Source organism: Streptomyces sp. NPDC020742 (assembly GCF_040641675.1).
In the GTDB taxonomy this organism is placed as follows: domain Bacteria; phylum Actinomycetota; class Actinomycetes; order Streptomycetales; family Streptomycetaceae; genus Streptomyces.
The window spans coordinates 402,530-458,919 of the sequence record NZ_JBFAEA010000001.1 but is presented as its reverse complement, the minus strand read 5'-3'; the positions used below and the strand labels follow the sequence as shown (position 1 = coordinate 458,919).

The 56,390-nt window shown below is 71.9% G+C and carries 50 protein-coding genes, 3 tRNA genes and 1 pseudogene (2 of these 54 running past the window's edge); 20 read left to right on the top strand and 34 right to left on the bottom strand.

What is annotated here, in order from left to right; genetic code table 11:
* Positions 1-203, top strand: the end of a protein-coding gene (locus AB0G84_RS01910) for an aldose epimerase family protein (RefSeq protein WP_361314028.1). 859 nt of this gene lie to the left of the window's left edge; the window shows 203 of its 1,062 coding nt (coding positions 860-1,062); its start codon lies off the left edge, out of view; it ends in the stop codon at positions 201-203.
* 148 nt (positions 204-351) lie between these two features.
* Positions 352-1,050: a DUF4097 family beta strand repeat-containing protein gene (locus AB0G84_RS01905; RefSeq protein ID WP_361314025.1), complete on the top strand. Its 699-nt coding sequence runs from the start codon at positions 352-354 to the stop codon at positions 1,048-1,050.
* Between the two features lie 128 nt (positions 1,051-1,178).
* Here the strand turns inward: AB0G84_RS01905 and AB0G84_RS01900 are convergent, their stop codons facing one another.
* Positions 1,179-3,689 (bottom strand): glycoside hydrolase family 3 C-terminal domain-containing protein, encoded by a 2,511-nt coding sequence (locus AB0G84_RS01900; RefSeq protein ID WP_361314022.1) that lies wholly within the window; start codon positions 3,687-3,689, stop codon positions 1,179-1,181.
* A 140-nt stretch (positions 3,690-3,829) separates the two neighbouring features.
* Here AB0G84_RS01900 and AB0G84_RS01895 point away from each other — a divergent pair, with 140 nt between their 5' ends.
* Positions 3,830-4,501 carry a TetR/AcrR family transcriptional regulator gene (locus AB0G84_RS01895; protein WP_361314019.1) on the top strand — a complete coding sequence of 224 codons (672 nt, stop codon included), beginning with the start codon at positions 3,830-3,832 and terminating at the stop codon, positions 4,499-4,501.
* Between the two features lie 198 nt (positions 4,502-4,699).
* Here the strand turns inward: AB0G84_RS01895 and AB0G84_RS01890 are convergent, their stop codons facing one another.
* Positions 4,700-5,554 (bottom strand): hypothetical protein, encoded by an 855-nt coding sequence (locus AB0G84_RS01890; RefSeq protein ID WP_361314016.1) that lies wholly within the window; start codon positions 5,552-5,554, stop codon positions 4,700-4,702.
* Between the two features lie 133 nt (positions 5,555-5,687).
* Between AB0G84_RS01890 and AB0G84_RS01885 the strand changes: the two genes are divergently transcribed.
* Both AB0G84_RS01885 and AB0G84_RS01880 read left to right on the top strand, forming a co-directional pair.
* Positions 5,688-7,064 carry a pyroglutamyl peptidase gene (locus AB0G84_RS01885; protein WP_361314013.1) on the top strand — a complete coding sequence of 459 codons (1,377 nt, stop codon included), beginning with the start codon at positions 5,688-5,690 and terminating at the stop codon, positions 7,062-7,064.
* On the top strand, positions 7,061-8,476 hold the full coding sequence (locus tag AB0G84_RS01880; protein WP_361314011.1) for a nitrilase-related carbon-nitrogen hydrolase: 1,416 nt from the start codon (positions 7,061-7,063) through the stop codon (positions 8,474-8,476). Before AB0G84_RS01885 ends, AB0G84_RS01880 begins: the two co-directional genes overlap by 4 nt.
* Before the next feature lie 32 nt (positions 8,477-8,508).
* Here AB0G84_RS01880 and rbsK read toward each other — a convergent pair whose 3' ends face one another.
* From rbsK to AB0G84_RS01845, 7 genes and pseudogenes are all read right to left on the bottom strand, one after another.
* Positions 8,509-9,495, bottom strand: coding sequence for a ribokinase (gene rbsK / locus AB0G84_RS01875; RefSeq protein ID WP_361314008.1), 987 nt, complete (start codon positions 9,493-9,495; stop codon positions 8,509-8,511).
* 204 nt (positions 9,496-9,699) lie between these two features.
* Positions 9,700-11,663 (bottom strand): annotated as a pseudogene (locus AB0G84_RS01870) (substrate-binding domain-containing protein).
* A gap of 28 nt (positions 11,664-11,691) precedes the next feature.
* A complete protein-coding gene (locus AB0G84_RS01865; protein WP_361314006.1) occupies positions 11,692-13,650 on the bottom strand; it encodes an ATP-binding cassette domain-containing protein in 1,959 nt (652 codons plus the stop codon).
* 374 nt (positions 13,651-14,024) lie between these two features.
* Positions 14,025-15,026: a LacI family DNA-binding transcriptional regulator gene (locus AB0G84_RS01860; RefSeq protein ID WP_361314003.1), complete on the bottom strand. Its 1,002-nt coding sequence runs from the start codon at positions 15,024-15,026 to the stop codon at positions 14,025-14,027.
* Between the two features lie 469 nt (positions 15,027-15,495).
* The gene (locus AB0G84_RS01855; RefSeq protein ID WP_361314000.1) at positions 15,496-15,624 is read right to left on the bottom strand and encodes a hypothetical protein; all 129 of its coding nucleotides are present in this window, start codon (positions 15,622-15,624) and stop codon (positions 15,496-15,498) included.
* A gap of 678 nt (positions 15,625-16,302) precedes the next feature.
* Positions 16,303-16,731 (bottom strand): organic hydroperoxide resistance protein, encoded by a 429-nt coding sequence (locus AB0G84_RS01850; protein WP_361313997.1) that lies wholly within the window; start codon positions 16,729-16,731, stop codon positions 16,303-16,305.
* 318 nt (positions 16,732-17,049) lie between these two features.
* On the bottom strand, positions 17,050-18,069 hold the full coding sequence (locus tag AB0G84_RS01845; RefSeq protein ID WP_361313994.1) for an NADP-dependent oxidoreductase: 1,020 nt from the start codon (positions 18,067-18,069) through the stop codon (positions 17,050-17,052).
* Positions 18,070-18,156: 87 nt separating this feature from the next.
* Between AB0G84_RS01845 and AB0G84_RS01840 the strand changes: the two genes are divergently transcribed.
* Together AB0G84_RS01840 and AB0G84_RS01835 are read left to right on the top strand one after the other, a co-directional pair.
* Positions 18,157-18,588 carry a MarR family transcriptional regulator gene (locus AB0G84_RS01840; protein WP_361313992.1) on the top strand — a complete coding sequence of 144 codons (432 nt, stop codon included), beginning with the start codon at positions 18,157-18,159 and terminating at the stop codon, positions 18,586-18,588.
* Positions 18,589-18,927: 339 nt separating this feature from the next.
* Positions 18,928-19,551 (top strand): DsbA family protein, encoded by a 624-nt coding sequence (locus AB0G84_RS01835; RefSeq protein ID WP_361313989.1) that lies wholly within the window; start codon positions 18,928-18,930, stop codon positions 19,549-19,551.
* 108 nt (positions 19,552-19,659) lie between these two features.
* Here AB0G84_RS01835 and AB0G84_RS01830 read toward each other — a convergent pair whose 3' ends face one another.
* Entirely contained in the window at positions 19,660-21,447 is a 1,788-nt protein-coding gene (locus tag AB0G84_RS01830) for an MFS transporter (RefSeq protein WP_361313987.1), read from the bottom strand.
* A gap of 169 nt (positions 21,448-21,616) precedes the next feature.
* Between AB0G84_RS01830 and AB0G84_RS01825 the strand changes: the two genes are divergently transcribed.
* From AB0G84_RS01825 to AB0G84_RS01815, 3 genes are all read left to right on the top strand, one after another.
* The gene (locus AB0G84_RS01825) at positions 21,617-22,681 is read left to right on the top strand and encodes a GntR family transcriptional regulator (RefSeq protein WP_361313984.1); all 1,065 of its coding nucleotides are present in this window, start codon (positions 21,617-21,619) and stop codon (positions 22,679-22,681) included.
* A 141-nt stretch (positions 22,682-22,822) separates the two neighbouring features.
* On the top strand, positions 22,823-23,440 hold the full coding sequence (locus AB0G84_RS01820; RefSeq protein WP_361313982.1) for a hypothetical protein: 618 nt from the start codon (positions 22,823-22,825) through the stop codon (positions 23,438-23,440).
* Between the two features lie 318 nt (positions 23,441-23,758).
* Positions 23,759-24,790: a rod shape-determining protein gene (locus AB0G84_RS01815; RefSeq protein ID WP_361313979.1), complete on the top strand. Its 1,032-nt coding sequence runs from the start codon at positions 23,759-23,761 to the stop codon at positions 24,788-24,790.
* Between the two features lie 252 nt (positions 24,791-25,042).
* Here the strand turns inward: AB0G84_RS01815 and AB0G84_RS01810 are convergent, their stop codons facing one another.
* The 3 genes from AB0G84_RS01810 to AB0G84_RS01800 form a co-directional block, all read right to left on the bottom strand.
* Positions 25,043-25,639 carry a histidine phosphatase family protein gene (locus AB0G84_RS01810; RefSeq protein ID WP_361313977.1) on the bottom strand — a complete coding sequence of 199 codons (597 nt, stop codon included), beginning with the start codon at positions 25,637-25,639 and terminating at the stop codon, positions 25,043-25,045.
* Between the two features lie 20 nt (positions 25,640-25,659).
* The gene (gene trxA / locus AB0G84_RS01805; protein WP_361313974.1) at positions 25,660-26,043 is read right to left on the bottom strand and encodes a thioredoxin; all 384 of its coding nucleotides are present in this window, start codon (positions 26,041-26,043) and stop codon (positions 25,660-25,662) included.
* 343 nt (positions 26,044-26,386) lie between these two features.
* A complete protein-coding gene (locus AB0G84_RS01800) occupies positions 26,387-26,749 on the bottom strand; it encodes a cupin domain-containing protein (protein ID WP_361315078.1) in 363 nt (120 codons plus the stop codon).
* A gap of 598 nt (positions 26,750-27,347) precedes the next feature.
* Here AB0G84_RS01800 and AB0G84_RS01795 point away from each other — a divergent pair.
* Positions 27,348-28,223, top strand: a complete 876-nt coding sequence (locus tag AB0G84_RS01795) for a glycosyltransferase (RefSeq protein ID WP_361313971.1) — start codon at positions 27,348-27,350, stop codon at positions 28,221-28,223.
* Here the strand turns inward: AB0G84_RS01795 and AB0G84_RS01790 are convergent.
* The gene (locus AB0G84_RS01790; protein WP_361313969.1) at positions 28,216-28,347 is read right to left on the bottom strand and encodes a hypothetical protein; all 132 of its coding nucleotides are present in this window, start codon (positions 28,345-28,347) and stop codon (positions 28,216-28,218) included. The two genes, AB0G84_RS01795 and AB0G84_RS01790, sit on opposite strands and share 8 nt — an antisense overlap.
* Before the next feature lie 18 nt (positions 28,348-28,365).
* Here AB0G84_RS01790 and AB0G84_RS01785 point away from each other — a divergent pair, with 18 nt between their 5' ends.
* Both AB0G84_RS01785 and AB0G84_RS01780 read left to right on the top strand, forming a co-directional pair.
* Positions 28,366-29,010 (top strand): GNAT family N-acetyltransferase, encoded by a 645-nt coding sequence (locus tag AB0G84_RS01785; RefSeq protein WP_361315076.1) that lies wholly within the window; start codon positions 28,366-28,368, stop codon positions 29,008-29,010.
* 237 nt (positions 29,011-29,247) lie between these two features.
* Entirely contained in the window at positions 29,248-30,447 is a 1,200-nt protein-coding gene (locus AB0G84_RS01780; protein ID WP_361313967.1) for a cytochrome P450, read from the top strand.
* Positions 30,448-30,557: 110 nt separating this feature from the next.
* Here AB0G84_RS01780 and AB0G84_RS01775 read toward each other — a convergent pair whose 3' ends face one another.
* The 8 genes from AB0G84_RS01775 to AB0G84_RS01740 all read right to left on the bottom strand — a co-directional run bounded on the left by AB0G84_RS01775 (position 30,558) and on the right by AB0G84_RS01740 (position 36,469).
* Positions 30,558-31,967: an amino acid permease gene (locus AB0G84_RS01775; protein ID WP_361313965.1), complete on the bottom strand. Its 1,410-nt coding sequence runs from the start codon at positions 31,965-31,967 to the stop codon at positions 30,558-30,560.
* 161 nt (positions 31,968-32,128) lie between these two features.
* Positions 32,129-32,761, bottom strand: coding sequence for a hypothetical protein (locus tag AB0G84_RS01770; RefSeq protein WP_361313962.1), 633 nt, complete (start codon positions 32,759-32,761; stop codon positions 32,129-32,131).
* 9 nt (positions 32,762-32,770) lie between these two features.
* A complete protein-coding gene (locus AB0G84_RS01765) occupies positions 32,771-33,418 on the bottom strand; it encodes a hypothetical protein (RefSeq protein ID WP_361313960.1) in 648 nt (215 codons plus the stop codon).
* The gene (locus tag AB0G84_RS01760) at positions 33,418-34,863 is read right to left on the bottom strand and encodes a putative T7SS-secreted protein (RefSeq protein WP_361313957.1); all 1,446 of its coding nucleotides are present in this window, start codon (positions 34,861-34,863) and stop codon (positions 33,418-33,420) included. Before AB0G84_RS01760 ends, AB0G84_RS01765 begins: the two co-directional genes overlap by 1 nt.
* A gap of 73 nt (positions 34,864-34,936) precedes the next feature.
* On the bottom strand, positions 34,937-35,158 hold the full coding sequence (locus AB0G84_RS01755) for a hypothetical protein (RefSeq protein ID WP_361313954.1): 222 nt from the start codon (positions 35,156-35,158) through the stop codon (positions 34,937-34,939).
* Between the two features lie 905 nt (positions 35,159-36,063).
* Positions 36,064-36,137 (bottom strand) — tRNA-Ile (locus tag AB0G84_RS01750).
* A gap of 181 nt (positions 36,138-36,318) precedes the next feature.
* Positions 36,319-36,391, bottom strand: a tRNA-Asn gene (locus tag AB0G84_RS01745).
* A 5-nt stretch (positions 36,392-36,396) separates the two neighbouring features.
* Positions 36,397-36,469: transfer RNA gene (locus AB0G84_RS01740), tRNA-Asn, on the bottom strand.
* Between the two features lie 219 nt (positions 36,470-36,688).
* Here AB0G84_RS01740 and AB0G84_RS01735 point away from each other — a divergent pair.
* The 3 genes from AB0G84_RS01735 (at position 36,689) to AB0G84_RS01725 (ending at position 39,046) form a co-directional block, all read left to right on the top strand.
* Entirely contained in the window at positions 36,689-36,988 is a 300-nt protein-coding gene (locus AB0G84_RS01735) for a YtxH domain-containing protein (protein ID WP_361313951.1), read from the top strand.
* Between the two features lie 88 nt (positions 36,989-37,076).
* The gene (locus tag AB0G84_RS01730; protein WP_361313949.1) at positions 37,077-38,558 is read left to right on the top strand and encodes an FGGY family carbohydrate kinase; all 1,482 of its coding nucleotides are present in this window, start codon (positions 37,077-37,079) and stop codon (positions 38,556-38,558) included.
* Complete coding sequence (locus AB0G84_RS01725; RefSeq protein ID WP_361315073.1) at positions 38,555-39,046, top strand: pentapeptide repeat-containing protein; 492 nt, start codon at positions 38,555-38,557, stop codon at positions 39,044-39,046. Before AB0G84_RS01730 ends, AB0G84_RS01725 begins: the two co-directional genes overlap by 4 nt.
* Here AB0G84_RS01725 and AB0G84_RS01720 read toward each other — a convergent pair.
* From AB0G84_RS01720 to AB0G84_RS01685, 8 genes are all read right to left on the bottom strand, one after another.
* Positions 39,034-40,308: an RNA polymerase sigma factor gene (locus AB0G84_RS01720; RefSeq protein WP_361313947.1), complete on the bottom strand. Its 1,275-nt coding sequence runs from the start codon at positions 40,306-40,308 to the stop codon at positions 39,034-39,036. The two genes, AB0G84_RS01725 and AB0G84_RS01720, sit on opposite strands and share 13 nt — an antisense overlap.
* A gap of 173 nt (positions 40,309-40,481) precedes the next feature.
* Positions 40,482-42,401 (bottom strand): DNA primase, encoded by a 1,920-nt coding sequence (gene dnaG, locus AB0G84_RS01715; RefSeq protein ID WP_361313944.1) that lies wholly within the window; start codon positions 42,399-42,401, stop codon positions 40,482-40,484.
* 70 nt (positions 42,402-42,471) lie between these two features.
* Positions 42,472-43,467 carry a threo-3-hydroxy-L-aspartate ammonia-lyase gene (locus AB0G84_RS01710; RefSeq protein ID WP_361313941.1) on the bottom strand — a complete coding sequence of 332 codons (996 nt, stop codon included), beginning with the start codon at positions 43,465-43,467 and terminating at the stop codon, positions 42,472-42,474.
* Between the two features lie 9 nt (positions 43,468-43,476).
* Positions 43,477-44,814, bottom strand: a complete 1,338-nt coding sequence (locus tag AB0G84_RS01705; protein ID WP_361313938.1) for an FAD-dependent oxidoreductase — start codon at positions 44,812-44,814, stop codon at positions 43,477-43,479.
* Positions 44,815-45,095: 281 nt separating this feature from the next.
* Positions 45,096-46,403 carry a deoxyguanosinetriphosphate triphosphohydrolase gene (locus AB0G84_RS01700; RefSeq protein ID WP_361313936.1) on the bottom strand — a complete coding sequence of 436 codons (1,308 nt, stop codon included), beginning with the start codon at positions 46,401-46,403 and terminating at the stop codon, positions 45,096-45,098.
* Positions 46,400-47,206, bottom strand: a complete 807-nt coding sequence (locus AB0G84_RS01695; protein WP_361315070.1) for a sirohydrochlorin chelatase — start codon at positions 47,204-47,206, stop codon at positions 46,400-46,402. Before AB0G84_RS01695 ends, AB0G84_RS01700 begins: the two co-directional genes overlap by 4 nt.
* Before the next feature lie 372 nt (positions 47,207-47,578).
* On the bottom strand, positions 47,579-48,610 hold the full coding sequence (locus AB0G84_RS01690) for an adenosine deaminase (protein ID WP_361313933.1): 1,032 nt from the start codon (positions 48,608-48,610) through the stop codon (positions 47,579-47,581).
* 77 nt (positions 48,611-48,687) lie between these two features.
* Positions 48,688-49,137 carry a gamma-glutamylcyclotransferase family protein gene (locus tag AB0G84_RS01685; protein WP_361313930.1) on the bottom strand — a complete coding sequence of 150 codons (450 nt, stop codon included), beginning with the start codon at positions 49,135-49,137 and terminating at the stop codon, positions 48,688-48,690.
* A gap of 156 nt (positions 49,138-49,293) precedes the next feature.
* On the opposite strand from AB0G84_RS01685, the gene AB0G84_RS01680 reads away from it, so the two are divergent.
* Positions 49,294-49,977 (top strand): ElyC/SanA/YdcF family protein, encoded by a 684-nt coding sequence (locus AB0G84_RS01680; protein ID WP_361315067.1) that lies wholly within the window; start codon positions 49,294-49,296, stop codon positions 49,975-49,977.
* 36 nt (positions 49,978-50,013) lie between these two features.
* Here the strand turns inward: AB0G84_RS01680 and AB0G84_RS01675 are convergent, their stop codons facing one another.
* Together AB0G84_RS01675 and cutA are read right to left on the bottom strand one after the other, a co-directional pair.
* Complete coding sequence (locus AB0G84_RS01675; protein WP_361313927.1) at positions 50,014-51,051, bottom strand: hypothetical protein; 1,038 nt, start codon at positions 51,049-51,051, stop codon at positions 50,014-50,016.
* A 1-nt stretch (position 51,052) separates the two neighbouring features.
* Positions 51,053-51,418, bottom strand: coding sequence for a divalent-cation tolerance protein CutA (gene cutA / locus AB0G84_RS01670; RefSeq protein ID WP_361313925.1), 366 nt, complete (start codon positions 51,416-51,418; stop codon positions 51,053-51,055).
* A gap of 216 nt (positions 51,419-51,634) precedes the next feature.
* Here cutA and AB0G84_RS01665 point away from each other — a divergent pair, with 216 nt between their 5' ends.
* Positions 51,635-52,021 (top strand): cupin, encoded by a 387-nt coding sequence (locus AB0G84_RS01665; RefSeq protein WP_361313922.1) that lies wholly within the window; start codon positions 51,635-51,637, stop codon positions 52,019-52,021.
* A gap of 194 nt (positions 52,022-52,215) precedes the next feature.
* Entirely contained in the window at positions 52,216-53,178 is a 963-nt protein-coding gene (locus tag AB0G84_RS01660; protein ID WP_361313920.1) for a class I SAM-dependent methyltransferase, read from the top strand.
* Positions 53,179-53,301: 123 nt separating this feature from the next.
* Here the strand turns inward: AB0G84_RS01660 and AB0G84_RS01655 are convergent, their stop codons facing one another.
* Positions 53,302-54,090, bottom strand: a complete 789-nt coding sequence (locus AB0G84_RS01655; protein ID WP_361313917.1) for a TSUP family transporter — start codon at positions 54,088-54,090, stop codon at positions 53,302-53,304.
* A gap of 518 nt (positions 54,091-54,608) precedes the next feature.
* Entirely contained in the window at positions 54,609-55,376 is a 768-nt protein-coding gene (locus tag AB0G84_RS01650; protein ID WP_361313914.1) for an NAD(P)-binding domain-containing protein, read from the bottom strand.
* Between the two features lie 197 nt (positions 55,377-55,573).
* On the opposite strand from AB0G84_RS01650, the gene AB0G84_RS01645 reads away from it, so the two are divergent.
* Positions 55,574-56,390, top strand: partial view of an IS630 family transposase gene (locus AB0G84_RS01645; RefSeq protein ID WP_361313911.1) — the 5' portion only. Its footprint extends 350 nt past the window's final position; only the first 817 of its 1,167 coding nucleotides appear in the window; its start codon is at positions 55,574-55,576; the stop codon falls past the right edge of the window.

Below are 56,390 nucleotides of genomic sequence, written 5' to 3'. Positions count from 1 at the left end.
CACACCACCTCGACGGCTCGCTGACCGGCACGTCGGGGTTCCCCTACGGCCCCGCGGCCGGCCTCGCGCTGGAGACCCAGCACTTCCCCGACTCCCCGAACCGCCCGGACTTCCCCGGCACCGTGCTCCGTCCCGGCGGTCACCACCGTTCGGTGACGGAGTACCGCTTCGGGGTGCGGCCCCGGAGCGCGGACGGCACCTGAGAGGCACGCCCCTTAGGGGCAGGTCCTCCCGTACGGGGATACCAAGGTCATCCCCTGCGGCGACGACGGCGCGGCGGCGGAGGCCGAGAATGACAGCGACCGCTTTCCTTCCGCTCCATTCGTGCCTGCTTCGGGGAGAAACAACGACATGGCCCGCCTCCGCGCTCCTCATCTCGCCCTGTCCTGTGCGGCGTTGACCGTGCTGGTGACCGGCTGCTCGCTGGCGGGCTTCGGTCCGACGAAGGAGGCGCAGCGGACGTACACGGTGCAGGGCAAGGTCACCTCGCTGGCGGCGACGACGCACGGCGGGAACATCGAGGTGGTGCCGGTCGCCGCGGGCGGCTCGGTCAAGGTGCGGGAGAAGTACCGCTACAACGACCAGAAGCCGACGCCGGCGCACGGGCTCAAGGACGGCCGGCTGACGCTGAAGGCCGAGGAGTGCGGGATGGGGCGCACCTGCGAGGTGGACTACCGCGTCCTGCTGCCGCGGGACGCCTCGCTCGATCTGCACACCAGTGGCGGGGACGTCACCATCCACGGCACCTCCGGCTCGATCACCGCGGAGACCAGCGGCGGCAACATCACGGTCGCGGACTCCACCGCCCGCAGGACGAAGGTGAAGACCAGCGGTGGCGATGTGGAGGTCGCGCTGACCGCGGCACCGGACGAGATCTCGGGGCGGACCAGCGGCGGCGACGTCACCATCCGACTGCCCAAGGGCAGCTATGCGGTGGACGCCTCCACCAGCGGCGGCGACAGCAAGGTCTCGGTGCCGAACGACCCGCACTCCGCGCACAAGGTGACGGCGCACACCAGCGGCGGTGATGTGTCGGTGCTGCCGTCCTGACAGTGCCGCCGTCCTGACAGTGCCGCCGTCCTGACAGTGCCGCCGTCCTGACAGTGCTGCCGTCCTGAGGGTGCCGCCGTCGTGGTGGTGGTGCGGGGCGCGCCGGGGAAGGCGCGCCCCCGGGCGCGTCAGCCGACGGTGACCTCGGCGGTCAGGCGGCGGTCGGCGATGCTGTGCGCCGCTTCGACCGTGTAGACGCCCTTGACGCGGCGCCAGCCGCCGTGCACACCCTCCCCCTCCGCTGCCTCGTCCCAGACCGCGAACGCACGGTCCGGCAGCGGGATCTCGGTCTCCGCGCTCTCCCCCGGGCCGGCCTCGACGACGGCGCAGCCGGCCAGCCAGCGCTCGGGCCGCTCCGGGGCATCCGGAGCGGCGTCCGCGGTCGGCGCCAGGTAGATCTGGACGACCTCCCGGCCGGGCCGGTCACCCGCGTTGCGGACCCGGACCCGTACCGAGTCGGGGGTGGTGTCCAGGGACTCGTACTCCCAGTCGGTGTAGCCCAGACCGTGCCCGAAGGGGTACGCGGGCGCCGTCGCCGCCGCCTGCCAGCCGCGGTACCCCATGAACACCCCCTCGGAGTAGGTGAGTTGTCCGCCCTCCGGGGTGACGGTGGTGACCGGGGCGTCCCGCAGCCGGGCCGGCCAGGTGGTGGGCAGCCGACCGCCCGGCTCGTGCGCGCCGAGCAGTACGTCCGCCAGCGCGGCCCCGCCCTCCTGGCCGGGGAACCAGCTCAGCAGGACGGCGGGCACGTCGGTGCGCCACGGCAGCTCCACCGGCGATCCGGCGTTGACGACCACGACGGTGTGCGGATTGATCGCAGCGACCCGGGTGACCAGCTCGTCCTGCCGGCCGGGCAGCCGCAGGTCCGTGCGGTCGAAGCCCTCGGACTCGACCTCCTCGGTGGTGCCGACGACGACGATCGCGACATCGGCGGTGGCCGCGGCTCGGACCGCGTCCTCGATCTCGGCGTCGGGATCGCCCTGCGGCTCGCGGTGGCCGAGGCCGAAGCGCAGCGCGTCCACCCCCGCACCCGGCTCCCGCCCCAGCGGCTCGAACCGCAGGGTGACCTGCACGCTCTCGCCGGCCGTCAGCGTCGCCGCGACCCGCCGCTCGACGGGGTTCAAGAAGGCCTCGAAGGGGTCCTGGCCCTCCGGCACACAGCGGCCCTCGAAGAGGACCGCACCGTCGACGGTCAGCCGCAGCTCGCCGGTGCCGGCGACGCCGAAGGTGTGGCTGCCGGTGCGCTCCGGGGTGTAGCTGCCGGTCAGCTCGACGGCGCCGAGGTTGTGCCGGGTGACGCCCTCGGGGAACTGGCCCATCACCTGCACCCTGCCGTCGAACTGCGGCTTTTCGGCGAGCAGTTGACCGTCGGCGGCGAGGTAGCGGGCGCGCAGGGCGAAGCCCCGGCGGGCGTGCGGGATCCGGCCGTGCGGGTCGGCGCCGGCGGCGAAGGTGACCTCGACGTGGTCAGGCAGTGCGGCCCGCAGGCCCTCCAGCGGCGGGACCACGCGGTCGGGGAAGACGGTCGCCGATCCGCCGCCCAGGATGCGGGCCTCGCGCGCGCCCGCCCCGATGACGGCGATCCGCCGGACCGCCGCGGCGTCCAGCGGCAGCGCCCGCCGCCCCTCGGCGACCGGCTCGTTGCGCAGCAGGACGAACGACCGGCGGGCGACCTCGCGGGCCAGCGCCCGGCCGTCGATGTGCCGCGGGACCTCCGCCGGGTCGACGGCGGCCGGCACGCCCTCCAGACACCCCGTACGGGCCGCGAGCAGCAGCACCCGGCGCACCGCATGGTCCACCTCCGCCTCGGTGACCTCCCCGGCGCGGACCGCCTCGGCGAGCGGCGCACCGTAGACCGTACGGGGGCCGGGCATCGCCACGTCCAGGCCGCCGCGCAGGGCCCGCACGGTGTCGCGGGCGGCGGTCCAGTCGGAGATGTTGCAGCCGTCGAAGCCCCATTCGCCGCGCAGCACCTCACCCACGAGGTGGCGGTGCTCGGTCATCGGCACGCCGTTGACCTGGTTGTAGGCGGTCATCACGCCCCAGGGGTGGGCGTCGGCGACGATGTGCTCGAAGGGCGCCAGATACAGCTCGCGCAGCGGGCGGGGCGCTATGCGGTTGTCGACGGTGAGCCGTTCGGTCTCCGCGTCATTGCCGACGAAGTGCTTGACGGTGGCGCCGACTCCGCCCTCCTGGACGCCCCGGACGTAGCCGGTACCGATCACGCCGGTGAGCCAGGGGTCCTCCGAACAGCACTCGAAGTGCCGGCCGCCCAGCGGTGAGCGGTGCAGGTTGACGGTGGGCGCCAGCACCATGTGCACGCCCTTGCGGCGAGCCTCCTGGGCGAGCAACCGGCCGGTCCGGCGGGCGAGTTCGGGGTCCCAGGTGGCGGCCAGCGCCGTGGGGTTGGGCAGGGCGACCGAGGGGTCCTCGGCGCTCCACTCCCGGCCCCGCACCCCGACCGGTCCGTCCGACATCACCAGTGGGCGCAACCCGATCTCGGGCACGGCCGGCAGCGTCCACATGTCCTGGCCGGACAGTAGACGGGCCTTGGTGTCGAGGTCGAGGGCCGCGAGCGCCCGCTCGACGGCCGCGGTGTGGTCGGTGCGGGCAGGGCGGTGGGGCTGGTCCTCGGTCATACGGCTCTCCGGTTTGCTCCTGGACGACGTGCTGCCCCCGTGTCCGGATTCTGACCCTCTCACCTGCCACGCGGTAGGCGCCGTAACATTTCCGATACCTCTGCCCTACGGGATCTCCACTTCGGGGTTACGCTCGGCCGGTGACTGCACGAGACCAGGGCCCGCCCGACGACGGCCGACCGGCACCGCGGCCCGGCGGTGGCGGGCGGCAGGCCCAGCGCGCCGAGCGGCGCGAGGCCATCCTGGAAGCCGCCATGGAGCTGATCTCCGAGCGCGGCTACCGACGTACCTCGCTGGCCGCCGTCGCCGAGCGCGCCGGGCTGACCCAGCAGGGGCTGCTGCACCACTTCCCGACGAAGGAACTCCTGCTGGTGGCCGTCCTGGAGGCACGCGACCGCTGGGACCTGGCCTGGGCCGTCGCGGCGTCCGGGGCCGGGAGCACCGACACCCTCGCCCAGCTCGTGGACTACAACGCCACCCGCCCCGGCATCGTGCAGACCTACACCGTGCTGTCCGCCGACAGCGTCACCGAGGACCACCCCGCCCGTTCCTTCTTCGAGTCCCGTTTCCGCTCGGTGCGCGCCTCGATGGCCGAGGCGCTGCGGGCCGAGTACGGCGACGCCCTCCCGGGCGGCCTGACCCCGGAGCGGGCCGCGCCGCTGCTGGTCGCGGTGCTGGACGGGCTGCAACTGCAATGGCTGCTGGACCCCGACGACGTGGACATGCCCGGTGCGTTCCGGGACTTCCTGGCGCTGCTGGAGGACGGGGAGCGGCGGTCCGGCCGGCCGGCCCGGGAGCCGGACGAGGGGTGAACCGCCGCGGCCCGTTCCCCGCGGCCGGGTGCCCGGTCCGGTCGGTCGGGTTGGGTCGGGCCGGGCCAGGTCGGGTCGCGTCGTCAGGTCAGGTCGGGACGCGTCGTCCGGTCAGGTCAGGTCGGGACGCGTCGTCCGGTCACTTCGGATCGGGGACGCGTCGTTCCGGTCAGGTCGGGACCCGTCGTTCCGGGGAGGTCAGGACCCGTCGTTGCGCATGTGGTCCCCCGTGGAGAGCGGCTGCGACTGCTGCACCACCGGGGACGTATCGGAGGGGTAGGTCTCCGAGTCGTCCTGGAACAGTCCGATGACGAAGAGGACGAACAGCGACACCGCCACCAGTGCCAGCGGGATCACGATCATCAGCGTGCCCGGGCGGCGCAGCAGCGGCTTGCCCGGGTCGAGCGGGGGCCGGAAGCCGCCCGAGGGGGCGGCCAGTCGGCGGAAGCTGCTCCGCGGCCCGAGGTTCATCAGCAGCGTCAGCGGCGTGATGGCCACCGACAGCGGACTCCACCAGCCCTGCCACAGGGTCTTGGCGGACATCTCCCGGTAGAGGGCCGTCCCGCAGGACCTGCAGAAGACTCCGCTGCGGCTGAGGAACCGCATGACGTAGAGGATGCCCTGGTGGCCGCGCACGGTGGCCTGGACGGCGGGCTGGGCACCGCAGAACTGGCAGCCGGGCGCCTGCGGCTGCGGGCCGGGGCCGTAGGGACCGGGGGCCGGCACCGGGTGGCCCTGCGGGGACGGGTAACCCTGCGGAGGCAGGTTGCCCTGCGGGGACGGGTAGCCCTGCGGGTACGGGCCGCCCTGCGGGGACGGGCTGCCCTGCGGGGGTGCGTACGGGCCGGCGGCCGGCGGGGCGTACGGGCCGGCGGCCGGGGGCGGGGCGTACGGGCCGTCAGCGGGAGGCGGGGCGAACTGCTGCTGGCCATACGGCTGCTGGCCGTGCTGCTGCTGCCCGTAGGGCTGCTCACCGTAAGGCTGCTGGCCGTACGGCGGGGCGTAGGGCTGGGCGCCGGGATGGGGCCCGTGCGGTGGTGGCGGAGTGGCCACAGAGAATTCCCCCTGGATGGTGTGGAGTGTGCCGGGCGCGACGGCGCACCGGACCGGAAACCCTATCCACCGGCCCCTCCGGACGGCGCGGCGCCCTCTACCGCCCCTGGGGGCCGGCGGCTTTACTCGCTCCATGACGCCTACCCCTAAGCCGACGCCGACGCCGACGCCTGCGCCTGCCAAGCCGGTCGCGCTGGCCCTCGCCCTGTTGGTCGTTGTTCCGCTGTCGCTGGCCCTACCGGCCGCCACCGCCGCCGCCACACCCGCGGCGGCGGGCGTCACGGTGGAGGAGAGCCGGCTGTCCCTGGCCGCACCGCAGGAGATCCTGCGGTGCAGCGGATTCGACGGTGCGGTACGGGAGTTCGGGCGCGGGCTGGCCGGGGCGGACTCCTACGCCGAGGCCGGGCGCCGGGTAGCGGGCGAGGGCCGGGCGCTGTGGCGGCGGGCGGTGGACCGGGCGCAGGGCCGCGGGCCCGCCGGCGGCGATCTGAGCCGCGACGACGACCGTCCGCTGTACTGGGCACGGCTGGCGATGACCGCCCAACTACGTGCGTGGAAGCCGGACTTCGCTCTCACCTCCGCCCAGCGCAACGCTCTACTGGGATCCCTGGAGCGGTCCTCGCGCGGCCAGGACTCGATCGAACTGCCTGCTGGGGAGGGGGTGCTGCGGATCGTGGTGACCGGGTTCGACCCGTTCCAGCTGGACGACGATCCCCGGCGGAGCAACCCCTCGGGGGCGGCGGCGCTCGCCCTGGACGGGACGACGGTGCGCACCGCGTCGGGGCGGCCGGCCCGGATCGAGGCCGCGGTCTTCCCCGTACGGTGGGCGGACTTCGCGGCCGGCACGGTGGAGCGCACCCTGCTGCCGCACCTCCGTAAGGGGCCGCGGCAGGCGGACCTGTTCACCACCATCAGTCAGGGACGGCCGGGCCGGTTCGACATCGAGCGGACCAACGGCGCCTGGCGGGGCGGCTCTCCGGACAACGAGCGGGAGTCCAGCACCGGGACCGTGCCGATCCCGGCGGACGTGCCGACCGTGACGCCGCAGCCGCAATGGACCACCACCAGCCTGCCGTACGCGCGGATCGCGGCGGCCCGCACCGGGCCGTATCCGGTGGTCGACCACACCGCCGTCACCGAGATACCGGCGGGCGGCGGCACGCCGGTCGAGCGACCGGACGGCCCGACTCCGGGGTCCACGGCACGGGCCGGGGGCGGCGGGGACTATCTGTCCAACGAGATCGCCTACCGGGCGACGCTGCTGAGGGACGCGGTGCGTCGGCCGGAGCTCCCGGGCGGCCATCTGCACACCCCCGTGCTGGAGTTCGGCCCCGGCAACACCGACCCCGAGCAGGGACGGATCACCGACCCGGTGTTCGTGCGGAACCGGGTGGCGATCACCGGGCAGGTGCGGGCGATCGTGACGGTGGCGGCCGAGGAGGTGCCCAACAACGGGGTTTTCCACAGGCCCGCACGCGCCGCGAGCACCTTGGGCATCATGGACGAATGATCATCGCTACCGCACAGTTCCGTCCCGTACCAGGAGACATCGACGTCAACGCCGCGCGGATGGCCTCGCTCATCACCGAGGCCGCCGAGCGCGGCGCGGGTCTGGTGGTCTTCGCCGAACTCGCCCTGACGCAGTACGACCTGCCGCGGATCGCGGCCGATCCGGACGGGCTGACGGTCACCCCGGACGACCCCCGGCTCGCGCCGGTCCGGGAGGCGTGCCGGGCGGCCGGGGTCGCCGCGGTGGTGAACGCACCGGGCCGCGCGGCCGACGGCGGCATCTGCAGCAGCAGCGGCAGCGGCAGCGGCCCGACCATCGCCTCGTTCGTGTACGGCCCGGACGGCGCCCTGCTCACCCGCTACGACAAGCTCCACCCGACAGAGACCGAGCGCGAGGTCTTCGCCCCGGGCACCACCGACGGGCGCTTCACCCTGGGCGGGATCCGGTTCGCCCTGGCGACCTGCTTCGACAGCGCCACCCCCGACATGCCGGCGCGGGCAGCGGCGGACGGCTGCCGGGTCTACCTCTCCAGCGCCTTCCACGACGCACCGGAGTGGATGACGCGCTACGGCGAGATGGCGCGGGAACACGACCTGCAGGTGGTGCTCTCCAACGGCGCCGGGGTCGGCAGCCCCGGCCCGGCGTACGGCCGCAGCGGGGCGTGGCTACCGTCCGGCGAGCGGGTGGCCGAGGCCGCCGCGTGGACGGAGGCGGTGCCGGGCGACGGCGCCGAGCTGGTGCTGACCGATGCCCGGGAACGGGTCACGCTGATGGCGGACCCGGCGGTGGCCGCGATACCGGTCGAGGAGTCCGGTGAACCGCTGGTCGACGTCCGGACCGCGGCGCCCTCGCTGCGGGTGGCCGACGACCAGCAGGACCGCACCGGCGCCTTCGCACAGCTGCGGGAGGGGGTGCTGAAGCGGCTGTTGGTGGCGCAGGAGGCCCTGCCGGACGGGCTGCGACTGGAGTTCGTGGAGGGTTACCGGCCGCTGCAGCTGCAGCGCCGCTACTTCGAGGGGTACGCCGCCGAGCTGCGCGCCGCGCACCCCGACCGGGACGCCGCACTGATCCACGAGGCCGCCAGCCGCTATGTGTCACCACCCGAGATTGCACCGCACAGCGCGGGCGGCGCGGTGGACCTCACCCTCGTCACCGCCGACGGGGAGCCGGTCGACATGGGGACGCCGATCAACGCCTCTCCGGAGGAGAGCGACGGCGCCTGCTACACCTCCGCCCCTGGCCTGACGCCGGCCGCCCGCGCCAACCGCCGGGTGCTGAACGCCGCCCTCACCGCCGCCGGCCTGGTCAACTACCCCACCGAGTGGTGGCACTGGTCCTACGGTGACCGCTACTGGGCCCTGGCGACCGGCGCGGACCACGCCCTGTACGGCCCGAAGGAGTGGGAGGGGTGATGACACCCGCGCGGGAGGCGCCGCCGGGAGCCTCAGCCCTCCTGCGTCTCCTGCGTCTCCTGCGTCTCCTGCAACTCTTGCATCTCGGTCTTCTCCCGCGTCTCCTGCGTCTCCGGCGCCAGCACCTCCAGCTCCGCGCGGGTCGGATAGGACGGCTGGGCACCCGGCTTGGTGACGGCCGCGGCACCGACCCGTACGGCGAAGCGGGCCGCCTCGGTCAGCGAGTCGCCGCGGGCCAGGCGCGTGGCGAGGGCACCGGTGAAGGCGTCGCCGGCGCCGGTGGTGTCCACGGCCTTCACCCGCACACCGGGGACCTCTCCGGTCCCCGAGGAGTCCAGGACCAGCGCGCCCTCGCCGCCGAGGGTGACCACGACGGACCGGGCCCCATGCTGGTGCAGCGCCCGCGCCCACTCGGCGGGAGTGCCGTCGGCCCGCCCGGAGAGCTGCCGTGCCTCGTGCTCATTGACCACCAACGGGTCGGCCACGGCGAGGAGTTCGGGCGCCAGCGGGGTCCGGGGAGCCGGCGAGGGGTTGAGGACGACCCGGGCGCCGGCCCGCTCGGCGGCCGCGGCGGCGGCCCGTACGGACTCCATGGGGACCTCCAGCTGGAGGGAGACCACCGAGGAGGCGGCGAACACGTCCTGCGCCGCCGCCACGTCCTCGGGGCTGAGCGCGGCATTGGCACCTGGCGAGACCACGATGCTGTTGTCGCCGTCCGGGTCAACGATGATCATCGCGGTACCGGTGCGGGCCGCGTCGTCCACGATGACCGGGGTGACATCGGTGCCTGCGGCGCGCTGTGCACTCAGCAGCAGCTCACCGAAGGCATCGCCGCCGACCCGGGCCAGCAGCGCGGTACGCCCGCCGATCCGGGCCGCGGCCGCCGCCTGGTTGGCACCCTTGCCGCCGGCCGACTCGACCAGGTCCGTACCGAGCACGGTCTCCCCCGCGCCGGGTCGCCGCTCGACCCGTACCGTCAGATCCGCGTTGGCCGAGCCGACCACCAGGACGTCATACATGCGCTGTTCTCTCCTTGCCGAGCGGCGCCGTTCCTCCGCGCGCCACTGCACCGTGTCTTCTCATCTGAGGTCTCGTCTGGGGTCCCGTCTGGGATCCCGTCGGGCGTCTCATCTGGGCTCTCGTCCGCCGGGTACTGGGCTGGGTCCGATTCCGGGTCCGATTCCGGGTCCGGTTCCGGGTCCGGTTCCGGGGTCTGGGCGGGGTCACCCGCCGTCGAACTCCGCCGCGTTCCGGGCCGTCACCAGCACCACCGGCACCTTGACCGCCTGCGGCAGCTTCTCACCGCGGGCGGCCTTCAGCGCCCAGTCCACGGCCTGCTTGCCGAGGAGTTCCGGCTGCTGGGCGACGGTCGCGGTCAAGGTACCGCCGCGTACCGCCGAGATCCCGTCCGGTGTGCCGTCGAAGCCCACCACCTTGACGTCCTTGCCGGACCGGCCGCCGAGCGCCTTGGACGCGCCGAGCGCCATCTCGTCGTTGGCCGCGAACACCCCCGAGACATCGCGATGTGCCTGCAGCATGTTGGTCATCACGTCCATGCCCTTGGTGCGGTCGAAATCCGCGGGCTGACGGGCCACCACCTGGATGCCGGGGTACTTCCCGATGCCCTCCTCGAAGCCCTTGCCGCGTTCCCGGGCGGCGGAGGTGCCGGGCTGCCCCTCCAGGAACACCACCTTGCCCTTGCCGCCCAGCGAGGCGGCCAGCGTCTTCGCGGCGAGCCGGCCGCCGGCGACGTTGTCGGAGGCGATGGTCGAGCCGACCTTGCCGCCGTTGACACCGCGGTCGATGGAGAGGACCGGCACCTTCGCCCGGTTGGCGACGCCCACTGCGGGGACCGCGGCGTCGGAGTCGACCGGGTTGATGATGGCCGCCCGGACGTTCTGGCTGGTGAAGGTCTCCATCTGGTTGATCTGCTGAGTGGGGTCGTTCTGCGCATCGGTGATGTTGATGTGCAGCCCCTTGGCGTCCGCCTCGGCCTGGGCACCCTTCTTGATGCCCACGAAGAACGGGTTGTTCATGGTGGACAGCGCCAGCCCCAGATCGGTGTTGCCGCCCCGGTCACAGCCGGCCAGCCCGAGCGCGACGGCCGCCGCCGCTCCAGCCACCAGCCCGGCCTTCACCCGCGCCCTCCGCGGCCTCTCCACTTGGGCCATCCGCTGCATCGCCGCCCGGGCCGTCCGCGGCTTCTCCGTGCGGGCCCTCATCGCGCGCTCCGCCGACGCAGCGTGTCCAGGAGCACCGCCAGCGCGATGACCAGCCCGGTGGCCACCTGCTGCCAGAACGCCGACACGCTCAACAGGTTGAGGCCGTTGCGCAGCACGGCCAGGATCAGCGCGCCGATCAGGGTGCCGGACGCCTTGCCCGAGCCGCCGGAGAGGCTGGCCCCGCCGATCACCACGGCCGCGATGGCGTCCAATTCGTACCCGGTGGCGGCCTGCGGCTGGGCGGAGGTCAGGCGGGCCGCGAGCACAATGCCGGCGACCGCGGCGAACAGGCCGGACAGCGCGTAGATGACCAGCTTGCGGCGCTTGACGTGGATCCCGGACAGCCGGGCCGCCTCCTCGTTGCCGCCGATCGCGAACATCGCGCGCCCGGCGTACGTACGGGCCAGGATCAGCGCGGCGATCAGCCCCATCGCGATCATGACGAGGACGGGCACCGGCAGCCAGCCGCCGAGGGTGTCACCGAGCCGGCCCACCGAAGCGGGGAAGGCGATCGGTGAACCTCCGGAGATCACCAGCGCCAGGCCACGGCCCACCGACAGCATCGCCAACGTCGCGATGAACGCGGGCAGTTTGCCGTACGCGACCAGCGTGCCGGACACCAGACCGGCCACCGCACCGACCGCCAGGCCGAGCAGCACCGCCATCCACACCGGCAGGCCCCCGTCGGTGGCCGCCCAGGCGACGACGATCGCGGAGAGCCCGGCGACCGAACCGACCGACAGATCGATACCGGCGGAGACGATCACAAAGGTGACGCCGAACGCCAGGATCGCGGTGACCGACGCCTGGACACCGACGTTCAGCAGGTTCTGCCCGTTGAGGAAGTCCCGGGACAGCACCGCCATCACGATGACCAGCGCGATCAGGCCACCGAGCGGGCCGTTCCTGAGGACCGCCCGGGAGAACCACGCACCGGGCCCCTCCCGGTCCGACACCCTTCCCACCGCCTCGGCGGCGGCTCCCTTCTTCAGCTCAACGGACATCGGAGCCCTCCATCGCGCTCTCCTGGGGGTCATTGCTCGTGCGGTTGCCGTCCGGGGACCGGAGCGCCAGCTCCATCACGGCGTCCTGGGTGGCCTCTTCGGCCGACAGCTCACCGGCCAGCCGGCCCTGGGACATCACCAGCACCCGGTCGCTCATGCCGAGCACCTCGGGCAGATCGCTGGAGATCATCAGCACCGCCCGGCCGGACGCGGTCAGTTCGTTGATGAGCTGATAGATCTCGACCTTGGCGCCGACGTCGATACCGCGCGTGGGCTCGTCGAGGATCAGCAGCTTGGTGTCCGCCAGCAGCCACTTACCAATGACGATCTTCTGCTGGTTGCCGCCGGAGAGCGTTCGGGCGGACTGCGCCAGACCGCTCATCCGCACTTTCAACTGCCCGGCGACCTCGGCCGCCCGGCGCCGCTGTGCGGCCCGGTCCACCAGTCCGCCACGGGTGTCCCGGTCGAGCCGGGCGAGGGTGAGGTTCTCCTGGAGCGAGGCGTCCAGGACCAGCCCCTGGCCCTTGCGGTCCTCCGGAACGAGTCCCAGCCCGGCGCGCATCGCGGCACGCACATCGCCGCGGGCCAGCTGCTCGCCGTCGACCTCGACCGTACCGGCGTCATACCGGTCCACGCCGAAGATCGCCCGGACCACCTCGGTCCGCCCCGCCCCGACCAGCCCGGCCAGACCGACCACCTCACCGGCCCGGACCTCGAAATCTATGGCTTCGAAGACGGGGGTGGGGGTGGAGGCGGGGTGGGGGCTTGCCACTGGGGCGGGCGGAGCGGAGAGGGTGGGGCTTGCCTCGGGAGCCGGGCTTGGCTCAGGAGCCGGGCTTGCCTCGGGAGTGGAGGTTGCCGCCGGGGCGGGGCTTGGCTCAGGAGCCGGGCTTGCCTCGGGAGTGGAGGTTGCCGCCGGGGCGGGGTTTGGCTCGGGAACGGGGTTTGCCGCCGGGGTTGGGGGCGCCTTCGGTACGGTCGCGGGCGCCGCCTGCTTCTCCGACCTGATGCGGGACTTCCCCGGCTTCGCGCCGTAACGGGTCAGGCCCCGGACACGGAGCAGTGGAGCACCCGGTTCCTCGGGACGCTGGCGGGGGTACTGCTCGGCGATGTCCCGGCCCACCATGAGCCGGATCAGTTCGTCCTCGTCGGTCGAGGCAGGCACCTCGGCGACGGAACGTCCGTCGCGCAGCACGGTGACCCGGTCGCCGAGCGCGCCGATCTCCTCCAGGTGGTGGGTGATGAAGATGATGCCGACGCCGGATTCGCGCAGGTCACGGACGATCGCAAAGAGGGTCTCGACCTCTTCGGAGGTGAGTACCGCGGTCGGCTCATCCATGATCAGGACACGGGCGTCGAGGCTGAGCGCCTTGGCTATCTCCACCATCTGGAGCCGGGCGATGCCCAGCTCGGCGACCGGCGTCGCGGGCGAGACGTCCAGCCGTACGCGCGCCAGGAGTTCGGCGGCGCGGGCACGCATGGTCTTCTTGTCGACGAGGCCGAGGGCGGTACGCGGCTGGCGACCGAGGAAGATGTTCTCGGCGACGGTCAGCCCCGGGACCAGGTTGAACTCCTGGTAGATGGTGGCGATCCCGAGGCGCTCGGCGTCCTGCGCGGAACGGATGTGCACGTCGCGCAGCGCGCCCACGGACGCCTCAGCAAGGCCGTCCCGCGCTTCACCCCGGGTCGCTCCCTTGTCGCGGGACGCGTCGTCCGGGCCGGCGCTCCCCATGAGGATGCGGCCGGAGTCGGGGCGATGGGCGCCCGAGAGCATCTTGATCAGGGTGCTCTTGCCGGCTCCGTTCTCGCCGAGCAGCACATGCACCTCGCCGGCGCGCAGACTCAGGTCCACACCGTCCAGCGCGCGTACCCCCGGGAACGACTTGGTCACCCCCTCCACGCGCAGCAGTTCGCGGCCGCCCGGTACGTCGTCGTTGACGCCGGTCATACGCTGCCCCTCCTCTTCTCGGGTGATGCGGGTGTGCTCGGGTGCTTGTCGTGTTTCTCGGGTGCTTGTCGTGTTTGGGGAGGTGGTGTGCTGTGGTCGCTGCTGCCGGACTGGCCGGGCTTGCCGGGTCGGGTCCGACCGGCTGAGACGGCTGGCCGCTGGCTACTGGCTGCTGGCTGCTGGCTGCTGGCTGCTGGCTCACCTTGACCCGCTTGCTGGGCCTGACCGGCTTGCCTGGCTTGACCGGCTTGCTGGGCTTGGGGCGTTCGCTGGACTCTGACTATCTGTGGGCTGACTTGCTGCTGACTCGTTGGGCTCGGGGGCGGTTGCCGGGCCCGGGGGCGGTTGCCGGGCTCGGCCGGACGACGGTTCGGTCAGGGAGTGGCCGGTTCACCGCAAGAGCGGCGGGCGATGAGCCGGGCCGGCAGCAGCACCGAGTCAGCCGCCTTGCCCTCGATCCGTTCCAGAAGGGTGTGGACGGCGGCCCGGCCCAGTTCGCGGGTGGGCTGGGCGATGGCGGTCAGCGGCGGATCGGTGTGGGCGAACCACGGCACGTCGTCGTACACCACCAGCGCCACGTCATCGGGGACCCGCAACCCCCGCGCACGGAGTTCGTCCATCGCCCCCAGCGCCATCAGGTTGTCGGTGGCCAGCACCGCGTCCGGCGGCTCGGGGAGGTCGAGAAGTTCGCACATCACCTGGCGGCCACCGGTGTGCTGAAGATCCGGGGTGGCCCCGACCCGTTCATCGGGGAGCGCGATGCCGTGCTCGGCCAGCGCCGTACGGAAAAGGTCGAGGCGCTCGTCACCGGTCGGCGTGCCAGCCGGAGCGACGATGATCGCGGGGCGGCGGCGGCCGAGCGCGGCGAGGTGGGCGGCGAGATCGGTGAGCGCGGCGCGGCCGTCGGCGCGTACGCACGGGGCGTCGACGCCGGGCACGGTGCGGTCCAGCAGCACCAGCGGCGTACCGGAGGCGACGACCTCGCTGAGCATCGCCGAGCCGGTGCCGGCCGAGCTGACCAGCAGTCCGTCGATCCGCCGGTCGAGCAGTGTCCGGATGTAGTCGTCCTGCTGCTCGGGGCGCTCGCCGGCGTTCCCGATGACCAGGCTGTAGCCGAGGCTGCGGGCGGCGTCCTCGACGGCGTCGGCCAGCTCGGTGAAGAACGGGTTGGTGAGGTCGCTGATGATCAGGCCGAGCGCGCCGGTACGTGCGGTGCGCAGCGCACGGGCGACGTTGTTGGGCCGGTAGCCCAGCTCCTGTACGGCGGCGAGCACCCGCTCACGGGTCTCGGCGACCGGGCTGTGGCCGTTGAGCACCCGGGAGACCGTGGCGACGGAGACTCCTGCCCGCTCTGCCACATCTTTGATGTTCGCCATGGCGCCGTTGCCGTTCTGTCCGAGTGATCACACAGTGCTCGGGTGTCCCTGCGAGTGGTCGTGTAATCGATTTCTTGAGGAATTCGTGGGGGCTACGAAATCGATTACACGGGTGCTACGTCAAGACGTCGTAAATGTTGCCTGCGTCACAGCGGCGGGAGGGGCGGTGGGCGCGGGGGCGACGGACGCGGAACGGGACGGTTCAGCGCCGCACAGCAGGGCGCGGCAGGTCACGTCACGGGAACCTGCCCCCCCCCGCAGGAACGCACGTGAAGCACACCGACACACAGACGAGAAGCGCAGGAACGGACAGGGACGCCCAGGCGAAGAGCGAACCCAGATTCCACAAAGGCCCTACGAAACGGGACCGCGCAATGAGCGGAACGACAAGCCCGGGCACTCCCCCGTTGACCGTCCCACCTCGAGGGCGGGCGTCGGCCGTGTCCGGACCCTGCGGGCCACCCGGCGACTACCGGGCGAACTGCCCCACACACGCGACGATCGCCACCAGCAGGCCCAGCACGCCGATCACGACCTGCCACCTATCGGGCGGGGCCCATCGATCGCTCTCCTGCTCCGTGCCCTGATCGTCCATCACTCCTCCTCGCTCCTCCGAACAGGCCCTGGAGGCAGGGCCCCCGCCGGCAGATCGCCCGACGGAGCTGCGGGGAGGAACGCGAAGAAGCGGTTAAGCGGTGAAGCGGTGAAGCGCCCCAAGATTAGCGTGAGTTGACCCTACGAGCCGAGCGCTTTCACCGATGGTTGATTCACCGGCTCCCCGTACGTGGACCACGTCAAGCCCGCTCCACAAGCCGACCTGACGCCGAGCCCGAGACCCCGAAGTCAGTCCACTACCACCGAGACGAAGAGCCCCTACCAAGACGCAGAGGAGGCGACGGGAGGAGGACAACAACTCCTGTCAGAGGCACGCCACGGACCAGCCCGCCGCAGTCCACCAATCCCCCACCTGTACAGACGCCTCATTGCACAACTGCGCAACCGTCGGCCGAGGTTGGGCGGATCAAAGACATCGACCGACCGCCAGACACCCCACCGGCTGCACAGCACAGGGACCAGCCCGGCGGACAGCACGCCCACCCGTCATCAAGGACGGCCCTGGCCGCCAACGACCGGAGGCCAATCGCCCATCAGCGGGGATCCGGGAGCCGATCTCCTTCCAGGACTGAGGACAGAGGACGGGGCCGCACCCCCATGACAGGATGCGGCCCCTGATAACGGAATGCGGCCTTGATGCGCCGTACGAGTCAGCGCAGGATCAGGCGACGGTCAGCTTGACGTCGATGTTTCCCCGAGTGGCGTTCGAGTACGGGCACACCTGGTGCGCCTTCTCCACCAGGTCCTTGGCCGTGGCTGCGTCGACATGGGGGATCGACACGGCGATCTCGACCGTAAGGCCGAAACCACCCTCCGGGGTCTTGCCGATGCCGACCTTGGCGGTCACCCGGGAGCCGGACACATCCGCGTTCTCCCGGCGGGCAACGACGCTGAGCGCGCCCTGGAAGCAGGCGCTGTAACCGGCCGCGAAGAGCTGCTCCGGGTTGGTACCGGCGCCGCTGCCACCCTGCTCCTTGGGCGGGTTGACGACAACGTCGAGCTTGCCGTCATCGCTGGCGACACGGCCGTCACGGCCGTTCTCAGCGGTGGCGACGGCGGTGTAGACGACGTCGACGGTCTGGATGGACATACGAGATCCTCCTGTGGTTCGCCGCGACTCGCGCCCACTCATCGCGACGGCTTGGCGCCGAGCCTAACGGGCATGCGCAAGAGGCCGACGGCCGAAGGTCGAGGCTCGCCTCTCTTTCTCAGACCCGCAGGCCCTCACGCCCGCGGGCGACAGACGACGACCGAGGACGGCCGACGACGGCCGAGGACGGCAGCAGGCCAGCACGTCGGCGACAGCAGGCGGCTTGCCCGCCAGGCCGGGCAAGCCCGCCCGGTCCACCATGCCCGCCAAACCCGCCAAGCCCGCCCGGTCCACCAAACCCGTCAGGTCCCCCTTCGATCAGCCCTCCAGGCTCACGATCATCTTTCCGGTGTTCTCGCCGCGCAGCAGGCCCAGGAAGGCGTCGACGCCGTTTTCGATACCGGACACCTTGGTCTCGTTGTACTTGAGCTCGCCGGAGCGGATCCAGGCGGAGACCTCCTCGACGAACTGCGGCTGGAGGTCGGAGTGGTCGCTGACCAAGAGGCCCTGGAGGCGCAGGCGCTTGCCGATCACCATGGCGAGGTTGCGCGGCGCGGGGCTCGGCTCCGTGGCGTTGTACATCGAGATCATGCCGCATATGGCCACACGACCGTGGACATGGAGAGCCGAGATAGCGGCCTCGAGGTGGTCACCGCCGACGTTGTCGAAGTAGACGTCGATACCGTCGGGCGCGGCCTCCTTGAGCTGCTTGGCGACGTCGCCGTTCTTGTAGTTGAAGGCCGCGTCGAAGCCGTACTCCTCGACCAGGAGCTTGACCTTCTCGTCGGAGCCGGCCGAGCCGATGACGCGGGAGGCGCCCTTGAGCTTGGCGATCTGGCCGACCTCACTGCCCACCGCGCCGGCCGCACCGGACACGAAGACGGCGTCGCCCTCCTTGAAGGAGGCCACCTTCAACAGGCCCGCGTAGGCGGTCAGGCCGGGCATGCCCAGTACGCCCAGGTAGGCGGTGAGGGGGGCGAGGGAGGCGTCGACCTTGGCCGCCCGCTTGTCGTCCAGGACCGCGTACTCGCGCCAGCCGAGGCCGTGCAGGACGTGGTCACCGACGGCGATGGAATCGGAACGGGAGGCGATGACCTCGCCGACCGCACCGCCGTCCATCGGCTGGTCCAGCTGGAACGGCGGGACATAGGACTTCACGTCGTTCATCCGGCCGCGCATGTACGGGTCGACCGAGAAGTGCTTGTTACGGACGAGGATCTGGCCCTCGCCGACCTCGGGCACCGAGGTCTCGCGCAGGGCGAAGCCCTCAGTGGTGGGCCAGCCCTGGGGGCGGGCGATGAGGTGCCATTCGCGGCTGGTCGTGGGCAGGGCGGGCATATCGCGATCCTCCTAATGCTTCAGGTGCTGAAACAAGCATGCCCATCGATATTTCATGCTGTCAAGCAATTGGGTACCCTGCTGTGTATGACACCGCGTACAGACTCCTTGACCGTCGAGGTCGTCGATCTCATCGGCACCGTCGTCGTCCGATACCACGAGGAGTACGAGCACGCCGCGGCCGAGCACTCCCTCACCGGCGCGCAGGCCAGGCTGCTGAGCCTGCTCTCCATCGAGCCGATGCCGATGCGCAAGATCGCCCAGCGGTTGAAGTGCGAGCCGTCCAACATCACCGGCATAGTGGACCGCCTGGAATCCCGTGGCCTGGTCGAGCGCCGCCCCGACCCGGCCGACCGCCGGGTCAAGCTCGCCGCCCCGACGGCCGAGGGCGCGCGGACGGCCGAGGCGCTGCGCAATTCGCTGAGCTTTGCCCGGGAGCCCCTCGGCAAGCTGACGGCCGCCGAGCGCGCCCTGCTGAAGGAGCTGCTGCAAAGGATGCTGGGCATCGCGCCCGAATGACCCGAGCGCGCGCGTGAGGGGGGCGCGCATCGGTGCGTGCCTTCGTGAGGGCTTGGGTGCGTGCCTTCGTGCGCGCATGGGTGCGTGCCTTCGCGAGGAGGCGCGCGGGGGCGGGAGCGGCGCAGTGAGCCGCTCGCCGCGCCCTCGGCGACGCACCCTCGCCGACCCACTCGCCGTGCCCTCATCGACCCACCCGACGCGCCCTGGCCGACCCACTCGCCGCGCCCTCGCCGGACCACTCGCCGCGGCACTCGCCCGGCCCCTCGCCAGGAATTGGCCCAGGATCGTCGTGGGAATGTGGACCGGGCGGCCGGGACAGTCGCGCTCTACGCTCACCTCATGACCAACCCCAGCGACACCCGCCACTCCGTCGACTTCTACTTCGACCCCATCTGCCCGTTCGCCTGGATCTCCTCCCGCTGGATCCTGGAGGTCGAACAGCACCGCGACCTGGATGTGCGGTTCCGGGTGATGAGCCTGTCGGTGCTCAACGAGGGCCGCGAGGACCTCCCCGAGAAGTACCGCGAGCTGCTGGACGCGGGCTGGGGCCCCGTACGCGTCTGCATGGCTGCGGCGCAGGAGCACGGCGAGGGCGTGCTGCGCGATCTCTACACCGCGCTCGGCACCCGGATCCACCGCGACGGCCGCGAGGACACCACCACCGTCATCGAGGAGGCGCTGGCCGAGGTCGGACTGCCGGCCGAGCTCGCCGCGGCGGCCGACAGCCAGGCGTACGACGACGCGCTGCGCAAGAGTCACCACGAGGGCATGGACCCGGTCGGCGACGATGTCGGCACGCCCACGATCCACATCGACGGGGTTGCGTTCTTCGGGCCGGTGCTGATGGCGATCCCGCGGGGCGAGGCGGCGGTGCGCGTCTTTGACGGTGCACGACTCCTCGCCGGCTACGACAAGTTCTTCGAGCTGAAGCGGACCCGCACCGGGGAGTTCGACTTCAGCTGACGGACAGCGGACGGGCGCCGGGGCCGGCACCGGGGGCCGGTCCGCGGCGGTCCTCCGCCACAGGGCCGATCCCCTCCCTTCCCTACGCGCCCTCCCTACGCGCCTTCCTTACGCGCCCCCCTTCACACCCTCGTTACGCGCCTTCCCTACTCCGTCGCCCCGTCTCCCCACGAGCCCCGCGCTCTCCATGGCTCCCACCGCGGATCCGCCTCCGGCCACCGATCCGCCTCCGACCGCGGCTCCGGACCCGACCGCGGCTCCGGGTCCGGCGCCGACCATGGATCCGCCTGCCCCCGCAGCAATGACGGCTCCCCCGGCACCCTGGGCGTCCCCGGTCTCCCCCTTGCCGCCCCCGTCATTCGCGCCGCCCTCCGCGGTGCGCAGACCACGCAGCAGCGCCACCGCCAGCACCGCGGCGCAGACCATCACGCCGGCCGCGGCCAGCACGGCCGTCTGCATCCCGTCGGTGAATGCGGCCCGGGCCGCGGTCAGTAGGGCCTCGCCCGCCCGGCCGGGGAGTTCGCCGGCCACCGCCGCGGCGCCGGCCAGGGTCTCGCGTGCCGCCTCGACCGCCCCGGCAGGAAGTCCGACGGGCAGCGCGTCATCCATGTGTCCGCGGTAGGTGGCGCTCCCGATACTGCCCAGGATCGCCATGCCCAGCGCGCCGCCGAGTTCGGTGCCGGACTCCAGGACGGCCGACGCGGAGCCCGCCCGCTCCGGCGGCGCGACACCGATGGCCAGCTCGTTGCCGAGGGACATCACCATCACCAGCCCCGAGGCGTAGACCGACGAGGCGACCAGCACGTACCAGAGGGCCGAGCCAGGCTCCAGCCAGGACAGCCACACGAACCCGGCGGCCGCGACGGCAAAGCCCAGACCGATGACGTACGCCCGGTCCATCCGCTGGGCGAGCGCGGTGGCCACCGCCGCCATACCGCCCACCGCGATAGTCGGCAGGAGGTTCCACAGCGCCGCCACCAGGGGGCTCATACCGCGTACGGTCTGCAGGTACTGGGTGAAGAACACCGCACAGCCGACCACCGCGAACATCGCGAGCATGTTCATCAGCACCGACACACTGAATCCACGGTGCCGGAGCAGCTCCAGGTCGAGCATGGGGTGACGGGCGGTGCGCTGGCGATGGACGAAGGCCACCGCCGCCAACAGGCCGACGGCCAGGGCGATGACGGGCCGGACGGCGAACCCGTCACGAGCGATTTCCTTGACGGCGTAGACCAGCGGCAGCATCGCGAGCAGGGAGAGCAACGAGCCGGGGACGTCGAAGCGGCCGGCCGCCGGATTCCTGAACTCCGGGAGCATCAGCGGCCCGCAGACCAGCAGCAGCACCATCGCCGGGGTGTTGATCAGAAACACCGAGCCCCACCAGAAGTGCTCCAGCAGCATCCCGCTGAGCACCGGACCGACCGCGATGCCACCCATCATCGCCGCCGACCAGATAGCGACGGCCTTGCCGCGCTGCTTGGCGTCGTGGAACAGGTTGCGGATCAGCGCGAGCGTGGAGGGCATCAGGGTCGCGCCGCCGACACCGAGCAACGCCCGTGCGGCGATGAGCATTTCAGCGCTGTGGGCGTATCCAGCGAGTACGGAGGCGAGACCGAAGAGGGCGGCACCGGACAGCAGCAGTCTGCGGCGGCCGATGCGGTCACCCAGCGCGCCCATGGTGATCAGCAGGCCGGCCAGCACGAAGCCGTAGACGTCCAGGATCCACAGCTGCTGGACGCTGCTGGGCTCCAGTTGGGCGGTGAGGAACGGCACGGCGAAGTAGAGCACCGAGACGTCCATCGAGACGAGCAGACAGGGCAGCAGGAGAACGGCCAGGGCGGTCCATTCGCGACGCCCCGCCAACGGCTTGGGTGTGTACGCAGTAAACGTCATGACGGACACGGTAAACAGCTTGCGCTTACGCCGCAAACAGTAATCATGACTTGGTAGTTGGAGGTGCATCACACTAGTGCACTCAAGGTGGATCGAGGCGCTGGCGAGGCGTGCGCTGCTAGTCTCCGGGGGCACACGCCCCCTAGTGCACTAGTACGGAGGTTGTCCCGTGGAGCAGTCGTCCCCGCCCTACCGCCGGATCGTCGAGGAGATCCGACGCCGTATCGACGCCGGAGAGCTGGCGCCGGGCGACCGGGTGCCGTCGACCCGGCGGATCACCCAGGAGTGGGGGGTGGCGATGGCGACCGCCACCAAGGTGCTGACGACGCTGCGTCAGGAGGGGGTCGTACAGGCCGTTCCCGGCGTGGGCACCGTGGTCATCGAGGCGCAGGACCACCAGGCCCCGTCGTCCGTGCGGGCACCGGCCCAGGCTCCCTCGCAACGGACCGGCCGGCGCGGGCCGACAGGGGAGCGACGGACGCGCGAGACGGACACCGGGCTGAGCCGTGCGACCGTCGTACGGGCCGGGATCAAGGTCGCCGACGCCGAGGGGCTGCGGGCGCTGTCCATGCGCAGGGTGGCCGCCGAGTTCGGGGTGTCCTCGATGGCGCTCTACCGCCACGTGGCCAACAAGGACGAGTTGGTGTTGCTGATGGCGGACGCCGCGTTCGCGGGCGTGGAACTCCCCGACCCCGCACCGGACGGCTGGCGGGACCGCATGGAGGCCGGGGCGCGGCTGCAGTGGCAGCTCTACCACCGGCACCCTTGGCTGGCGCAGTATCTGTCGATCACCCGCCCGCAGCCCATGCCGTGGGCGATGAGGCTGGTGGAGTGGACGATGGCGCGGGTCGGGGGGAAGGACCCGGTGACGCTGATCCATATGGCCCTGACGCTGCTGAGCTTCGTGCTGTCCACCGCCGCCGGCCTGGAGGACGAGTTGGAGGCCGAGCAGGAGACCGGGATGGATCAAGGGCAGTGGATGGCGGTGATGGAGCCGGCGTTCGAGGGCATCCTCCGGTCCGGCGCGTACCCGATGTATGCCGGGATGTCCGGCATCGACGGGGACTTCCTCAACATGGACACGCTCTTCGAGTTCGGGCTGGAAAGGCTCCTGGACGGGATGGAGGTACTGGTCGAAGGGCGGAAGACGACGGAACGGCCGGGCGGTGGTGGTGGCAACGGCAATGACGCCGGCGACGGCAACGGCAACGGCAACGGCAACGGCAACGAATGATTGCACCCGTCCGTACGGGAAGGGGACGGGATCGAACGGACCGGAATGGGAGGGAATGGAACGGGAGGGCATAGGAGGGAATGGGATCGGCGTGTGACCCCAACGTGCCCTCACGGCCGCCCCTCCACGACCATGTCCCCCATGAACCCCACCCCTGACGCACAGCCGCCCACCGGCCCCGGCACCTCCGCCGGCCTGCCGGGGCCGGTCGCCTTCCAGCTCGTGCTGCTGCGTCGGATGGCCGACCACCACCCCGACCTGGTGGAGGACGCGCTGCACCAACTGGGCGTCGCCCGCGCCGATATGCGGGAGGCCAACCGTCGCTGGCAGGCACGGATGCACGCCCCAAGGGCGGGTGGCGTCCAGCCGTACCGCGCGTTGCTGGGCGCCCCGGAGACCGTCGCCACCCGCCAGATCGGCGATCTGACCTGCGAGGCCCTGACCTGGCCGGTACCCCTGTGGCCCGACCTGCGTTTCGAGGCGCTCACTGACACGCGCGGGAACGTCTGGAACGCCTGGCTCGTCCGCGCACCCGGCGCGGCCGGGCCCGAGTTGCGGACGGCGGAGGATCTGGCGCCCTGGCGCTGCACCGTCGACGAGGTCGCCCGGGCCTTCGCTCCCGCCCGCCCGATGGAGGGCAGCGCGCCGACCCGCTGGCGCCTGGCCTTCACGTCTCCCGGTCCGGACGGTGCGCCCGAGGACGTCGTCGCCGAGTTCACCTGGGGGCTGTATCAGCGGCGGGTCGAGCGCGAGGGATAGGCCTCGACCCGGCCGACGGACCAGGTGGACCCCAGCTCAAGCAGCAAAGGACGCGGACGAGCCCAAGCGGCGGAAACAGCGGAGGAAGGAGAGAGACAGGAGAGAGGAAGGGGCGAGGCGCCTCCAGCGACGCCACTCCGCTCCGCTTGGCCACCCCGACCTCACCCGTTCGCCCCGGCCACCCCCTCCCGATCCCCCGACCGGACGCTCCCAACAGGCGGGCTTTCCTACGCGCCCACAGGATGGCGCACGAGCGGTCCGTGCGAACGGGCCCCATGAGCGCTCCGTCCACATCGGCCCACCGGGGAGGAATCACCCATGACCATCAGCCTCGCCCAATTGCGGCGTTGCTCGGCCGCCATCGACCTCGGCGCGGCCCGGACCAGGGTGTATGTGAAGAACCAGGGGCTGGTCGTCGATGAACCGACCGTCGCCGCCGTCAACACCCGTACCGGGGCGCTGCTGGCCGTCGGCGCCCAGGCCGAGGTGATGGACGGCCGCACCCCCGACTACATCCGGGTGGTCCGTCCGGTCTCCGGCGGCACCGTCGTCGACATCGACATGGCCCAGCGGCTGCTGCGCACTCTCGTGGGTGACAAGTTGCGCAAGACGTGGCGGCGCCGGCCGACGATGCGGGCCGCGGTCTGCCTCCCGTACGGCAGTGAGCCGTTGGCGCAGCGCGCGGCCGTGGAGACGCTCACCGGGCTCGGTGCGCGCCGGGTCGAGCTGGTGGACACGCTGGTCGCCGCGGCGGTCGGTTCCGGGCTCCCGGTGGAGCAGCCCGAGGCGACCATGATCGTGGTGTGTGGCGCGGGGACCACGCAGGTCGCGGTGCTCTCGCTGGGCTCGATCGTGGCGGCGGAGACGGTACCGGTGGGTGGCAACGCCATCGACCACGCGGTCGTCCAGCACCTGCGGCTGCACCACGAGCTGATGCTGGCGGGCCAGGCCGTGCGTCCACTGCATCTGATCCTCGCCGGGGGCGATGGGCTCACCCCGGGCTCCACGGAGGTGCACGGCCGGGATGTAGTCAGCGGAATGGCACGCTCCGTGCATGTCGACACCGAGCGGGTACGGGACGCCATCACCACCCCACTGACCGCGATCCTCGACGGCATCGGGGCGGTGCTGCGCCGCTGCCCGCCGGACCTGGTGGCCGACCTCGGGGAGCGCGGCATCATGCTGGCGGGCGGCAGCGCGCTGATCCCCGGTCTGGAGCCGATGATCCATCAGGCCACCACCATGCCGGTGCACACCGCGGACCGGCCCGACACCTGCGCGGTGATGGGGCTCGGCGCCATGATCGAGGGGAAGGTGCAGCCGCTGCATCTCGATCCGATGGCGCCGTGACGTGAGCCGATGGCACCGTGACGCGAGCCGATGGCACCGTGAACGTCGGTGGGGTGGGTGGCCGGGCGGGCGCCGGCGGACACTCTCGCTACGCGGACCGGCGGACCCCACGACCGCGTAGCAGCGTCACCACGCCACGTACGAGCAGCCGAAAGCCCTACAAGCCCCCGAAACGGCTCTCCTCCTGGCCCCGAACCCCCTACAAGCTCCGTCCCCCTACAGGCCCCGGCGCCCCTTCAGTCCCCGGACCCCCTACAGGCTCCGGGCGTTCCAGGCGATCACCGCGGGGCGGTCGTGTTCGGTTCCCAGGACGCCGACCGCCCCGGTCTCGAAGGTGAACAGTCCGCCCGCGGCGGCCGGCAGCCCGAGCCTGCGGGCCGCCAGTACGCGCAGGAAGTGGGCGTGCGCCACCAGCGCCACATCCCCCTCCTCCGCCTCGATCTGCGGCACGATCCGAGCCAGCACCCGGTCGGCGCGCGCCCCGACCTGTTCGGGCGACTCGCCCGGATGCCCGTCGGGCCCCGGCGCGACGCCGTCGGCGAACAGGTACCAGCCGGGCCGCTCCTGATGGATCTGCGCGGTGGCGATGCCCTCGTAGCCGCCGTAGTCCCATTCCTGCAGGTCAGGGTCGATGGTCGGCCGGGCGAGGCCGGCCAGTTCGGCGGTACGCAGCGCCCGTACCCGCGGGCTGGCGTACACCTGGGCGATCTTCCGGCCCGACAGCAGCGGCCGCAGCGCGCGGGCCTGCTCCTCGCCGGTGGCGGTCAGTGGCAGGTCCGTCCAACTGGTGTGCCGGCCGTCCCGGCTCCATTCGGTCTCGCCGTGCCGGACCAGAAGTAGCTCGCTCACGACCCCAGAGCCTACTGGCCCTACTCGCCCTGCGCCTGCTCGCTCTGCTGGGCCTCGGCGACCGACGCCCGGACCTCGTCCATGTCCAGCGCACGGGCCTGGCCGATGACGTCCTCCAGGGCCTCCTCCGGCAGGGCACCCGGCTGGGCGAACACCGCGATGTTCTCCCGGACGATCATCACCGTCGGGATGGACTGGATCTGGAACGCCTGTGCCAGCTCGGGCTGCGCCTCGGTGTCCACCTTGGCGAAGACCAGGTCGTCGTGCTTCTCGGACGACCGCTCGAAGATCGGGCCGAACTGCTTGCAGGGACCGCACCACTCGGCCCAGAAGTCGATCAGGACGAAGTCGCTGCCGGAGACGATGTCGTCGAAGTTTTCCTTGGTGAGCTCAACGGTGCTCATGCGTAAGTTCCTGCTTCCGGTCTGTCGAGGGTTTTCCTGATGTGCATGTGGTCCCCGGATGCGGGAACGGGATCCGTCCCCGGACGTATTCCGCCCGCCGGACGATCTCACGACCGTGCGCCGGGGCGTCCCGCTTCCGTACGCCGGACCGTCGCACCCCTGCCCAGCCAGCGCATTCCTAGACATCCCGAGCCACGTGGGAATCCGCATGTGCCCCACCTCACCGAGCCGCGGCGGGACACACAAGCGTCACCCCTACGGGTGCCCGTAGGGGTGACGCGGACATAGGGAGATGATGCGGACATAGGGGATGAGGGCATGCGGCTTCTGGAGTCCTGGCCGGTTACCCCTTCGCCTTGGCGTAGTCCATGGCCATCCCGCCGGCGAAGTCGTACACCACGGTCTGTTCATCGCCGACGACCCAGGCGTCGTGGCCGGGCGGGCAGACGAAGACGTCGCCGGGCCCCACCTCGGACTCGGCGCCGTCGTTCATCCGTATGCGCATACGGCCCTGAGCCACGAAGCCGTTGTGGTGCACCTCGCAGCTGGGGGTCCCGGCGATCGGGCCCACCGACTCCGACCAGCGCCAGCCGGGCTCGAACGTCGCCACGGCGAAGTCCAGCCCGGTCAGATGCAGGGCTTCGAGGTGGCCTCGGGGAAAGTCACGCCGCTCGTCCGGCTTGTCGATCGTTTTGACCTCCATCATGGGGTTTTCCATGGCGCCCATGGGGGCTTCCTCCCTTCACCCCCCGCCGGCCCTTCCGGGATGCCCCTGGTCTTTCCATGGTGCGCCCGCGGCCCCCGTGAACGCTGTACGGATTCCCACGGATATCCCTGCGGGTTTGGCCCCCTGGTGCGCCCCCAGGTTTCCGCCGGCTTCCCAAGAGCTTCCCCGGGGGCTTCCCCACCGGCTTCCCGGCGCTTGCCTACATGAGCTTCGCTACTGACGCGTACGACAGGGATGGCGCCGGGCGAGTGCCGTAACACGCGGGCGCGTACGCCGACGGCTAGCATCCCGAAAGACGCCACCGCTCGCCGGGACCATCCAGAGGGTCGGGAACGTCAGCGGTGTCGGGAACGTCGGTGGCGTCGGCCACGTCTCCCAGGCAGAGACCCTCAACACCCCGGGCCCCGAGTGCCGAGCCCCTGCCCCGCACCCAGCCCCCCCGATCCCCATCGAACCCGTCCAACCGGTCCGCCCCGTTCAACCATCAAACCCGCCAGGCTCACCAAGCCCGCCAACCTCATCAAAGCCATCAAGCTCATCCAGCCCGCCAAGCCCGCCAAGAACGGAGCACTCTTCCGTGCGTCATCTGCGCGTAGGCGTCGCCATCTTGACCATGGGGAACCGCCCCGCCGAACTCCATGCGCTGCTGGATTCGGTCGCCAAGCAGGACCTTCAGCCCGCCCATGTCGTCGTGGTCGGGAACGGCTCCCCGCTGCCGTCACTCCCCCATGGCGCGCGGGGCGTTGAGCTGAGCGACAACCTGGGCGTCTCCGGTGGCAGAAACGTCGCGCTGGACGAACTGCGCAAGCTCGGCGACGTGGACGTGGTGGTCGACCTGGACGACGACGGTCTGCTGATCAGCCCGGACGTCCTGCGCCGGGTCGCCGAACTGCATGCCCAGGACCCGAAGTTGGGCATCGTGAGCTTCCGTATCGCCGACGAGCTGGGCCGCACGCAGCGCCGGCACGTCCCCCGGCTCCGCGTCGGCGACCCCCGGCAGGGCGGGCCGGTGACGACGTTCCTCGGCGGCGGGCACTCGCTGTCCATGCCGATGCTGGACCGGATCGGCGACTGGCCCGACGACTTCTTCTACGCGCACGAGGAAACCGACCTGGCCTGGCGGGCGTTGGACGACGGCTGGCGGATCCGCTACGAGCCCGACCTCGTGCTGCAGCACCCCTACACCTCGCCGACCCGGCATGCGGTCTACCACCGGATGGTGGCCAGGAACCGGGTGTGGCTGGCGAAGCGCCACCTGCCGGCGGTTCTGGTGCCGCTCTATCTGGGCACCTGGGCCATGCTGACCGCCGTACGCAGCCGCTCGGTGGCCGGAATGCGCGCCTGGGCCGCCGGATTCGCGGAAGGGGTACGGACTCCGTGCGGACGGCGCCGGCCGATGCGCTGGCGCACGGTCTGGCGGATGACCCGGCTGGGGCGGCCTCCGATCATCTGAGGCCGGCCGCCGGGACGACCGCCGAGCCCTCGTCACAGGCCACCGCACACACCAGCACCAGCACCAGCACCAGCACCAGCACCAGCAGGGATACCCGATGGCACCCACCAGGACGGCTGGGCACAATCGGCGCGTGCAGCTGATGACGTTCCCCGAAGCGGCGACCCCACCCGAACTCCGCATACAGGTGCGCGCCCTCCACGAGGAGGCCTGGCCCGCCACCCCGGACCTGCCCGCCGACGCCCCGGACGACTCCTGGTCCCCGGACGACTCCCGCTCCGCGGACAACTCCCCGTCCCCGGCCGGCAGTGCGGCCTATGAGGACGGCCACGACCCCGCGCTGCGCCCCGTATCGATGCTGCTCGTCGACAACGACACGGTGCTGGCGTCCCTGGACATCCTGCACCTCACCCTCGTACACGCCGGCCGGAGCTACCGGGCCGGTGGGCTGAGCACCGTGGTGACCCGGAAGGCGGCCCGCGGCCAGGGGCACGGCCGCCGCCTGGTGGCCGCCGCGCACGAGGCCATGGCCGCCTCGGACCTGGACCTGGGGGTGTTCACCTGCGACCGGCCGCTCCAGGGCTTCTACGAGAGCGCGGGCTGGCACCGGCTTTCCGGCACGGTGCTCATCGGCGGGACGCCGCAGGCCCCCTTCCCCAGCGACCAGCCGGGCTTCGACAAGATCACCATGGCGGACTTCTTCTCCGCCACGGCCCGGCAGACCCGCGACGCGTTCCGGCACACCCGCATCGAGCTGTACCCGGGCGAGATCGACCGGCTCTGGTGACGACGGCCACCGCCGACCTTCGCTCACCCCAGCACCACCAACCCCAACACCCCACCGACAGACCCCAACCGGCCCCAACCGCCCCCCACCGGCCGCAGAACGCCCACCCCCTCGCAGAACGCCTGCCCGCTCGCAAAACGCCCGCCCCTCGCGGAACGCCCGCCCGCTCGCAGAACGCCCGCCCCCGCACAGCATGCAAGCCCTCTCACCCCCCACCACAACAGGAGAGCAGCCCGTATGACCGTCAGCAGCCGCCCTGGCCTCCTCCCGAAGCCCTTCGGGCCGGAGTCCTTCGCCGACCCCTACCCGACGTATGCGCGGCTGCGTGCGGCGGCACCGGTGCACCAGGTGGCGCTTCCCGACGGGAGCCCCGTCTGGCTGGTGCTGCGGGAGGCCGACGTTCGACGAGGTCTCACCGATCCCGTGCTCACCGTGGACAAGACGCACGCCGGCAACGGGTATCAGGGCTTCTCCTTGCCTCCGGCCCTGGACGCCAATCTCCTCAACCTCGACGGGGAGTCCCACCTCCGGCTCCGCCGGCTGGTCTCCAAGGCCTTCACCCCGAGGCGCATCAACGGCCTGCGGCAGAGCGTGGTGCACGCGGCGGAACGGCTCGCGGACGGTATCGCCGCCGCGGACATCTGCGACCTCGTCAACGACTTCGCGATCCCCCTGCCCGTCCTCGTCATGGGCGAGCTGTTCGACGTGCCGGAGGCGGGCCGGCGGCCGTTCGCGGACTGGGTGAGCCAGATGCTCGCGCCCGCGTACCCCGGGCAGGTCGGCGAGGCCGTCACCGCGATCCACGGCTTCCTCCTCGACCTCGTCGCCGCACGCCGACGGACACCGGGCACGGACCTTCTGAGCGGGCTGATCGCCGCCCGGGACCACGACGACGCGCTCAGCGAGGATGAACTGGTCTCCCTGGCCTTCCTGATCCTGATGGCCGGCAGCGAGAACGCCCAGCACCTCATCAGCAACGGCGTGCACACGCTGCTCCAGCACCCGGACCAGTTGGCCGAGCTTCGCTCCCGGCCGGCCCTTCTCCCCCACGCCGTGGAGGAGTTGCTGCGGTACGTGCACCCCAATCAGATGGCGATCCGGCGCTTCCCCACCTCACCGGTACGGATCGGCGGGGTCGAGATCCCCGCCGGGGACACCGTGCTGCTGTGCCTCGCCTCCGCCAACCGGGACCCCGCGCGTCACCCCGACCCGGACCGGTTCGACATCCACCGCCCCGACACCACCCATCTGTCCCTCGGGCACGGCCTCCACTACTGCCTCGGGGCACCGCTGGCCCGGATGGAGGTGGAGGTGGCCCTGGGGACCCTGCTGCGACGGTTCCCCGCCCTGCGCCATGCGACCTCCCCCGACGCGCTCACCTGGCGCTCCTCCTTCCGCTCCCACGCGCTGACGGCCCTGCCCCTCCGCCTCACCTGAGTCACGGCCGGCCGGTGGTCCGGGACGCGCCGAGGGCCCTCGCCGGAAGCGAGGGCCCTCGGGTGCGGTCCGTCATGCCCGGCCCGTTGTGGGCGGGGGCGGCCGTCCGCTCAGTCGGTGGCGGCGGCCCGGTCGCGCCGCTGCTTGAGGTGTCCGGCGCCCGCCAGGGCGGCCACCACGACGGCCGTGCCGGCGAGCTGCTGGCGGCCGTCCGGGCTGGCGGCCATGACGGCGAAGATGCCGAGGATGGCGGCGAACGCCACCCACGTCAGATACGGGAAGCCCCACATCCGCACCGAGAGCAGCTCGGGTGCCTCACGCTCCAGCCGGCGGCGCATCCGCAGCTGGGTGAGGCAGACGATCGACCAGACGATTAGCACCGCACAGCCGGCGATGTTCAGCAGCCAGGCGAACACGGTGGTCGGCCAGATGATTCCGGCGATCACGGCCGCGAAGCCGAAGACACACGATGCCAGGACGGCCGCCATCGGCACGCCCCGGGTGACCTTGGCCAGGAAGCGCGGGCCCTGGCCCCGGTGGACGAGGGAGTACGCCATCCGCGACGAGCCGTAGATGTTGGCGTTCATCGCGGAGAGCAGCGCCACCAGGACCACGATCTGCATGATCGTGCCGGCCGCCGGGATGCCCAGCCGGTCGAGCACGGTGACGTACGGGCCTTCCGTGGCGACCTTCGGGTCGTTCCACGGCACCAGGGTGACGACCACGGCCATGGAACCGATGTAGAAGACGGCGATGCGCCAGACGGCGGTGCGGACGGCACGGGCCACGTTCCGGCTGGGGTTGTCCGACTCCGCCGCCGCGATGGTGACGGTCTCCAGACCGGCGAAACCGGAGATGGTGGTCAGCAGCCCGGCGGCGAGTCCGGCGGCGCCGGTCGGGAAGAAGCCGCCGTGGCCGGTGAGGTGGTGGGTGCCCGGTGCGCTGCCGAACACCCCGAGAATGCCGAGCACGCCCAGCACCAGGAAGGCGACGATCGTGGCGACCTTGATGGCCGCGAACCAGAACTCGAACTCGCCGAAGTTCTTGACCGCGGTCAGGTTGCTGCCGCAGAAGAACGCCATGAAGATCGCCACCCAGCCGTAGGCGGGGATGAACGACACCCAGGTGTGCATGATCGTGCCGGCCGCGGTGGCCTCGGCGGCCACGCCGGCGCAGAGCATCAGCCAGTACATCCAGCCCGAGGTGGCCCCTGCCCAGGAGCCGAGTTCCGTCTCGGCGTGCACCGAGAACGAGCCGGTGGAGGGCCGGGCCGCGGACATCTCGCCGAGCATCCGCATGATCAGCATCACCAGTGCGCCGGCACCGATGAAGAGGAGCACGATGGCCGGCCCGGCCGCGGCGATACCTGCCCCGGAGCCCACGAAGAGCCCCGCGCCGATGACCCCGCCGAGCGCGATCATCGACAGATGGCGCTGTTTGAGGCCGTGCGACAGCACGGCCTCGCCGTTCTGCTCGGCCTGCGGGGAGCCCTGGGGTGTCCGGTGAATTGTCCGACTCATGGTCGTGCCTGTTCATTGGTTGAGACGTTCGGTAAGCCGCACGAGTCTGAGGGGCCGGCCTGCACGTATGACGTGAACGCCCGCCATTCGGACGTTTCACTTACACACAGTGAAGGGAACGACACGCGCCGAGGGCTCCCTGGCGGGGTACCCCTCGGGTCCTACCGGTCGTCGTCGCTGTCCGATCGCCAGAGGCCTGCCACTGACTGGGCGTAGGCGATGCGGTGGTCGAGGTGTTTGCCGTAGACGCGGTAGTCGGGCGAGCCTATGCGCTGCGTGAGTGCGGTCCGCTTCCACACCCCTCGGGTGGTTTTCCAAGCAGTACGGGTCGGAGGGTCGAAGACGAAGTCACCGTCGGTCAAGTAGAGGAGGGACTCGATAATGAGGAAGGGAAGGAAGAGCACCGACTTGATGATCGACCTGACGGTGGCTCCGCGGGCCCGCAGGAGGGGCTGCTTCGGCCGCACGATCTCACGGACAGGGCGCCACATTTGCTCGGGTGGCGGCAGTCGGAGTTCGGCCAGGACGTGGTGGTCGGGTGTCAGGACCGTGAATTGCCGTCCTTGTGCCACGAGGATGACGATGGGCTCTGAGGTGTCCTTGGTGCGGTACAGGGTGTAGCACGGTTCGGTGCCGGGAGGCAGTGCCCAGTTCGGGGGTGCGCCCGCTGCGGCGTAGGCGAACGGCTCGCCCCGATAGGGCCTGACGACCCATCTGAGGGGGAAGGCGCATTCGTCGGGCTCACTCTTGGAGGGGTACGTAGTGTGGAACGAAACCTTCGCGGAGCTGTCCATGGTCTTCTCCTAGCCGAACACCGAGCGGATGTCGGTGGGTGTGGGGGACTCCTCTTCGGCCTGCGCTGCGAGGCGGAAGGTGAGGGTCTCACCGATCTGCCGCAACCAACCGACGTAGCGGGGGAGTTCAGCGAAGCTGGGCGTGGAGAGGGAGAGAACGGCCAGCCACCCGGGCACGGAGGAGGGCACGTACAGCTCCACATGGGCGAAGGCGAGCGAGGAGAGCGCTGAGTCGCCGTCGATTTCGGTGGAGTGGAAGGAGAGCACGGCGGGGCCGCACGGCAGGTCCACGTGATGAACGTCCCGGTGCTCCTGAAGTGCCAGTTCTTCCTGCACCGAGGCGGCAACGACAGCGGGTTCCTCCTCGTCGACGCTCTCCACGCGGGCGATGAGGTTGGCGGTACTGACCTCCCCGTCCTCCGTTTCGAAGAGGCCCAGTGAGGCGTACATGACCCCGTCGGCCACCAGAGTGTCCGTGAGGTCGGCATAGACCAGCGCGGTGGTCTCGCGCTGGAACTCGGTGCCTGCCGGCCATATCTTTTCGGCCAGTTCCCACAGAGCAGCATCAAGGACTTCGTCAGGGAGGTGCAGCGGGAGTTCGTGAAAGATGTCGGGTGTCTCGAACTCGATCGACACCTCGCGGTTCAGGCCACTCATCACAGCCTCCCGGCGGCAGGCGTGCCGGGGGAAGTGACGGCGGTGTGGGTGTCGATCGCGATGCCCGGAACCTGCTGGGCGACCTGCGGGCCCTTGCTCCACCACGACACGGGGTCGATGGAGCCGTCGGCGCGGATGGCGGCGCCCAGGGAGTCCTTCACCGCTGTCGGAGTGAAACGACTCTCCATGAACGTGGTCAGCCCCTTGCTGAGGCCCGCTTCCTTGATGCCCGCGCCCACGGTGGTCTGTACGTGGTCGGTCCATGCGAGCTTGACGCGATTGCCGAATCCCTTAGCGGCGAATTCTTTGCTCCCCTCCTCGTAGGGGCGGCGCAGCAGGTCTTTTCCGCGCAGTCCTTTCCCTTCGAAGCCCGCTTGCTCGAGCGCTTCGATCTTCTTCACCTTGTCGATGGACTTGACCGCCTGTCCCTCGATGCGGGTCACCTTCATACCGACCTTCACCCCCTTCGTTGCCGCCGCGCCGAACTTCCCGACCGGGATCACCCCAAGACCGTCGCCGACCAGGTCCATGACGCCCACGTCCGCCCCACCCAGCTTTGCCGCGCCGTGCGCGGCCAGTGCTCCCAGGGACATTGCGCCGCCGGCGAGCGCAAGAGCGCCGGAGAGCGGCGGGCACCAGAGAGTGAGGAGGGAGGCGACGCCGAGGATGCTGGAGGCGATACTGAGCGCGTCGCCGATCGACTTGAGAAGGTCGGCGTGCTTGGTGCACCAGTTCTGGATGCTGTGGCCGATGCGGGTGAAGGCATCGCCGAGACCCTCCCAGAATCCGGGGTCGGGAGCGCCTTCGGTGGCCTTGCGGATGCGGTCGGCTATGCCACGCGCCTCATCCTGGTGGTCGCCGAGGAGATCCTCCGCCTTCTTGATGATGGACTCCAGCTCGGCCGTCGCGGAGTCCAGTCGCTTCTGGGTGAGGTCGAGCGTGTGGTTCGCCTTCTCCAGGCGGTCGTTCGCCGCGTCGATCTTCGCCTGAGCGGAGTCCAGTTCCGCCTTGCTGGTGTAGTACTGCCCGGCGAGGCTCAAGGCGGGGTCGGAGGCGGCCCTGTTATAGGCCGCCTCCGCGCGCTCGTGTTCGGCGGTACGGGTCTTCTGCTCATTCTTGGCCGCGGCGGCGTCCGCCTCGTACTGGCGGCCCTTGTGCTGGTACGACGCCAGCGCGGTGTGCCAGGACTTGAGCTGGGTGGCGGCGTCGCGCATGGCGTCGCGACTGTCGCTCACGTACTTCGGCAGGTCTCCGACCTGTCCCGCAAAAGCGCGGGCAGCCTCGCCCTCCCACACTCCGGCGCCCCTGCCGAGGCGGTGCAGGACGGAGTGGGCGGAGCTCAGGGAGCGCGTCGCGGTATCGAGTTTGTCGGTGAGGTCGTCGACGCTCTCCAGGCGACCGGGAGCGGGGTTGAAGCCGAGCGCGGGGAAGTTCTGATGACTCATGGGACACCTGCCGAAGTGATCGCAGAAGGAAGCTGTGTGCAGAAGGAAGGCGAGAAGAGCGTGCGTAGCGGGGCTACTTGGAGCCCTTCTTGAAGGAGTCACGCAGGGCGTGTTCGATCGCCTCGTAGTTGCTCTTCGTCTGCTTCAGCTTCTCCTCGATGGTCTGCGTGCCGTCGGCGATCTTCTTGATGGCGTTGTCCCAGCTGTCGTGGAACTCGTCGCAGGCGTTGTCGAGTGTCTCCGCGCCGGTGCTCTTCGGCCCCACGTCCTTCAGGGCAGCAAGCGCCTTGCGCATGTTCTCCTGACTGTCATGCAGGTCTTTCAGCAGACGGCCGAGATCGTCTGCTTCGACCTTGAAGTACCCACCCATGTGTCCCCCGGACCCCGATAACAGTTCGTCAAAATTGTAAAGTGGCGGGTGGCGGTGCTGGGCACAAGGGCCCAGGCGCCCTACCTGGCGGGCTTCGCGGGAGATGCCGCAGGACATCGCAGCGGCCGGGCCAGGTCGGCCATCGCGGCCAGCGTGGAGGCCACCCAACCGACAAGATCCGCGTCATGGATCAAGGGGGTGCTGCAGCATGAAGCCGAGGGTTGCCAGCATCGAGGTGGAAGTGACTCCCTGCGCGCCTGAACCCGCAGCTCACCGCCGCCGCTCCCGGCACCCGCCGGGTTGATTCCGAGTGATCTCACTCTCCTGAGACCGACCACCCGAGACCTGCCTGCCGCCGGTCCGGGCCCACGACCTGCGGCGCGTCTCCGCCGCGCCGTCCCTGGGCGCCAAGGCCGACGTCTCGGTTGTCGGGAACGTCCGAGACAGGCCCTCCGGCAGATCCCGTGGAACACCGACACCAGCGTGCCGCCCAGGATGATGCGTGCGGAAGCCGAATCCGCTCCGCCCGGCATCCCTCGCCAGGCGTCCCTACTCGGCCGGCCCGGCCGGCCCGCTGGGCAGCATCGGCAGGCGATCTTCACGGCCTCGCCAGTAGGCCGGGGATCCGCCGAGGGCAACGCACTCTCAAGTCCCTCAGGTCTGCGGGGACACGGCCCCGGACCTCTGCGACCCGGCGGGCCCCGGGTGTCCCCCGCGTGTCCACTGGATCTTGGCCAGAACGGATCAACGGGGGCCACCGCGCTGTGGCGGTGGCCCCCGTTCTCACGCTTCCCCAGGCATAAAGGGGCTTCGCTCTGAGTGCCGCTGTGTGGGGCGGGTGGGACTCGAACCCACGGCCGACGGATTATGAGTCCGCTGCTCTAACCGGCTGAGCTACCGCCCCTCCACGGCGCGTCGCGCACATTTGTGCGCGCCGTCTGCCGCAGCATAGCCGCTCATACGATCTGCTGCCCGCGAGGGCCGTCGTCCGGCGACCATGCACGCCCAAGAGGACTTCGATCACCGGGGTTTCGGTTCCGTGGCGTACGAAAAAGGGCCCCTTCCGGGGCCCTTTGTCGGTGTTGCTCCCCCGACTGGACTCGAACCAGTAACCCTCCGGTTAACAGCCGAATGCTCTGCCAATTGAGCTACAGGGGACCGAGCTCCCCCGACTGGACTCGAACCAGTAACCTGCCGGTTAACAGCCGGCTGCTCTGCCAATTGAGCTACAGGGGATTGCTCTGTGTGCCTCGAATGCACCGCTGTCCGGGTCTCCGGACGGCGTGCGCTCGCTGCGACACATACATTAGCGCAAGCAGGGGGGTGCTCCGCCAATCGGTATCGCCTCAGGTCACCTCGGGTGATCTCCGGCCCCGGAGGGTAGGCGCGCGGCACAGCCCGGCAGAACGGTGCGCAGGAGCACCGGACGGGACGGACCAGAGGAAAGGTGGAGCGATGCGCTACCGGCTCACATTCATCGCGGGACTGGCCACGGGGTATGTGCTCGGCGCGCGCGCCGGCCGGGAGCGGTACGAGCAGCTCCGTAAGACCGCCCAGCGGGTCACGCAGAATTCGGCCGTCCGTAACAGTGCCGAGTCGGTGGCGCTGACCGGCCGGGACGCGGCGTCGAAGGCGTTCGGGAAGGTGTCGGCCACGGTCGGGGACCGACTGCCGGCCTCGGTCACCAGCCGGGTCCGCTCGCTGCGGGAGCAGCGCTCCGCCGATGAGGACGACTGGGGCACCAGCAACACCTGAGGTGTGGCCGGGGCAGGGCCGGGCGGGGTGCGGTCAGGGCAAACCCTGACTCTCTCCCTATGCGGTGCATGGGGCATCATCTGGGGCCATGGGGATAGTCGCCGGATTGGACAGCTCGTCCGACAGCACACGGATCGTGGTCTGCGATGCGGACACGGGTGCCGTCATCAGGCAGGGGTACGCGCCGCACCCCGTCGAGAAGGGGCCCGAGGTCGATCCTCAGGCGTGGCTGATCTCACTCGGCGAGGCGGCCGGCAACGGCCTGCTGGAGGGGGTGCAGGCCATCGGGGTGTCGGCGCAGCAGCACGGGGTGGTGCCGCTGGACTCCGAGGGCAATCTGGTCCGGCCGGCGTTGCTGGGCAATGACAAGCGGGGGCAGAGCGCGGCGGCTGACCTGGTGGACTCCCTGGGTGGGCGTACCGCGTGGGCGCAGGCCGTCGGGGCGGTGCCGCAGGCCGCGCATGCGGTGACCAAGCTGCGCTGGCTGGCGCGTACCGAGCCGGCGAACGCGGCGCGGATAGCGGAGGTCATGACCCCGCACGACTGGCTGGCGTGGCAGTTGCTGGGGCGGCCGGCGCGACGCACGACGGACCGGGGCGGGGCGTCGGCGACCGGGTACTGGTCGGCGGCGACCGGGGCGTACCGGCCGGATCTGGTGGAGCTGGCGCTGGGGCACGGGGTGCGGCTGCCGGAGGTGCTGGGCCCTTCGGGGACCGCCGGGTTCACGCCGGAGGGGCTGCTGATCTCCGCGGGGACCGGCGAGACCATGGCGGCGGCCTTCGGGCTGGGTGTCGGGGAGGGCGACGCGGTGGTGTCGCTGGGGGCCTCGGGGTCGGTGTTCGGGATCCATCACGAGGCGCTGGTCGATCCGAGCGGGACGATCACCTCGTTCGCGGACGCCACCGGACGGCATCTGCCGGTGGTGCACACCAGCAATGCGGTGCGGGTGCTGCGCGGGGCGGCGGAGATGCTGGGGACGGACCTGGAGGGGCTGTCCGATCTTGCGCTGAAGTCCTCGCCCGGTGCGTACGGCATGGTGATGCTGCCCTATCTGGAGGGTGAGCGGACGCCCCATCTCCCGCACACCGCGGGGTCGTTGCACGGGATGCGGCGGGAGAGCATGAAACCCGAGCACCTGGCGCGGGCGGCGGTGGAGGGCATGCTCTGCGGCCTGGCCGATGCGCTGGATGTGCTGCGGGGGCGGGGCCTGGCGGTGCGCCGGGTGTTCCTGCTGGGGGCGGCGGCGGAGCTGGGGGCGGTGCAGGCGGCGGCGCCGGGGTTGCTCGGGGTGCCGGTGGTGGTGCCGCAGCCGGCCGATTACGCGGCGCTGGGTGCGGCGCGACAGGCGGCCTGGGCGTGGGGGGTGGCTCATGGCACGCTCACCCCGGCCGCGGGGGCGGGGTCCGGGCCGGGCGGCCAGGCTGCCTGGGTCGATCCGCCGTACTGGCCGGCCGCCGCGAGCCAGGTCTTCGAGCCGGGCGAGGAACTCCCGGTGGGGCAGGCGGTGCGGCAGCAGTACGTGGCAGTGCGTGACGAGATCCACCCGGGGGCGTTCCAGCGGGAGGCCTGAGCCGGGCAGAACTGAGCCGGGCGGAACCGAGCCGGGCGGAACCGAGCCGGGCGGAACTGAGCCGGGCGGAACTGAGCCGGGCAGATCTGACTCGGGCAGATCTGACTGGGGAGGCGGGCACGGGCCGGAGCCGGCGTGCTGCGGGCCGGGGAGCCGGGCGCGGCGCGGGCCGGGAGCCGGGCGCGGCGCGGGCCAGGCGCCGGGCGCGGGCGGGCCCTGGGCGGGCGCGGGGCGGACCGGGATCCGGGCGCAGGGTGAGCCGTGGTGCGGTGGTCCGGCCTCGCGGTGGTCGGGTGGTGCGGTGGCCCGGTGGCCCGGTGGTGCGGTGGTCCGGCGCCGCGGCCCGGTGCCGCGGGGCCCGGGATCACGGTGGTCCGGCGTTGCCGCTGCCCGGTGCCGCGGGGGTCGGCGTCGTAGTGGCCCGGTGTCGCCGTGGTCCGGCGCCGCCGTGGCTCGGGGGGCTGTGGGAGCGGGGTCAGTCGAGGTAGCCGCGGAGCTGGTCGGCGTAGGCGTGGTCGCGGAGCTTGTTGAGGGTCTTGGACTCGATCTGCCGTATGCGTTCGCGGGTGACGCCGAAGATCCGGCCGATCTCCTCCAGGGTGCGAGGCCGGCCGTCAGCCAGGCCGTAACGGAGCTGGACGACCTTGCGTTCGCGCTCGCCGAGGGTGGACAGCACCGCGTCGAGGTGCTCGCGGAGCAGCAGGAACGCGGCGGATTCGACGGGGGAGGCGGCGTCGCCGTCCTCGATGAGGTCGCCGAGGGCGACGTCCTCCTCCTCGCCGACGGGGGCGTGCAGCGAGACCGGCTCCTGGGCGAGCCGGAGGACCTCGCTGACGCGCTCCTCGGTGAGGTCGAGGTGGGCGGCGACCTCCTCGGGGGTCGGTTCGTAGCCGCGTTCCTGGAGCATCCTGCGCTGGACCCGTACGACGCGGTTGATCAGTTCGACGACGTGGACCGGGACCCTGATGGTGCGGGCCTGGTCGGCGAGGGCGCGGGACATGGCCTGGCGGATCCACCAGGTGGCGTAGGTGGAGAACTTGTAGCCGCGGGCGTAGTCGAACTTCTCGACGGCGCGGATCAGTCCGAGGTTGCCCTCCTGGACGAGGTCGAGCATGGTCAGGCCGCGGCCGACGTAACGCTTGGCGACGGAGACCACCAGGCGGAGGTTGGCCTCGATCAGGCGGCGTTTGGCCATCCGGCCCAGGACCACCAACGTGTCGAGTTCGTGGGCGAGTTGGGAGGAGGGGTCGGAGGTGTGGGTGAGCTTCTCCTCGGCGAAGAGGCCGGCCTCGACGCGGCGGGCCAGCTCGACCTCCTCGGCGGCGGTGAGCAGCGGGATCCGGCCGATCTCGCGGAGGTACTGGCGGAAGAGGTCGGAGGACGGGCCGCCGGCCTCGGGGCGGGGCGCGGGGCCGGGCGCCGGGTCGGGCCCGGCGGGGAGGTCTTCCAGGAGCATCTCGACCGCGGGAGCTTCGGGCTGCTGGGGGACGGCGACCGGCCCGTTCGGTGCGTCGGCCTGCCGTGCGGGGGACGCGGCGTGGGGCTGCGGGGCGGGTGCTGCGGCGTCCGGCGCGTCGGCGAGGGTCTGGATCTGCACGGGGGCGACCTCCAGGGTGATCGCTGCTGAGGCGGCAGAAAAGCCGGGCACGGCTGCGGCCGAGCCGCCGTCCGTCCCGTACGTCGAGAGCGGTTCCGCGGGGGCGTGCGGTGGCGTACGACCGGACCCGCCGCGCTCCGAGGAGTGAGGCACCGCTTCTCAGTGTGGAGTACGACACAGCCCCGCCACGAGGGGCGTGCGGCCACTTTTTGAGTCCGTTCCGTGACCGGACGGCTACCGCGGGGCGTCAGCCGCCCTGCGGGGGCGGGGTGATGGCGGTCCGGGGCGCAAGAAACACCCCGAATTCCCTGAATGCCCTGATTGCCCTAAAGGGCGGCGTAGCCGCGTTCGCGGAGGGACTGGCCGTACTGCTGGAGGACCCAGAGTTCGTTCTGCACGGCGGCCAGGTGCTCGGGGTCGGCGCGCGGGCCGAGGCGCTGGAGGGTGCCGCGGATCTCGGTGACGCGCTGGTTGACCGCGGCGAGGCGGACGGCGACCAACTGGACGCCGGCGTAGGCCTCGTCGGGGTCCCGGCGGGTGTGCAGCGGTTCCACGGCGAGCTCGGTGACCATGGCGCGGACGGTGTCGTCGGGGGCGGCCTCGCGCACCCGGGCGAGGTAGCCGTTGTCGGCCGCACCGGCGGTCGCGCCGCCGGCGTCCTCGATGCACTGGCGGACCACGGTGTAGGGCGGGGCGGTGAACTCGTCGGCGCCGTACGCGTCGAAGGCCGGGGAGACCAGATCCGGGCGCTGCAGGGCGAGTTTGAGCAGCTCGCGCTCGACGCGGTGGGCGGGGCTGCGGAGGTTGAGGGCCGGGCCGCGGGGGCCGGGGGTCGGGCCGGGCTGTTCGGGGGCGGGGGCCTGGGCGCGCTGTGGGGTGCGGTGCTGGCCCGGGCCGCCGCCGTCCCGGCCGCGTTCGCGGGCCCAGCGGGCGAGTTGGGAGACCCGCTTGACCACGAACTGGGTGTCCAAGATGCCGAGCATGCCGGCGAGTTGGACGGCGGATTCGTGCTGGATGGCGCTGTTCTTGATGCGGGCGACGATGGGGGCGGCCTCGTCGAGGGCGGCGGCCCGGCCGACGGTGGTGTCGAGGTTGTGCCGGGAGACGACGTGACGGAGTGCGAACTCGAAGAGCGGGGTGCGGGACTCCACCAGGTCGGCGACGGCCTGCTCGCCCTTGGCGAGCCGCAGGTCGCAGGGGTCCATCCCGCCGGGGGTGATGGCGATGGAGGTTTCGGCGGCGAACTTCTGGTCGTCCTCGAAGGCCCGCAGCGCGGCCTTCTGGCCGGCCGCGTCGCCGTCGAAGGTGAAGACGACCTCGGAGCCGGAGTTGTCCATCAGCAGCCGGCGGAGGATCTTGATGTGGCCCTCGCCGAAGGACGTGCCGCAGGTGGCGATGGCGGTGGTGACGCCAGCCAGGTGGCAGGCCATCACGTCGGTGTAGCCCTCGACGACGACCGCGCGGTTGGTCCTGGCGATCTCCTTCTTGGCGAGGTCGATGCCGTACAGGACGTGGGACTTGCGGTAGATCGGGGTCTCGGGGGTGTTGAGGTACTTGGGGCCGTTGTCGTCCTCGCGCAGCTTGCGGGCGCCGAAGCCGACGACCTCGCCGGCGATATCGCGGATCGGCCACATCAGACGGCCGCGGAAGCGGTCGATGGGGCCGCGGCGGCCTTCCTGGGAGAGGCCGGAGAGGACCAGTTCCTGGTCGCTGAAGCGCCGGCCGCGCAGGTAACGGGTGAGGTGGTCCCAGCCGGCCGGGCTGTAGCCGATGCCGAAGTGCTGGGCGGCGGTCTGGTCGAAGCCGCGCTCGGCGAGGAACTTCCGGGCGATCTCGGCCTCGGGGCTGTCCAGCTGCTCGATGTAGAACTGGGCGGCGGCCTTGTGGGCCTCGACCAGGCGGGTGCGCTCGCCCTGCTGGCGGCCGGGGGTGTAGCCGCCCTCTTCGTAGCGCAGGGTGATGCCGGCCTGGGAGGCGAGGCGTTCGATGGTCTCGGCGAAGGAGAGGTGGTCGATCTTCATGATGAAGTCGACGGTGTCGCCACCCTCTTGGCAGCCGAAGCAGTGGTAGAGCCCCTTGGCGGGGCTGACGTGGAAGGACGGGGACTTCTCGTCGTGGAAGGGGCACAGGCCCTTGAGGTTGCCACCGCCGGCGTTGCGGAGCTGGAGGTACTCGGACACGACGGCGTCGATCGGGACCGCGTCCCGTACCGCCTTCACATCGTCATCGTTGATCCTGCCTGCCACGCGTGAATTCTACGGGGGTGGCGGCACTCCCCCGTCCGGACGCCCCCGGTGGCGGGACCGTCGCCGCAGGTCACCGCATGACCTCCAGGAAGCGCTCCAGGCCGATGTTGCCACCGGAGATGATCACGCCGATACGGGGCGGGAGGGGGTCGACCCGGCCGGCGAGGAGGGCGGCCAGGCCGCTGGCGCCGCTGGGCTCGGTGACGATCTTGAGTCGTTCGAAGGCGAGCTTCATGGCGGCGCGGATCTCGTCGTCGCTGACCAGGACCACCGAGTCCACCAGGCGCCGGTTGACGGCGAAGGTCAGGGTGCCGGGGGTGGCCACGGCCTGGCCGTCGGCGATGGTGTGCGGGACCGGGACGGTGACGGGGTGGCCGGCGGCGAGCGAGCGCTGGGTGTCGTCGCCGGACTCCGGCTCGACGCCGATCATGCGGATGCCGGGGGCCAGGGCGGTCGCGGCGGTGGCGCAGCCGGCCATCAGCCCGCCGCCGCCGACCGGGACCAGCAGCGCGTCGAGCGGGCCGGTCTCCGCCAGCAGTTCCAGGGCGGTGGTGCCCTGGCCGGCGATGACGTGCGGATGGTCGTAGGGCGGGACGAGGGCCAGGCCGCGTTCCTCGGCGATCTTGTGGGCGAGGGCGGCGCGGTCCTCGGTGTAGCGGTCGTAGCGGACGATCTCGGCGCCGTAGCCGGCGGTGGCGGCCACCTTGGCGGCGGGGGCGTCCTCGGGCATCACGATCACCGCACGGCTGCCGAGCTCCCGGGCGGCCAGGGCGACGGCCTGGGCGTGGTTGCCGGAGGAGTACGCGGCCACGCCGCGGGCGAGCTGCTCCGGTGCGAGCCGAGAGACGGCGTGGTAGGCGCCGCGGAACTTGAAGGCCCCGACGCGCTGGAAGTTCTCGCACTTGAGGTGCACCTCGGCGCCCACCAGGGCGTCGAGGGTGCGGGAGCGCAGCACGGGCGTGTGGTGGGCCACGCCCGCGAGGCGCCGGGCGGCGTCCCGGACGTCGTCGAGGGTGACGACGGGGTCCGGGAGGTCGCCGGCGCTGGGGCCGGGGCGCTGTGTCATGGGCGCACGCTACGGGAGCAGTGCGGCCAGCGGTACCTCCGGATCGGCCAGAGTGGCCGGGTCCAGCGGGCGGCCGGAACGGATCAGCGCCTGGACGGTCTCGTTGACGTCCCGGACGTTGACGTTCATCCCGGCGAGCAGGCGGCCGTCCGCGGCGAGCCAGAAGGCGAGGAACTTCCGCTGGGCGACGTCGCCGCGGTGGACGACCCGGGCGTAGGAGCCGGGCGGGGCGTAGCCGGAGTACTCCATGCCGAGGTCGTACTGGTCGGAGAAGAAGTACGGGAGGTGGTCGTGGCCGACGTCCTGGCCGAGCATGGCGCGGGCGGCGGCCGGGCCGCCGCTCAGAGCGTTGGCCCAGTGTTCGACGCGCAGCCGGGTGCCGGGCCGGGGGGCGTCGCCGCCGAGGGTGAGCGGGGCGGCGGCGACATCGCCGGCGGCGTAGATGTACGGGTCGGAGGTGCGCAGCGCGGAGTCCACCGCGATGCCGCCGCCCGTGGCACCGGTGCGGTCGACGAGGTCGAGGCCGGCCTGCTCGGCGAGCGCGGTGCGCGGGGCGGCGCCGATGGCGGCGAGCACGTCGTGGGCGGGGTGTTCCTCGCCGTCGTCGGTGCGGACCGCGCACACCATGCCGTCCTGGCCGACGATCTCGGTGAGGCGGGCGCCGAAGTGGAAGCGGACGCCGTGGTCGCGGTGCAGATCGGTGAACAGGGCGCCGAGTTCGGGTCCCAGGACGCCGTGCAGGGGGGTGGGGGACGGTTCGACGATGGTGACGTCGGCGCCGTAGGCGCGGGCCGCGGCGGCGACCTCCAGGCCGATCCAGCCGGCGCCGGCGATGACGAGCCGGCCGCTGCGCTCCGCTCCAGCCCGGCCCTCCTTGGTGCCTGCGCACGCCGTGCTCTCGCGGCCGAGGGAGGCCAGCACGCCGCGCAGCCGTTCGGCGTGCGCGAGGCGGCGCAGGTGGTGCACGCCGGCCAGGCCGGTTCCGGGGACGTCCAGGCGGCGCGGTTCGGCGCCGGTGGCCAGCAGCAGCTTGTCGTAGGCGATCAGGGTGCCGTCGCCGAGGCGGACGGTCCTGGCGGCGGGGTCGAGGCGGACGGCGGGCTGGCCCAGGTGGAGTTCGATGTGCGCCTGGGCGTACCAGGCGGGGTCGTGGACGAAGACGCTGTCGCGCTCCTCGGTGCCGAGCAGGAAGCCCTTGGACAGCGGGGGCCGCTCGTAGGGGTGGTCACGCTCGTCACAGATGAGGATCACCCGGCCGGTGAAGCCTTCGGAGCGGAGTGTCTCCGCGGCCTTCGCCCCGGCCAGGCCACCCCCGACGATGACGAACGTCTGGTGTGCGTCGACCACTTGCTTCCTCCTCGTTGCGGTGCCGGGCGTCCGCGTCCGCGGCCGTGAACGCCCGGTGTGCGCCGGTTGGTTTCCCGGTGTGCCGGTGTCTTCCCCCCGTTCGCTCCGGGGTGGCGTTCCCGGATCGCTTTCCCCCGTAGATGCGTTCGGTGTGGGCGGGGTTGTCCGCGCGCTGTGCGTTCTGCGCGTTCCGCACCGGGTCCCGTGTTCGAAAACGGTCGGCTTCGAGCGTCCCGCACGGAGCGTAAGGGGGGAAGAGGGGCTTCCCCCAAGGGTCACCCTCAGTTGGCCTCCGGGTTACCAGGGCGTCGGGTGAGACGGGCGTGCAGCGAGCGGGCCGACAGGTCCGTCAGGGCGGCGATCTGGTCGATGACGGCGCGCATCCGCGCGGTGTCGTCACCGGCCGCGTCGAAGAGCGAACGGAACTGCGGGTCAAGGCCGTCGGGGGCGCGGGCCAGCAGGGCGTCGGCCAGTTCGGCGAGGACGATCCGCTGGTCGGCCCGGAGCGCTTCCTGGTCGGGGCGCTGCATGACGTAGCGGTCGGCGACGGCCTTCAAAACGGCGCATTCCAGCCGGGTTTCGGCCGGAACCACCAGCTCGGCGCCGTAGCGGGTGAGCCGTCCGCTCCCCCACCGAGCCCGGGTCGCACCCTCGGCGGCCAGGCAGAAGCGGCCGATGAGCTGGCTGGTGGCGTCCTTGAGGCGGGCCTGGGCGAGGGCCGAACCGTCGTAGCCGTGCGGCCACCACTCCTGGTCCAGGAGGCGGTCCAGCGCGGCGGCCAGCTCTTCGGGCCCGGCGCCCGGTGCGTAGCGGGCGCCGGCGACGGCGAAGATCTCGGCCCGCTCGGGGTCGGCGAGGAGCACATTGGGGTCGAGGTGCCCGGCGTGCAGGCCGTCCTCGACGTCGTGCACCGAGTACGCGACGTCGTCGGACCAGTCCATCACCTGCGCCTCGAAGCTCCGCGCGCCGTCGGGGGCGCCTTGCCGGAACCACGCGAAGACCGGCAGGTCGTCCTCGTAGACCCCGAACTTGCCGGAGGAGGGGTCGGTGGGGTGCGCGCCGCGCTTCCAGGGGTACTTGGTGGCGGCGTCGAGCGCGGCGCGGGAGAGGTTGAGCCCGACGCTGAGCGCCCCGCCGTCGGGGCCGGGGGCGAACCGCTTGGGCTCCAGACGGGCCAGCAGCCGCAGCGACTGGGCGTTGCCTTCGAAGCCGCCGCAGGGCGCGGCGACGGCGTCGAGGGCCTGTTCGCCGTTGTGCCCGAAAGGCGGGTGGCCGAGGTCGTGCGCCAGGCAGGCGGTCTCGACCAGGTCCGGGTCACAGCCGAGGGCGGCGCCGAGCTCCCGGCCGACCTGGGCGCACTCCAGGGAGTGGGTCAGCCGGGTGCGGGGGCTGGCGTCCCAGGCGTAGGTGAGCGCGCCCGGGGCGACGACCTGCGTCTTGCCGGCCAGTCTGCGCAGCGCGGCGGAGTGCAGCACCCGGGCGCGGTCGCGCTGGAAGGCGGTGCGCCCGGGCCGTTTGTCGGGCTCGGGGACCCAGCGCTCGGTGTCGGCCGCGGTGTAGCCGGGGATGGTCGGTGGTGTGCCCGTCATACAGCGACGGTAGCCGCCCCGATGCGCTCGGAGTCGGATCCGGTACGTGCCAGGAGCGCCTGGTCGTAGCGGTGCAGGACCAGACGGGCCAGTGCGGGGTGGTCGCCCAGGGGTGCGGCGGCGGCCCCCGGGGCGGCGGCCGCGCACTGGGTGGCGAAGCGGCCGGGGGCGGTGAAGCAGGCGGCGACGGCGATCCGTTCGTGGCCGCGGGCGGTCAGCTCCCGGACCGCCTCGGCGACGGTGGGCGCGGCGGCCGACGCGTAGGCGGGGAGGACGGGGAGGCCGTCGAGCCGGTCGGACAGCAGCCGGGCGATGTCCTCGGTGTCCCGGGCGGAGCGGCCGGCGCGGGAGCCGGCGGCGGCCAGCACCACGGCGCTGCTGCCCCGGCCGGCGAAGGCGCCGGCCTCCCGCAGCCGGCCGTGCAGCGCCTCGGCGAGCAGGGGGTGCGGCCCGAGCGGCTCGGCGAGCGTCCCGGACAGCTGCCCGGCCGCCGTCAGCGCGGCCGGCAAGTCGTGGCCGACGTGGTGGCCGCGGCCGAACAGCAGCGGGACGAGGACGGCCGCGCCGCGCAGCCCGGCGAGGGTGTCGGCGAGCAGCGGCCGGTCGAGCTCGAGGTGCCCGAGCCGTACGGGGAGTCCGGGGCGCAGGGCCCGGACCCGGGCGAGCAGCGCACGGACGGTGGGCAGGGCGCGCGGATCGCGGCTGCCGTGGGCCACCGCGACCAGGGTGGGGGCGGCCGGCCCGGTGCGGCGGAAGCCGTGCAGCCGGACGGTACGCAGCCGGCTGCCGAGCTGTGCGCCGATCTCGGCGGCGAGGTCCGCCGAGCCGAGCGGTCCGGGCGGCGGGGAGGCGGTCGGGCAGGGCGCCGGCGCGACGGGCCCCCGGCGGCCCGGCCCGAGGCGTTCCGGTGCCTGGTGGTCAGGCCCTTGGTCGTCAGGCCCCTGGTGGCCCGGCGCCAGGTAGTCCGGTGCCTGGTGGCCCGGCGCCAGGTAGTCCGGTGCCTGGTGGCCCGGCCCCTGGTAGTCCGGTGCCGGATCGGCGGGCCCCGGACGGGCGGACCCCTGGCGGGAGGGCGGGTGCGGTATCGGCGCCGTCATGAACCGAGCCTGGCAGCCGGGCGTTGCGGCGCCGTTTCCCCGCCGCGACATCCGTGTTCCGTCCGGCTGCCGCCCGGGCTACTCCTGCTGTGCGCCGGCCTCGTGGGCGTCGACCTCCGCCAGGTAGCGGGCGCGGGTGGCCTCGTCCAGGAAGGAGGCGCGGAAGGAGTTGCGGGCCAGCGTGCCCAGCGTCTCCGCGCCCAGGCCGAGGGCGTCGCGCACGGCGGTGAAGTTGTCGTCGGCGTAGCCGCCGAAGTAGGCCGGGTCGTCGGAGTTGACGGTCACCAGCAGCCCGGCGTCCAGCATCTCGGGCAGCGGGTGGTCGGCGAGGTCGTCAATGACCCGCAGCCGGACGTTGGAGAGCGGGCAGACGGTCAGCGGCACCTGCTCGGCCGCCAGCCGGGCCACCAGCCGCTCGTCCTCCATGCAACGCACGCCGTGGTCGATCCGGTCCACGCCCAGGACGTCCAGGGCCTCCCACACGTAGGCGGCCGGGCCCTCCTCACCGGCGTGCGCCACGCACTTCAGACCGGCCTCCCGAGCCCGCGCGAAGACCTCGCGGAACTTCGACGGCGGGTTGCCGACCTCCGCCGAGTCCAGGCCGACGGCGGTGATCCGGTCCAGGTGGGGGCGGGCCGCCTCGAAGGTCTCCAGGGCCGATGCGGCGCTCTGATCGCGCAGGAAGCACATGATCAGGCGGGTGCTGATGCCGTAGGTCTGCTCGGCGGTGTCCAGCGCGCGGGCCAGGCCCTCCACGACGGTGCCGATCGGGACGCCGCGGGCGGTGTGCGCCTGCGGGTCGAAGAAGATCTCGGCGTGCCGGACGCCCTGCTCCTTGGCGCGGGCCAGATAGGCGTGCGCGAGGTCGGCGAAGTCGTCCTCGGTGCGCAGCACGGCCATCAGCGCGTAGTAGAGGTCCAGGAACGACTGCAGGTCGGTGAAGGAGTAGGCGCGGCGCAGCGCGTCCTCGGTGGCGTAGGGCAGGGTGACGCCGTTGCGCTCGGCGAGCGCGAAGGCCAGGCCGGGCTCCAGGGTGCCCTCGATGTGCAGGTGCAGCTCGGCCTTGGGCAGCGGCCGGTGGGCGGAGGGGGAAGCGGGAGCGGAAGCCACGGGGTCACACCTGTTCTGCGGTACGGGAGGGGCCCTCCGGGCGGGAGGGTCCGTCGGTTCGGGCGGAGTCGCCCAGGTTAGCCGTGGGGGTGGGCGCGGACCGCGGCGGCGCCCCGCCAGTGGCCGCCCTCGATCGGGGTACCGGCGGTGCGCAGCCGGGTGGCGAGCGGTTCGGCCGCCAGGTAGACCCAGGCCCGTACGGTCCGGCCGTCGGGGCACACCGCGTCCGTGGCGACCCGCTCGTAGAGGTTCCCCGGGGCGCCGGGGGTGTGGCCCTCCAGCCGGTCCAGGTCCGCCCGCACCCGGTCGTAGTCGGCCGCCCGGGGCCGGACGAGGGCGCCGTGCACCACCGCGTCCGTGGGCCCGGCGACGGCGTAGGGGTATCCGGGCCCGTCGTAGAGGAGTGCGCCGCCGATGCGGGCGGGCTCCTCGTGGGCGGTCCGGCCGCGCAGCAGCGCGTGGTTGGCCTCACCGGGGCGCAGCGTTCCGTAGACGAAGAACGGCAGCCGCTCGGGCTCGGGGGTCATGGTGGTGCGGTCCTCTCCGGGCGCGGTGCGTCATCGGCCACGATGCCAGGTGCCCCTGCAACCATCATCGGCCGGTGGGCGTCGGTCCCTGCGGGATCGATCGCGAACGGACGTGATCGGGCGTGATCGGGACGGGGGCAGGGGATGCCAGGGCTGATGCGGCGGATACGGGCCGGTGCGGGCCGCCTGCGGCTGCCGCGGACCCGGCGCGGGCAACGCCGTGCCTATCAGGCTGTGGTGGCCGCGACGGTGCTGGCACTGGCCCCGGCGACCTGGCTGAACGCCACCGCGGGCCCGCGGGTGCGCACGGTCGCCGACGCTCCCCCGGCGCCGGTCGCGATCGTCTTCGGGGCAGGCCTGTGGAACGGCGTGCCGTCCCCGTACCTCGCCCACCGGCTGGATGCCGCCGCCGCGCTCTACGCCCGGGGGACGGTCCGCGCGGTCCTGGTCACCGGCGACAACAGCACCCACGACTACGACGAACCGGACGCGATGCGCGCCTACCTGCTGCGGCACGGCGTCCCGGCCCGGAAGATCGTCAGCGACTACGCGGGCTTCGACACCTGGGACTCGTGCAGCCGCGCCCGCCGGATCTTCGGCGTGGACCGGGCGGTGCTGGTCAGCCAGGGCTTCCACATCCGGCGGGCGCTGGCACTGTGCGCGGCGGCCGGCGTGGACTCCTACGGCGTCGGGGTCGCCGCCCGGCACGATGTGACCTGGGCGTACGGCGGTGTCCGGGAGATCCTCGCGGCGGGCAAGGCGGCGGTGGACGCGCTGGTCCGGCCCGATCCGCACTTCCTGGGGCCGCGCGAGAAGGGGGTGGCGGAGGCGCTGCGGTAGCGCTCCTCCTCCGCCACCCCCATGGCCGCGGGGCGGTCAGCCCTGGACCGCCTGGGAGTACAGGCTGAGGATCTTCCCCCCGAAGTAGGGGCTGTAGGAGATCCGGTCGGCGTCCGGGCCCTTGGGGCCGCCGCCGTTGAGGCCGCCGATCACGCCGATGACCCGGCCGGTGCCGGTCTCCTCGTCGAAGTCGGTCAGCCAGGGGCTGCCGGAGGTGCCGCCGTAGAACCCGCCGCAGTCCATGCGCAGTTGGTGGGTGCCGGTCAGCCGGGAGGTCTGGGCGGCACAGCGCACCGCCCGGTCCTCCGGGTCGTTCTGCACCTTGGGGTAGCCGACGACGGTGACGTCGTTGGTGTAACCGGGCGTGGGGGTGAGGATGTTGGCGCCGGTGACCTCCTCAAGGGTGTGGCCGTCCTGCGAGCGGGCGACGGTCGCGAAGGCCACGTCGAGGTCGGCCTTGTCACCGGTGGTGCCGCGGTCGGGGTAGGCGAAGGACTGCTGGATCGCCCACACCCCGTACGGCTGGGTGGCCGCGCCGGAACGATACTGCGGGACGAACGCGGCGCGGGTGCCCGGGTTGCAGTGCCCGGCGGTGAGGATCAGGTTGCGGTGCGGGCTGTGCACGACGCTGGCGGTGCAGTGGTGCGCCCGGGCGTCGCCGTCGATGGTGAACAGCACGCCGACGGACGGGATGCCGTCGAAGTGCCGTGCGGTGTCGGGGACCTTGCCCGCCGGGGCGGCGGACGTCGCGGCCGGTCCTGACCCGGTTGCCCCGGTGGCCCCGGTGGCCGAGCCTCCCGGGGTGTCGTCCCCGGAGGGCGCGGCGGCCGCCATCCGCTCGGACGTCCAGAAGGCGGCGGCGTCCTGGCTGGTCCAAGAGGTGTCGGGGGCGACGCTCGGCCGGCCGGGGTCCGAGGTGCGGCTCCCGGTGGCGCCGGCGGCGTGCCCGGCGGGCGCGGTGATCAGGCACACCGCCATGCCGAGGGCGGCGGTCGCCGCGCGGTTCCAGCGCCGCCGGCTGCGCCCTGCCGGAGCGCGGTGCCGTCCACCGTGCTCCCTGCTGTGCTGCGTCACGTCAGTTCGTCTCCTCTGCGATCCACGACAGGTAGCCGCTGCCCCCGTGGGTGATCGGGGTGGCGATGATCTCGGGGGTGTCGTAGTCGTGCGCCCGGAGGAGGTAGCCCTCCAGCTCCGGGTAGCGCGTCTGCGCCGTCTTGAACAGCACCTGCCACTCGCGGCCGGTCTGCACCGCGCCGTCCCAGCGGTAGACCGAGGTCACCGGGGCGCTGATCTGGGCGCAGGCGGCGAACCTGCCCTCGATCGCACCGCGGGCCAGCCGCTCGGCCTTCTCCTCGCTGTCGGTGGTCGTCATGACGGTCAGGAACGCGGTCGGCGGCCCGGCCGGATCGGGTGGTGGGCTCGGGGCGGTGGGGTCGGCCACGGTGGGTGCATCCTTCGGTGTGGGGGGACAAGGGACGCCAAGATCCGCATGGTACGGACGAGATGATCATCCCGGTAGCAACCGGTCCGGCCCGTGGCGGTATGCACCCGGACGCCCGGGCCGGTGGCCGCCCGTTCCCCGGTTGCGTGCCCCCGGGCAACGGCAACGATGGGAAGGGACCCCTCGCCGCCGGTCCGGATGCGAAAGGCCAGCCTCATGGACGATCTCACCGCGCTCACCCGCCGCCAGCTCGACGACGCCAGGGCCGCCGCCCACGGCCGCAGCGCCCATCTCTTCCTGCACGACGGACCCCTCCGCCAGACCGTGATCGCCCTGATCGCCGGCGCGGCGCTGGACGAGCACAACGCCCCCTCGGCGGCGAGCCTCCACGTGCTCCAGGGCCGGGTCCGGCTCACCGCGTCCAGCGACAGCCAGGAGCTGACGACCGGTCAGATCGCCGCGATCCCGCACGAACGGCACGGGCTGGAGGCCGTCGAGGACTCGGTGGTCCTACTCACGGCCGTCACGGAGGTCCAGGCACGGGTCCGCCCCAAGAAGCCGGCGGGGGCGAGAGGGGGAGCGGCGCGGCATCGGACGTACTGATCATGCGGGTTGCCGCGGATCACGCGCATTGCCGCACAGGCGGCACGACGACCCGGGGCGACCTCGGCGAGCTCGGCGAGCTTGAGGCCCAGAACCCCAGAACGCAGGCCTTTTCTTGACGTGGGGACCAGCGCGTCGATCCCACGACCTTTTCAGTCTTCACATTTTTCTGAATGTTGCGTACTCTCTGAGTCATGACCAGTCCACGCAACAGCTCCCGTGGCACCCCCGGCAGCCCGCCGCCCGACGACTCGACCGGCACCCCGACCAACGCATCGACCGACGCACCGACCAGTGCCCCAACTGCCCGACCGACCAGCGATCCGACCACCCACCGGGCCGCCCGCCGGACCACCCCCGTGCAGCTCACGGGTGCGCCCGAGACGCTCCTCGCCACGCTGTACGGGCGCGCCGTGGACAGCCGGTCCGAGCGGCCGGTCCTCGGCGACACCCTGGCCGCCGACACCGTCCGGCGGCTCGACCACGACTTCACCACGATGCGGATGAGCCCCAGCGAAGCGACCTCGGTCGCGCTGCGGGCACGGCAGTTGGACGAATGGACCGCCGGCTTCCTCGCCCGGCACCCCGAGGCGACCGTGGTGCACCTGGGCTGCGGCCTCGACACCCGCGTGGACCGCCTGGACCCCGGTCCCGGGGTGCGCTGGTTCGACATCGACTACCCCGAGGTCATCGCACTGCGGCGGCAGCTCTACCCGGAGCGCGCCGGGTACGTCACCATCCCGTCGTCGGTCACCGACCCCGCTTGGATCGACGAGATCCCCTCGGACCGGCCGACCATGATCGTGGCCGAGGGCCTGCTGATGTACCTGACCGAGCAGGACGGGACGGCGCTGCTGCGACGACTGATCGAGCGGGCGCCGAGCGGGGAGCTGGCATTCGACGCCTTCAGTGCGTTCGCGATCCGTACGCAGTGGACCAACCGGGTCGTACGGAAGGCGGGCGCGCGGCTGTATTGGGGCACCGACGCCGCGGGGATCGCCGCGCTCAGCCCCCGGCTGGAGACCGTCGAGAGCGTCAGCGCCCTGGAGATACCGGGCATCGAGCGCCTCTCGGCCGGATACCGGCTGGCCGCCCGGCTCTCGGCGAAGATCCCCACGGTGCGCGATATGGCGCGGCTGTACCACTGCCGGTTCTGAGCGAGCCGCGCCCTGGTTGCCGGGGAGGACCGTTCCGGGACCGGAGGCACGCACGGCCCGTTCTACGCCGCGGGCCGGTGGTGCCGGTGGTGCCGGGGTGCCTCCGGAGCGGGCTGCGTGGGTTCAGACCGCCAGCCACTGGTCGTACGCCAGCTTGCACAGCAGGGCGACGACCACGACCACCAGCACTCCGCGGACGAACCCGGCGCCGCGCTTGAGCGCCATCCGGGCGCCCACCATCCCGCCGACGAGGTTGAACAGGGCGAGCAGTCCACCCAGTTGCCACAGCACGGTGCCCTGGATCGCGAACATCGTCAGCGCGCCGATGTTGGTGCAGACATTGATGACCTTGGCGGTGGCCGACGAGGTGACCAGGTCCATGTGCAGCACCGCGGTGAGCGCGACGATCAGGAACGCGCCGGTCCCCGGCCCGATCAGACCGTCGTAGAAGCCGATGCCCAGGCCCGCGATGAGGACGGCCGCGAGCACCCGCCGCCGGGAGACCGGGCCCGACAGCGCGGGGGCGGTACCGAAGGAGGGCCGGACGAGGACGAAGACCAGCACCGCCAGCAACACGGCCATGATCAGCGGGCGCAGTACCTCGCTGTTGATACCTGCCGCGAAGAACGCCCCGGTCAGCGAACCGGCCATCGCGGCCAGGCCGATCCGCAGCGCGGTACGGACGTCGAGCGGGGCCTTGCGGACGTAAGTGACCGCGGCCGCGGTGGTGCCCACGATGGCGGTGGACTTGTTGGTACCGAGGACGAAGGCGGCGGGGGTGTGCGGAAGGCCTAGCAGCAGCGCGGGGAGCAGGAGCAGTCCGCCGCCGCCCACCACCGCATCGATCCAGCCCGCCGCGAGCGCGGTCAGGCACAGCAAGGTCAGGGCGAAGAGCGATATATCAGCAGGCACCGGGCGATCCTATGAACCGGACGCCGCACCGGGTTCCGGATTACGGACACTGTGACCGGTGCAACCCACCCGCCGCGACCGACGGACGGCCTTGCGATCGGCGGTGAACTCCCCGTGCATCGGCTGGGGTTCGGCACGGGCGGACGGGTCGGCGCCGGCCACTGGAGGCCGCGGCGCGACGCCCGGAGCAGACGGTGGCGCTGCTGCGCCGGGCGGTGGCGCACGGCATCACCCCGAGCGACACCGCCGACTACTAAGTGGTCGGCTCCGGAAGTCCTTCGGGGTTGACTACGGAGCCGGGACCATGCGTGTCGGTGCGTCAGATGCCGGGGGCACTGAATGGAGGCCGCAGGAGCAGGCTAGGTGTATTGCCCTGTGAGCCCGCGAACGCGCCGATGGGCAGGAAGACGTCCTCATACTGTGCAGTGCCACGGATAGAGGTCCGAAGCCGTCTGCGGAAGTCACGTGCAGCGGCAGCAGCGCATCACTAACCGGCCGTCTTTTGTCCACCCACTTGCCTACTTGAGGTCGGAGAGAAGTGCGTCAAGTGCCTTCCCCAGAGCGTCGGAGTTGGCTGTGTCGAACCACGTGGTGCGGATGCGTTCGTTGGCTCCTTTTGGTGTCTCGTGGTCGGCCGCGAGCTGGTGCAGGGAGCGGGTCTCGTCGCTCAGGGCGTGCCCAACGCCCTGGAAGAGGCCGCGGACGTAGCGGTCGGCGTCCTCGGCGGGAATGCCCTGCCGGGCGGCCCAGGCGGTGAGCGTGGCCAGGTACCAGTAGTGGGTGGTCAGCGTGGCGGTCAGGGCCTGGTAGACGTTGAGGGTCGCTTCGTCCGCGACGGGGAGCGTTCCGCCGAGGTGGCCGAAGAGGTCGTCCACGGCAGTGTGGGAGGGGCAGGTCACGGTGACGGACTGCCGCTCGCGCGCGGCGGGCAGTGGGATGGCGCGCACCACGGGGGCGCCGGTGCCGAGGGTGTGGCGCAGCTCGCTGATGGCGACGCCGGTCATGACGCTGGCCACGACGCGGTCGCTGCCGATCCGGAGCCCGGCGAGGGCCTCGGCGCGGTCCTGGGGGCGAACGGCGAGGATCACCAACTCGCAGCGGTTCACCACGTCCTGGTTGTCAGTGCACACGCGTACGTTCGGATACTGCTGGGACAGTTCGGCGGCTGTACGGGCTCCTCGTGGCGAGAGGTAGATCTCCGGTGGCTCCTCGACGCCGTCGCACAGGCCGTCCACGATAGCGCGGCCGATTTCGCCCACGCCGATGATCCCGATGCGCTTCATCATGTCTCCTGTCGTCTCGCCAGCAGTGGCTCCGGCCCCCCATCCGTGACACCGCTACTTTGAACCTGCGGGTGGAGGGCGGCGGTTTGGGCATGGCGGTCATCCTGCCTGACCGGTGCCCGCTTCGACGTGCCGGGCCCGCCGGGCGACGGATCGGGCAGGCTGGGCCAGTTCTTGATCCACTTGACGAACGGTCCGTCATGCCCGTTGCCCTGGCCTGTCCGATAGCCCCGAGCGCCGCTGAACGTGAGCGGCTGAAGAAGATGGCCTACGGCCACAGGACCGAACACCGGCTACGGGTGCGCGCCCAGGTGGTTCTGCATGCCGCGCGCGGTCGCTCCAACGCGCGTATCGCGCGGGAGACAGGGCTGCACATCGACACTGTGCGCCGATGGCGGGGCCGGTTTGCCCAGGCGGGACTGCCCGGACTCCGGGATCGCGAACGCTGCGGCCGCCCGGCCTCGTTCACTCTGGTGCAGGCCGCCGAGATCAAGGCACTGGCCTGCCAGCTCCCCGCCGAGAGCGGCACGCCGCTCTCGCACTGGTCATGCCCGGAACTGGCCCGTGAAGCCGTCGCGCGGGGCGTCGCACCCTTCCTGTCGGCCTCCACTGTGCGCCGCTGGCTGACCCGGGACGCCCTCAAGCCCTGGCAGCACCAGTCCTGGATCTTCATCACCGACCCGGACTTTCGTCTCAAGGCCACCCGGGTGCTGGACCTCTACGCCCGCACCTGGCAGGGCGAACCGCTGGGCGAGGACGAGTACGTCATCAGTGCGGACGAGAAGACCTCTGTCCAGGCCCGCTGCCACTGCCACCCCACCCTCGCGCCGGGACAGGCCCGCGCGATGCGCGTCAACCACACCTATGGCCGTGGCGGCGCACTGGCCTACCTCGCAGCCTACGACGTCCACCATGCGAGGGTGTTCGGCCGCACCGAACCACGCACCGGCATCACCCCGTTCATGAGCCTGGTTACCCAGGTCATGAACCGCGAGCCCTACGCCAGCGCCAAACGCG

Coding starts and splice junctions, on each gene's coding strand:
- AB0G84_RS01905 (WP_361314025.1), top strand. CDS start 352: ATGGCCCGCCTCCGCGCTCCTCATCTCGCCCTGTCCTGTGCGGCGTTG.
- AB0G84_RS01900 (WP_361314022.1), bottom strand. CDS start 3,689: ATGACCGAGGACCAGCCCCACCGCCCTGCCCGCACCGACCACACCGCG.
- AB0G84_RS01885 (WP_361314013.1), top strand. CDS start 5,688: ATGACGCCTACCCCTAAGCCGACGCCGACGCCGACGCCTGCGCCTGCC.
- AB0G84_RS01880 (WP_361314011.1), top strand. CDS start 7,061: ATGATCATCGCTACCGCACAGTTCCGTCCCGTACCAGGAGACATCGAC.
- rbsK (WP_361314008.1), bottom strand. CDS start 9,495: ATGTATGACGTCCTGGTGGTCGGCTCGGCCAACGCGGATCTGACGGTA.
- AB0G84_RS01865 (WP_361314006.1), bottom strand. CDS start 13,650: ATGACCGGCGTCAACGACGACGTACCGGGCGGCCGCGAACTGCTGCGC.
- AB0G84_RS01860 (WP_361314003.1), bottom strand. CDS start 15,026: ATGGCGAACATCAAAGATGTGGCAGAGCGGGCAGGAGTCTCCGTCGCC.
- AB0G84_RS01850 (WP_361313997.1), bottom strand. CDS start 16,731: ATGTCCATCCAGACCGTCGACGTCGTCTACACCGCCGTCGCCACCGCT.
- AB0G84_RS01845 (WP_361313994.1), bottom strand. CDS start 18,069: ATGCCCGCCCTGCCCACGACCAGCCGCGAATGGCACCTCATCGCCCGC.
- AB0G84_RS01840 (WP_361313992.1), top strand. CDS start 18,157: ATGACACCGCGTACAGACTCCTTGACCGTCGAGGTCGTCGATCTCATC.
- AB0G84_RS01835 (WP_361313989.1), top strand. CDS start 18,928: ATGACCAACCCCAGCGACACCCGCCACTCCGTCGACTTCTACTTCGAC.
- AB0G84_RS01830 (WP_361313987.1), bottom strand. CDS start 21,447: ATGACGTTTACTGCGTACACACCCAAGCCGTTGGCGGGGCGTCGCGAA.
- AB0G84_RS01820 (WP_361313982.1), top strand. CDS start 22,823: ATGAACCCCACCCCTGACGCACAGCCGCCCACCGGCCCCGGCACCTCC.
- AB0G84_RS01815 (WP_361313979.1), top strand. CDS start 23,759: ATGACCATCAGCCTCGCCCAATTGCGGCGTTGCTCGGCCGCCATCGAC.
- trxA (WP_361313974.1), bottom strand. CDS start 26,043: ATGAGCACCGTTGAGCTCACCAAGGAAAACTTCGACGACATCGTCTCC.
- AB0G84_RS01800 (WP_361315078.1), bottom strand. CDS start 26,749: ATGATGGAGGTCAAAACGATCGACAAGCCGGACGAGCGGCGTGACTTT.
- AB0G84_RS01785 (WP_361315076.1), top strand. CDS start 28,366: ATGACGTTCCCCGAAGCGGCGACCCCACCCGAACTCCGCATACAGGTG.
- AB0G84_RS01780 (WP_361313967.1), top strand. CDS start 29,248: ATGACCGTCAGCAGCCGCCCTGGCCTCCTCCCGAAGCCCTTCGGGCCG.
- AB0G84_RS01775 (WP_361313965.1), bottom strand. CDS start 31,967: ATGAGTCGGACAATTCACCGGACACCCCAGGGCTCCCCGCAGGCCGAG.
- AB0G84_RS01770 (WP_361313962.1), bottom strand. CDS start 32,761: ATGGACAGCTCCGCGAAGGTTTCGTTCCACACTACGTACCCCTCCAAG.
- AB0G84_RS01765 (WP_361313960.1), bottom strand. CDS start 33,418: ATGAGTGGCCTGAACCGCGAGGTGTCGATCGAGTTCGAGACACCCGAC.
- AB0G84_RS01760 (WP_361313957.1), bottom strand. CDS start 34,863: ATGAGTCATCAGAACTTCCCCGCGCTCGGCTTCAACCCCGCTCCCGGT.
- AB0G84_RS01755 (WP_361313954.1), bottom strand. CDS start 35,158: ATGCGCAAGGCGCTTGCTGCCCTGAAGGACGTGGGGCCGAAGAGCACC.
- AB0G84_RS01735 (WP_361313951.1), top strand. CDS start 36,689: ATGCGCTACCGGCTCACATTCATCGCGGGACTGGCCACGGGGTATGTG.
- AB0G84_RS01730 (WP_361313949.1), top strand. CDS start 37,077: ATGGGGATAGTCGCCGGATTGGACAGCTCGTCCGACAGCACACGGATC.
- AB0G84_RS01710 (WP_361313941.1), bottom strand. CDS start 43,467: ATGACACAGCGCCCCGGCCCCAGCGCCGGCGACCTCCCGGACCCCGTC.
- AB0G84_RS01700 (WP_361313936.1), bottom strand. CDS start 46,403: ATGACGGGCACACCACCGACCATCCCCGGCTACACCGCGGCCGACACC.
- AB0G84_RS01685 (WP_361313930.1), bottom strand. CDS start 49,137: ATGACCCCCGAGCCCGAGCGGCTGCCGTTCTTCGTCTACGGAACGCTG.
- AB0G84_RS01680 (WP_361315067.1), top strand. CDS start 49,294: ATGCGGCGGATACGGGCCGGTGCGGGCCGCCTGCGGCTGCCGCGGACC.
- AB0G84_RS01665 (WP_361313922.1), top strand. CDS start 51,635: ATGGACGATCTCACCGCGCTCACCCGCCGCCAGCTCGACGACGCCAGG.
- AB0G84_RS01660 (WP_361313920.1), top strand. CDS start 52,216: ATGACCAGTCCACGCAACAGCTCCCGTGGCACCCCCGGCAGCCCGCCG.
- AB0G84_RS01650 (WP_361313914.1), bottom strand. CDS start 55,376: ATGATGAAGCGCATCGGGATCATCGGCGTGGGCGAAATCGGCCGCGCT.